This is a genomic window from Nocardioides sp. LS1 (assembly GCF_003865225.1).
Taxonomy (GTDB): Bacteria; Actinomycetota; Actinomycetes; order Propionibacteriales; family Nocardioidaceae; genus Nocardioides; species Nocardioides ginsengisegetis.
Genome location: NZ_BIFF01000006.1, coordinates 170734 through 227073, shown reverse-complemented (window position 1 = coordinate 227073; position 56340 = coordinate 170734). Strand labels below are relative to the sequence as shown.

Annotated in this window: 54 protein-coding genes (2 of these 54 cut by a window edge); 34 read left to right on the top strand and 20 right to left on the bottom strand. The window is 73.3% G+C overall.

All coding sequences use genetic code 11. The annotated features are described in order from the left end of the window. On the top strand, positions 1–611 hold the 3' portion of the coding sequence (locus tag EJF31_RS18600; RefSeq protein ID WP_125038664.1) for an arylamine N-acetyltransferase. The gene continues 241 nt to the left of window position 1, outside the view; the window shows 611 of its 852 coding nt (coding positions 242–852); its start codon lies beyond the left edge, outside the window; its stop codon occupies positions 609–611. Then, positions 608–1498 carry a hypothetical protein gene (locus EJF31_RS18595; protein WP_125038663.1) on the top strand — a complete coding sequence of 297 codons (891 nt, stop codon included), beginning with the start codon at positions 608–610 and terminating at the stop codon, positions 1496–1498. Before EJF31_RS18600 ends, EJF31_RS18595 begins: the two co-directional genes overlap by 4 nt. Positions 1499–1531: 33 nt before the next feature. Here the strand turns inward: EJF31_RS18595 and glpK are convergent, their stop codons facing one another. After that, positions 1532–3001 (bottom strand): glycerol kinase GlpK, encoded by a 1470-nt coding sequence (gene glpK, locus EJF31_RS18590; RefSeq protein WP_125038662.1) that lies wholly within the window; start codon positions 2999–3001, stop codon positions 1532–1534. After that, on the bottom strand, positions 2998–3837 hold the full coding sequence (locus EJF31_RS18585) for a DUF1028 domain-containing protein (protein ID WP_125038661.1): 840 nt from the start codon (positions 3835–3837) through the stop codon (positions 2998–3000). Before EJF31_RS18585 ends, glpK begins: the two co-directional genes overlap by 4 nt. Before the next feature lie 71 nt (positions 3838–3908). On the opposite strand from EJF31_RS18585, the gene EJF31_RS18580 reads away from it, so the two are divergent. Together EJF31_RS18580 and EJF31_RS18575 are read left to right on the top strand one after the other, a co-directional pair. Next, positions 3909–5156 carry an MFS transporter gene (locus tag EJF31_RS18580; RefSeq protein WP_260430960.1) on the top strand — a complete coding sequence of 416 codons (1248 nt, stop codon included), beginning with the start codon at positions 3909–3911 and terminating at the stop codon, positions 5154–5156. A 113-nt stretch (positions 5157–5269) separates the two neighbouring features. Continuing rightward, positions 5270–6298 (top strand): 6-phosphofructokinase, encoded by a 1029-nt coding sequence (locus EJF31_RS18575; protein WP_125038660.1) that lies wholly within the window; start codon positions 5270–5272, stop codon positions 6296–6298. Between the two features lie 6 nt (positions 6299–6304). On the opposite strand, the gene EJF31_RS18570 is transcribed toward EJF31_RS18575, so the two are convergent. The 3 genes from EJF31_RS18570 to EJF31_RS18560 are packed head-to-tail and all read right to left on the bottom strand — an operon-like array spanning position 6305 to position 8413. After that, complete coding sequence (locus EJF31_RS18570; RefSeq protein WP_221767656.1) at positions 6305–6979, bottom strand: response regulator transcription factor; 675 nt, start codon at positions 6977–6979, stop codon at positions 6305–6307. Further along, positions 6976–8187: a sensor histidine kinase gene (locus EJF31_RS18565; protein WP_125038659.1), complete on the bottom strand. Its 1212-nt coding sequence runs from the start codon at positions 8185–8187 to the stop codon at positions 6976–6978. The genes EJF31_RS18570 and EJF31_RS18565 overlap by 4 nt, the downstream gene beginning before the upstream one ends. A gap of 7 nt (positions 8188–8194) precedes the next feature. Next, on the bottom strand, positions 8195–8413 hold the full coding sequence (locus tag EJF31_RS18560; RefSeq protein ID WP_185736345.1) for a hypothetical protein: 219 nt from the start codon (positions 8411–8413) through the stop codon (positions 8195–8197). Positions 8414–8629: 216 nt separating this feature from the next. Between EJF31_RS18560 and EJF31_RS18555 the strand changes: the two genes are divergently transcribed. The 3 genes from EJF31_RS18555 (at position 8630) to EJF31_RS18545 (ending at position 12484) form a co-directional block, all read left to right on the top strand. Beyond that, positions 8630–10087 carry an APC family permease gene (locus tag EJF31_RS18555; protein WP_125038657.1) on the top strand — a complete coding sequence of 486 codons (1458 nt, stop codon included), beginning with the start codon at positions 8630–8632 and terminating at the stop codon, positions 10085–10087. Positions 10088–10157: 70 nt separating this feature from the next. Further along, entirely contained in the window at positions 10158–11492 is a 1335-nt protein-coding gene (locus EJF31_RS18550; protein WP_125038656.1) for a class II 3-deoxy-7-phosphoheptulonate synthase, read from the top strand. Then, positions 11489–12484 carry a low specificity L-threonine aldolase gene (locus EJF31_RS18545; protein ID WP_125038655.1) on the top strand — a complete coding sequence of 332 codons (996 nt, stop codon included), beginning with the start codon at positions 11489–11491 and terminating at the stop codon, positions 12482–12484. Before EJF31_RS18550 ends, EJF31_RS18545 begins: the two co-directional genes overlap by 4 nt. A gap of 9 nt (positions 12485–12493) precedes the next feature. Here EJF31_RS18545 and EJF31_RS18540 read toward each other — a convergent pair whose 3' ends face one another. The 6 genes from EJF31_RS18540 to EJF31_RS18515 form a co-directional block, all read right to left on the bottom strand. Beyond that, positions 12494–13444, bottom strand: coding sequence for a hypothetical protein (locus EJF31_RS18540; RefSeq protein ID WP_125038654.1), 951 nt, complete (start codon positions 13442–13444; stop codon positions 12494–12496). Positions 13445–13572: 128 nt separating this feature from the next. Continuing rightward, positions 13573–14622, bottom strand: coding sequence for a 3-deoxy-7-phosphoheptulonate synthase (gene aroF, locus EJF31_RS18535; RefSeq protein ID WP_125038653.1), 1050 nt, complete (start codon positions 14620–14622; stop codon positions 13573–13575). Between the two features lie 237 nt (positions 14623–14859). After that, complete coding sequence (locus tag EJF31_RS18530) at positions 14860–15753, bottom strand: DMT family transporter (RefSeq protein WP_260430959.1); 894 nt, start codon at positions 15751–15753, stop codon at positions 14860–14862. Next, positions 15750–16661 (bottom strand): deoxyribonuclease IV, encoded by a 912-nt coding sequence (locus EJF31_RS18525; RefSeq protein ID WP_260430958.1) that lies wholly within the window; start codon positions 16659–16661, stop codon positions 15750–15752. Before EJF31_RS18525 ends, EJF31_RS18530 begins: the two co-directional genes overlap by 4 nt. A gap of 49 nt (positions 16662–16710) precedes the next feature. After that, entirely contained in the window at positions 16711–18777 is a 2067-nt protein-coding gene (pknB, locus tag EJF31_RS18520; protein ID WP_125038652.1) for a Stk1 family PASTA domain-containing Ser/Thr kinase, read from the bottom strand. A 105-nt stretch (positions 18778–18882) separates the two neighbouring features. Then, positions 18883–19647, bottom strand: coding sequence for a lytic transglycosylase domain-containing protein (locus EJF31_RS18515; protein ID WP_125038651.1), 765 nt, complete (start codon positions 19645–19647; stop codon positions 18883–18885). A gap of 169 nt (positions 19648–19816) precedes the next feature. Here EJF31_RS18515 and EJF31_RS18510 point away from each other — a divergent pair, with 169 nt between their 5' ends. The 3 genes from EJF31_RS18510 to EJF31_RS18500 are packed head-to-tail and all read left to right on the top strand — an operon-like array spanning position 19817 to position 21093. Beyond that, the gene (locus tag EJF31_RS18510; RefSeq protein WP_125038650.1) at positions 19817–20188 is read left to right on the top strand and encodes an Rv2175c family DNA-binding protein; all 372 of its coding nucleotides are present in this window, start codon (positions 19817–19819) and stop codon (positions 20186–20188) included. A gap of 12 nt (positions 20189–20200) precedes the next feature. Further along, a complete protein-coding gene (locus EJF31_RS18505; RefSeq protein WP_125038649.1) occupies positions 20201–20674 on the top strand; it encodes a ribonuclease domain-containing protein in 474 nt (157 codons plus the stop codon). Then, positions 20671–21093, top strand: coding sequence for a barstar family protein (locus tag EJF31_RS18500; RefSeq protein WP_125038648.1), 423 nt, complete (start codon positions 20671–20673; stop codon positions 21091–21093). The genes EJF31_RS18505 and EJF31_RS18500 overlap by 4 nt, the downstream gene beginning before the upstream one ends. Before the next feature lie 12 nt (positions 21094–21105). Here EJF31_RS18500 and EJF31_RS18495 read toward each other — a convergent pair whose 3' ends face one another. Both EJF31_RS18495 and EJF31_RS18490 read right to left on the bottom strand, forming a co-directional pair. Further along, entirely contained in the window at positions 21106–21663 is a 558-nt protein-coding gene (locus EJF31_RS18495; protein ID WP_125038647.1) for a protein-L-isoaspartate O-methyltransferase, read from the bottom strand. 40 nt (positions 21664–21703) lie between these two features. Continuing rightward, positions 21704–22780, bottom strand: coding sequence for a polyprenyl synthetase family protein (locus EJF31_RS18490; protein ID WP_260430957.1), 1077 nt, complete (start codon positions 22778–22780; stop codon positions 21704–21706). A gap of 64 nt (positions 22781–22844) precedes the next feature. Between EJF31_RS18490 and metF the strand changes: the two genes are divergently transcribed. Next, on the top strand, positions 22845–23735 hold the full coding sequence (gene metF / locus EJF31_RS18485; RefSeq protein ID WP_125038645.1) for a methylenetetrahydrofolate reductase [NAD(P)H]: 891 nt from the start codon (positions 22845–22847) through the stop codon (positions 23733–23735). A 40-nt stretch (positions 23736–23775) separates the two neighbouring features. Here the strand turns inward: metF and EJF31_RS18480 are convergent, their stop codons facing one another. The 4 genes from EJF31_RS18480 to EJF31_RS18465 are packed head-to-tail and all read right to left on the bottom strand — an operon-like array spanning position 23776 to position 26505. Next, positions 23776–25074, bottom strand: coding sequence for an NAD(P)/FAD-dependent oxidoreductase (locus tag EJF31_RS18480; protein ID WP_125038644.1), 1299 nt, complete (start codon positions 25072–25074; stop codon positions 23776–23778). A 10-nt stretch (positions 25075–25084) separates the two neighbouring features. Further along, positions 25085–25672, bottom strand: a complete 588-nt coding sequence (locus tag EJF31_RS18475) for a DUF4126 domain-containing protein (RefSeq protein WP_125038643.1) — start codon at positions 25670–25672, stop codon at positions 25085–25087. A 3-nt stretch (positions 25673–25675) separates the two neighbouring features. Then, positions 25676–26032, bottom strand: coding sequence for an ArsC/Spx/MgsR family protein (locus tag EJF31_RS18470; RefSeq protein WP_125038642.1), 357 nt, complete (start codon positions 26030–26032; stop codon positions 25676–25678). Beyond that, on the bottom strand, positions 26032–26505 hold the full coding sequence (locus EJF31_RS18465; protein WP_125038641.1) for a YbaK/EbsC family protein: 474 nt from the start codon (positions 26503–26505) through the stop codon (positions 26032–26034). The genes EJF31_RS18470 and EJF31_RS18465 overlap by 1 nt, the downstream gene beginning before the upstream one ends. A 93-nt stretch (positions 26506–26598) precedes the next feature. Here EJF31_RS18465 and EJF31_RS18460 point away from each other — a divergent pair, with 93 nt between their 5' ends. The 7 genes from EJF31_RS18460 (at position 26599) to EJF31_RS18430 (ending at position 34661) form a co-directional block, all read left to right on the top strand. Beyond that, positions 26599–27069 (top strand): hypothetical protein, encoded by a 471-nt coding sequence (locus EJF31_RS18460; RefSeq protein WP_125038640.1) that lies wholly within the window; start codon positions 26599–26601, stop codon positions 27067–27069. A gap of 194 nt (positions 27070–27263) precedes the next feature. Then, positions 27264–27602 (top strand): DUF6504 family protein, encoded by a 339-nt coding sequence (locus tag EJF31_RS18455; RefSeq protein ID WP_125038639.1) that lies wholly within the window; start codon positions 27264–27266, stop codon positions 27600–27602. Positions 27603–27612: 10 nt separating this feature from the next. Beyond that, positions 27613–28056: an SAV_6107 family HEPN domain-containing protein gene (locus EJF31_RS18450; protein WP_125038638.1), complete on the top strand. Its 444-nt coding sequence runs from the start codon at positions 27613–27615 to the stop codon at positions 28054–28056. Between the two features lie 114 nt (positions 28057–28170). Further along, positions 28171–32007, top strand: coding sequence for a DNA polymerase III subunit alpha (locus EJF31_RS18445; RefSeq protein ID WP_125038637.1), 3837 nt, complete (start codon positions 28171–28173; stop codon positions 32005–32007). A gap of 43 nt (positions 32008–32050) precedes the next feature. Beyond that, positions 32051–32785 (top strand): bifunctional 2-polyprenyl-6-hydroxyphenol methylase/3-demethylubiquinol 3-O-methyltransferase UbiG, encoded by a 735-nt coding sequence (locus EJF31_RS18440; protein WP_125038636.1) that lies wholly within the window; start codon positions 32051–32053, stop codon positions 32783–32785. 23 nt (positions 32786–32808) lie between these two features. Then, positions 32809–34005, top strand: a complete 1197-nt coding sequence (gene dinB, locus EJF31_RS18435) for a DNA polymerase IV (protein WP_125038635.1) — start codon at positions 32809–32811, stop codon at positions 34003–34005. A 191-nt stretch (positions 34006–34196) separates the two neighbouring features. Continuing rightward, complete coding sequence (locus EJF31_RS18430) at positions 34197–34661, top strand: DUF3040 domain-containing protein (RefSeq protein WP_125038634.1); 465 nt, start codon at positions 34197–34199, stop codon at positions 34659–34661. A gap of 40 nt (positions 34662–34701) precedes the next feature. On the opposite strand, the gene EJF31_RS18425 is transcribed toward EJF31_RS18430, so the two are convergent. From EJF31_RS18425 to EJF31_RS18415, 3 genes are read right to left on the bottom strand one after another with little or no spacing between them, the layout of a single operon-like run. Beyond that, positions 34702–37092 carry a DUF3488 and transglutaminase-like domain-containing protein gene (locus EJF31_RS18425; RefSeq protein ID WP_125038633.1) on the bottom strand — a complete coding sequence of 797 codons (2391 nt, stop codon included), beginning with the start codon at positions 37090–37092 and terminating at the stop codon, positions 34702–34704. Next, a complete protein-coding gene (locus EJF31_RS18420) occupies positions 37089–38375 on the bottom strand; it encodes a DUF58 domain-containing protein (protein WP_125038632.1) in 1287 nt (428 codons plus the stop codon). The genes EJF31_RS18425 and EJF31_RS18420 overlap by 4 nt, the downstream gene beginning before the upstream one ends. Further along, positions 38368–39393: a MoxR family ATPase gene (locus tag EJF31_RS18415; RefSeq protein ID WP_125038631.1), complete on the bottom strand. Its 1026-nt coding sequence runs from the start codon at positions 39391–39393 to the stop codon at positions 38368–38370. The genes EJF31_RS18420 and EJF31_RS18415 overlap by 8 nt, the downstream gene beginning before the upstream one ends. Before the next feature lie 416 nt (positions 39394–39809). Here EJF31_RS18415 and mraZ point away from each other — a divergent pair, with 416 nt between their 5' ends. From mraZ to EJF31_RS18340, 16 genes are all read left to right on the top strand, one after another. Next, positions 39810–40241 carry a division/cell wall cluster transcriptional repressor MraZ gene (gene mraZ, locus EJF31_RS18410; protein ID WP_125038630.1) on the top strand — a complete coding sequence of 144 codons (432 nt, stop codon included), beginning with the start codon at positions 39810–39812 and terminating at the stop codon, positions 40239–40241. A gap of 212 nt (positions 40242–40453) precedes the next feature. Continuing rightward, positions 40454–40591, top strand: a complete 138-nt coding sequence (locus EJF31_RS21975) for a hypothetical protein (protein WP_185736344.1) — start codon at positions 40454–40456, stop codon at positions 40589–40591. A 9-nt stretch (positions 40592–40600) separates the two neighbouring features. Beyond that, complete coding sequence (gene rsmH / locus EJF31_RS18405) at positions 40601–41590, top strand: 16S rRNA (cytosine(1402)-N(4))-methyltransferase RsmH (protein WP_125038629.1); 990 nt, start codon at positions 40601–40603, stop codon at positions 41588–41590. After that, the gene (locus tag EJF31_RS18400; RefSeq protein WP_125038628.1) at positions 41590–42180 is read left to right on the top strand and encodes a hypothetical protein; all 591 of its coding nucleotides are present in this window, start codon (positions 41590–41592) and stop codon (positions 42178–42180) included. The genes rsmH and EJF31_RS18400 overlap by 1 nt, the downstream gene beginning before the upstream one ends. 14 nt (positions 42181–42194) lie before the next feature. Then, complete coding sequence (locus EJF31_RS18395) at positions 42195–43970, top strand: penicillin-binding protein 2 (RefSeq protein WP_260430955.1); 1776 nt, start codon at positions 42195–42197, stop codon at positions 43968–43970. 154 nt (positions 43971–44124) lie between these two features. After that, positions 44125–45564 carry a UDP-N-acetylmuramoyl-L-alanyl-D-glutamate--2,6-diaminopimelate ligase gene (locus EJF31_RS18390; RefSeq protein ID WP_373994735.1) on the top strand — a complete coding sequence of 480 codons (1440 nt, stop codon included), beginning with the start codon at positions 44125–44127 and terminating at the stop codon, positions 45562–45564. Further along, positions 45561–46955, top strand: coding sequence for a UDP-N-acetylmuramoyl-tripeptide--D-alanyl-D-alanine ligase (gene murF / locus EJF31_RS18385; RefSeq protein WP_125038626.1), 1395 nt, complete (start codon positions 45561–45563; stop codon positions 46953–46955). Before EJF31_RS18390 ends, murF begins: the two co-directional genes overlap by 4 nt. Beyond that, complete coding sequence (gene mraY / locus EJF31_RS18380) at positions 46952–48037, top strand: phospho-N-acetylmuramoyl-pentapeptide-transferase (RefSeq protein WP_125038625.1); 1086 nt, start codon at positions 46952–46954, stop codon at positions 48035–48037. The genes murF and mraY overlap by 4 nt, the downstream gene beginning before the upstream one ends. Continuing rightward, on the top strand, positions 48034–49503 hold the full coding sequence (gene murD, locus EJF31_RS18375) for a UDP-N-acetylmuramoyl-L-alanine--D-glutamate ligase (RefSeq protein ID WP_125038624.1): 1470 nt from the start codon (positions 48034–48036) through the stop codon (positions 49501–49503). The genes mraY and murD overlap by 4 nt, the downstream gene beginning before the upstream one ends. Positions 49504–49540: 37 nt before the next feature. After that, positions 49541–50791: a putative lipid II flippase FtsW gene (ftsW, locus tag EJF31_RS18370; RefSeq protein WP_125038623.1), complete on the top strand. Its 1251-nt coding sequence runs from the start codon at positions 49541–49543 to the stop codon at positions 50789–50791. A 21-nt stretch (positions 50792–50812) separates the two neighbouring features. Next, positions 50813–51883, top strand: coding sequence for an undecaprenyldiphospho-muramoylpentapeptide beta-N-acetylglucosaminyltransferase (murG, locus tag EJF31_RS18365; RefSeq protein WP_125038622.1), 1071 nt, complete (start codon positions 50813–50815; stop codon positions 51881–51883). Continuing rightward, positions 51880–53307, top strand: a complete 1428-nt coding sequence (gene murC / locus EJF31_RS18360) for a UDP-N-acetylmuramate--L-alanine ligase (RefSeq protein WP_125038621.1) — start codon at positions 51880–51882, stop codon at positions 53305–53307. The genes murG and murC overlap by 4 nt, the downstream gene beginning before the upstream one ends. Then, the gene (locus EJF31_RS18355) at positions 53300–54067 is read left to right on the top strand and encodes a cell division protein FtsQ/DivIB (protein ID WP_260430954.1); all 768 of its coding nucleotides are present in this window, start codon (positions 53300–53302) and stop codon (positions 54065–54067) included. Before murC ends, EJF31_RS18355 begins: the two co-directional genes overlap by 8 nt. 213 nt (positions 54068–54280) lie before the next feature. Continuing rightward, entirely contained in the window at positions 54281–55525 is a 1245-nt protein-coding gene (gene ftsZ, locus EJF31_RS18350) for a cell division protein FtsZ (RefSeq protein WP_125038620.1), read from the top strand. Positions 55526–55529: 4 nt separating this feature from the next. Then, a complete protein-coding gene (locus EJF31_RS18345) occupies positions 55530–56216 on the top strand; it encodes a polyphenol oxidase family protein (protein ID WP_125038619.1) in 687 nt (228 codons plus the stop codon). Beyond that, positions 56213–56340 carry the beginning of a YggS family pyridoxal phosphate-dependent enzyme gene (locus tag EJF31_RS18340; protein WP_125038618.1) on the top strand. The gene runs 562 nt beyond the window's last position, so the window shows 128 of its 690 coding nt (coding positions 1–128); it begins with the start codon at positions 56213–56215; its stop codon lies beyond the right edge, outside the window. Before EJF31_RS18345 ends, EJF31_RS18340 begins: the two co-directional genes overlap by 4 nt.

Below are 56340 nucleotides of genomic sequence, written 5' to 3'. Positions count from 1 at the left end.
TCGGGTATGCCGTCGAACGTCGCCACGGCCACGTCTGGACCGACGAGTCCCAGCGCTTCGCGGGCACGCTCAACCACCTCGTGCTGCTGGTCACCGGGCTCCCGACCGACGACAACCCGGACGGTCGCTGGTGGGTCGACGTCGGGCTGGGCGACGCGTTCCTCGAGCCGTTGCCGGTCATCGAGGGCGAGCACGTCCAGTCCGGGTTCCGCTACACCGTCGGCGACGTCACGCCCGACGGCTGGTCCTTCCGCCACGATTCGGCTGGCTCGTTCACCGGCATCGAGGTGAGCACCCTCTCGACCGAACCGGCAGCGGTGCTCGCCTCGCACGCCGAGCTGTCGAGCCCGCCCGACGGCCACTTCGCCCAGCTCCTCGTGGTCCAGCGCCGCGACGCGACCGGCGTGGACGTCGTACGCGGCTGTGTGCGGTCGCGTGTCGAGGCGACCGGCACCACGCAGACCACGCTCGAGACGTACGACGCGTGGCGGTCCGCGCTGACCGACGACCTCGGGCTCGCGCTCGATGACGTCGACGAGGACGACCTGCGGGGGCTGTGGGAGCGGTCCCTGGTCTCGCACCGGGCGTGGGTCGAGGCGGGCCGGCCATGACCGAGTCGCTGCTGGGCGTCGCCGACGAGCTCTACGGCCTCGGCCTCGCCGAGTTCACACCCGCGCGGGACGCCCGGGCCAAGGCGCTCAAGGGCGAGGACGCCGTCCTGTCCAAGGCCGTCAAGGCGCTCAAGAAGCCGTCGACCGCGGCGTGGGTCGTCAACGTGCTGGTGCGCCACGAGACCGAGCAGGTCGAGCAGGTGCTCGCGATGGGCGCCGCCCTCCGCGAGGCACAGGCCGCCATGTCCGGCGACGACCTGCGCACCCTCACCCGCCAGCGCCGCCAGCTGACCGCGGCGGTCACCACGCAGGCGCGGGGCGTGGCGGCGAGCCTCGGCATGAAGGTGACCCAGGCCGTCGCCGACCAGGTCGAGCTGACCCTCACGGCCGCCATGGTCGACGAGAACTGCTCCGCCGCCGTCCGCAGCGGCCTCCTCGTCACCGCCCTCGCCACGACCGGCCTCGCCGCGGAGGACCCGACCCTGTCCGTCGCCGTGCCCGAGGCCCTCGGCTTCGCCGCCACCGCCCACGAGGCCGCGCCCGACGGCCGCCCCGACCTGCACGTCGTCGCCGATCCCGACGCCGACGAGAAGGCCCGCGCCGCCGCCCAGGAGCTCCTCGACGACACCGAGGCCGACCTCGAGCGCGCCACCGCTGCGCTCACCGAGACCTCCGGCGCCGTCGAGGCCCTCGAGGCCCGCACCATGCAGCTCCAGGCCGAGATCGACGAGCTCCGCCGTCAGCTGGCCAGGCTTGAGTCCGCCGCCGAGGACACCGACGACGAGCTGGCCGACGCCGAGGACGCGCGCAGCGAGGCGCAGGCCGCGGTCCGTGAGGCCACGCGCGCCCGTGATGCCGCGCGGAAGGCTCTCGACAAGCTCTCCTGATCGGGTCGGCGCCGGCAGTTGCGCCGACTCGACCTACGCCCAGGCCTTGGAGCGCTCCACGGCGTCGATCCAGCGACGGTGCGCGGCGTCGGCGGCGTCCCGGTCACCACCAGGGGAGAACGACCGGTCCAGCTGCCAGGTCGCACGCAGGTCGTCGGTCGAGTCCCACACGCCGGTGCCGAGGCCGGCGAGGAAGGCCGCGCCGAGGGCGGTGGTCTCGACGAGCTTCGGCCGCTCGACGGGCACGCCGATCTGGTCGGCCTGGATCTGGCAGAGCAGGTCGTTGGCCGCGGCACCGCCGTCGACGCGGAGCGAGGAGAGGGCGGCCGGCATGGTCTCCAGCACGTCGCGGACCTCGAAGGCGATCGCCTCGAGGGTGGCCCGGACGATGTGCCCGCGGGTGGTGCCCCGCGTCAGGCCGATGATCAGGCCGCGGGCGTGCGGGTCCCAGTGCGGAGCGCCGAGCCCGGTCAGGGCCGGCACGAAGACGACGCCCTCGGTGTCCGGCACGGTGGCGGCGATGGCGGCGGTCTCGGCCGCGGACCCGACGATCTGCAGGCCGTCGCGCAGCCACTGCACGGCCGCGCCGGTCACGAAGATCGCGCCCTCGAGCGCGTAGGTCAGCTCGCCCGACGGCGAGCGCCAGGCCGCCGTCGACAGCAGGCCGGCCGAGGAGCGCTCGAGCGACGTCCCGGTGTTGGTGAGGATGAACGACCCGGTGCCGTAGGTGCACTTGGAGTCGCCCACGTCGAAGCAGGTCTGCCCGAACAGCGCCGACTGCTGGTCGCCGGCGATGCCCGCGATGGGGAGCGACAGGTCGAGGAAGGTGCGGGGGTCCGACACCGCGATCTCGCCCCACGACGGCACGAGCTCGGGCAGCGCGTCGCGGGGGACGCCGAAGAGACCGCAGAGCTCGTCGCTCCAGTCGCCGGTCGTGAGGTCGAACAGCAGCGTGCGCGAGGCGTTGGAGACGTCGGTGACGTGATAGGTGCCGCGGGTCATCCGGGCGATGAGATAGGAGTCGACGGTGCCGATGGCGTAGCGCCCCGACGACACCAGCGCCCACGTGTGCGGCTCCTGCTCGGCGAGCCACATCAGCTTGGTGCCCGAGAAGTAGGGGTCCAGCCGCAGTCCGGTGACCTCGGTGACCCGCTCCTCGTGCCCGGCGTCCTTCAGGCGCGTGCAGATGTCGGCCGTACGCCGGTCCTGCCACACGATCGCCCGCCGGGGCGAGCCGAGCGTCTCGCGGTCCCAGAGCAGGATCGTCTCGCGCTGGTTGGTGATGCCGATCGCCGTCAGCTCGGAGCGGTCGACCTTCGTCAGCACCTCGCGCACGGCCTCGAGCGTGGCCTGCCAGATCTCCTCCGGCGCGTGCTCGACCCAGCCGGGCTTGGGGAAGTGCTGGGCGAACTCCTGGTAGCCCTTGGCCGCGATCCGCCCGTCGGGCGTGACGACGACCGCGGTGACGCCGGTGGTGCCGGCGTCGATCGCGAGGACGCTCATGCGGAGGCCTCCTCGGCCCGCAGGATCGCGAGCACCTTCTCGTCGACCCACGACCCGTCCGCGGCGACCCGCATCTCGTAGTTGCCGGACCCGACCCACGCGCGGAAGTCGCGGTGCCCCAGCGCGGTGGCGCGCTCCTCGAGCTCCCGCTCGAGCTCCGGCGTCACGACCACCTTCTCCTCCTCGGTCGAGGCGGTCAGGTAGAGGTCGTTGAGCTCGAGCAGCCGGGCCAGCTCGGTCACGGGGTCCCCGCCACACGACGCAGCGTCGTCGATGCGCAGGTCGACGGCGATGTCGTCCAGGCCGCCGTACCCCGCCCCGTCCTGTACGACGAGGAGCGCGGCGGACTGCCGCCCCCGGCGGTCGCCTCCCGCCTCGTCGCCGGCGGCGAGCGCGGCCAGCAGCCGGCGGGCGAGCGGAGCGTCGTCGTCGGAGTTCTCCCAGGCCGCCTGCATGGCGTCGACGACCTCCTCGCCGACCAGGATGTTGCCCTGGATGGCGTAGCCGTCGCCGGTGATGCTGCCGGCCCAGTCCAGGCAGGCACTGCCGGTGTGGCTGGCCGCGCCGCCGTCGATGTCGACGATGCCGACCTGGCGGTGGTCGCGCTGGTCGTCCTCCTCCAGCAGGCGCTGCAGGGCGATCTCGGCGGTGGCGCCGTCGTCGAGGTGGGAGAGGGCGAGTCCCTTGTAGGCGACGTTCGCGTCGGCCTGGGTGGCGATGGCGCCGACCTGGGCCACCGCGGCCGGCACGCACGAGCCGACCGCGAGGAACTTCGAGGCGACGGCGACTCCCCAGGACTCTCCGTCGGCGGACCGGGCGACGATCGAGAAGGTCATGGCGCGCAGACTAGCGACCCCGGGGCTCGTCGAGTTGCGTTGAAGTCGGGTTGAAGTTGGAGGATGTGCCCGTGCCGCACCTCCTCGACCGTCTCGGGTTCCCCTCCGTGGGCGAGCATCGCCGCTTCGTCACCGCCATCGCCGTCGACGCGATCGGCAGCGGCGTGTTCATGCCGGTCTGCATGCTCTACTTCCTCGTCACCACCGACCTGACGCTCGTGCAGGTCGGCGCGATCATCTCGATCGCCTCCGCCGTCTCGCTCCCGGCCGGCCCGCTGCTCGGCGGGCTCGTGGACCGGTGGGGCGCCAAGCACCTGCTGCTCGCCGGCAACGCGCTGCAGGGCATCGGCTACGCGGCGTACCTCGTCACCGACTCGTTCTGGACCGTCACCGCCTGGACGGTCGTGATCACGATCGGGCGCACGGCGTTCTGGGGCTCCTACGGCAACATCGTCGCGGCGATCTCGGTGCCGGGGGAGCGGGAGAAGTGGTTCGGCTTCCTCGGAGCACTGCGCAACGTCGGCTTCGCCCTGGGCGGCCTGCTTTCGGGCCTGGCCATCACGATCGGCACGCAGTCCGCGTTCGCCGCGGTCGTGGTCGCCAACGCGGTGTCGTACGCCGTCGCGTTCGGGCTCCTGCTCGCGGTGCCGCCGACGGCGCGCAGCGGCCACCGCTCGCAGGCCGGCGCGTGGGGGACGGTGCTGCGCGACGGCCCCTACCGGCTGCTGTGGATGACCCAGCTGGTGTTCTCGACGTCGATGATGGTGCTCAACTTCGCGATGCCGGTCTACGCCACGACCGTGCTCGGCCTCCCGGGCTGGGTCACCGGCGCGGTCTTCACGCTCAACACCGTGATGGTCGGCTTCGGCCAGGGCTTCGCGGTCCGCGCGATGACGGGGGCGGTGCGCTGGCGGGTGCTGCTGCTCGCCAACGGGGTCTTCGCGGCGTCCTTCCTCCTGATGCTGGGGGCCTCGCGGGTCGGGGTCGTGCTGGCTATGACCGTGGTGCTCGTCGGGTCGGCGGTCTACACGCTCGGTGAGCTCTTCGGCGGGCCGGTGCACGGCGCGCTCTCGGCCGAGGCGGCGCCCGAACACCTGCGGGGTCGCTACCTCTCGTTGATCCAGCTCGCCTGGAACCTCGCCGGGACCATCGCGCCGCTGGCGTTCGCCTGGCTGCTCGAGCGCGGGCCGAGCACCCTCTGGCTGGGGCTCCTCGTCGTCTCGGTGGCCGGAGCGCTCCTCGCCGTACGCCTCGGTACGGCGCTGCCGGCGGCGGCCGCGCGGGTCACCAACAAGGCCGAGGAGCCGGTCCCCGCCTGACCGCCCGGTCCCGACCACGGCGTGGTCCTCTCTGGTCACGTCGGGTGACGCGCACTACAGTCGAGTCGCCCTTGAACGATCCAATTCCCGAACCCACTTCCTCAGGAGCTGGCATGCGCGTCGGAGTACTCACCGGAGGCGGGGACTGCCCCGGCCTGAACGCCGTCATCCGGGCGGTGGTCCGCAAGGGCGTGCGCCAGCACGGCTTCGAGTTCGTGGGCTACCGCGACGGCTGGCGGGGCCCGCTCGAGGGCGCGACGATGGAGCTCGGCGTCGAGCAGTGCCGCGGGATCCTGCCCCGCGGCGGCACGATCCTGGGGTCCAGCCGCACCAACCCCTTCAAGATCGAGGGGGGCGTCGAGCGGATCAAGGAGAACCTCGCCCGGGACGGCGTGGAGGCGCTCGTCGCGATCGGCGGCGAGGACACCCTCGGCGTCGCGACCAAGCTGGCCGACCTCGGCGTCAACGTCGTCGGCGTGCCCAAGACGATCGACAACGACCTCTCCGGCACCGACTTCACCTTCGGCTTCGACACCGCGGTCAACATCGCGACCGAGGCCATCGACCGGTTGCACACCACCGCCGAGTCCCACCACCGCGTCCTCGTCGTGGAGGTGATGGGCCGCCACGCCGGCTGGATCGCGCTGCACTCCGGGATCGCCGGTGGCGCCAGCGCCGTCCTGATCCCCGAGCAGCCCTTCGACATCGACGCGCTCTGCGCCCACGTCGAGACGCGCTTCAAGACCAAGTACGCCCCGATCATCGTGGTCTCCGAGGGCGCCGTCCCCGCCGAGGGCGGCGACATGACGCTGGTGTCGGGGGAGAAGGACGCCTTCGGCCACGTCCGCCTCGGTGGCATCGGCGACCGGCTCGCCCACGAGATCGAGAACCGCACCGGCAAGGAGGCCCGCGCGGTCGTCCTGGGCCACATCCAGCGCGGCGGCACGCCCACGGCGTTCGACCGGTGGCTGGCCACCCGCTTCGGCCTCCAGGCGATCGACGCGGTCGCCGAGGGCGACTTCGGCACGATGATGGCGCTGCGCGGCACCCGCATCGTGCGCGTCCCGCTCATCGAGGGCACCGGCGAGCTCAAGCTCGTCAGCGACGAGGAGTACGCCGAGGCGCAGGTCTTCTTCGGCTGAGCACCCTCACTGCCAGCGCGGGTCGCCGAGCCGGCGCTCGAGCCCCAGCTCCCGGGCCCGTTCGACCGCCTGTTCGCGGTCGGTGACGCCGAGCTTGGCGAAGATGTTGGTGATGTGGTTGCGCACCGTCTTGGCGCTCACCACGAGCTCGCGGGTGATCTCGGCGTTGGTGCGGCCGGCCACGATCAGCGAGAGCACCTCGGTCTCCCGCTCGCTGAGCCCGGCCACGTGCCGGGGTGTGTCGCCCCTGGCGCCGCTCAGCAGGTCGGCGAGGCGGTCGGCGAGCTGGGCACCCACGACGAGACCGCCGGCGACGACGGTGCGGAGTGCGCCGAGGATCTCGTCCTGGTCGGCGCCCTTGAGCAGGTAGCCGCGGGCGCCCGCCTCGAAGGCGGCCCGCAACGCCAGCTCGTCCTCGTACATCGTCAGCACCAGCACCGCGCCCGGGAACCCGTCAGCGCGCAGAGACCGGGTCACGCCGATCCCGTTGCCGTCGCCGAGGTTCAGGTCGAGCAGGACCACGTCGGGGGTGGTGGCGGCGACGGTCGCGAGCGCGTCGGCCGCGCTGGTCGCGGTGCCGCAGACCTCGACGTCGGGCGCGTCCTCGAGGCAGGACACGATCCCGCGCAGGAACACCGGGTGGTCGTCGACCGCCACGACCCGCATCGGCCGGCCGTTCACGAGCCCGTCCCGGCGGCGACGGGCACCGGCAGCCGGGCCGTCAGCGACGTCCCACCCGGTGCGCTGGACAGCGTGAGGGACCCGCCGACCTCCTCGGCCCGGGTCCGCATCGAGTCCAGGCCGTTGCCGCCGGGTCGGTCCGCCACCCCGCCGCAGCCGTCGTCGACGACGCGCAGCACCAGGTCGGGCCCGTCCAGCCCCACCTCCAGGCGGGTGTGGGTCGCCCGCGCGTGCCGGGCCACGTTGGTCAGCGCCTCCGCCCCGATCCGGAAGGCCGCCACCTCGACCGCGGCCGGCAGCGGCCGGGGCACGTCGCCCTGCACCTCGACCGGGCAACCCGTCCGCTGCTGGAAGGAGGAGGCCAGCTGCTCGAGGGCGCCGACCAGGCCGACCTCGTCGAGCAGGGGCGGCCGCAGCCCCTCGACCACGCGGCGCACCTCGTCGAGCAGGTCGGTCAGGTCGGCCCGGACGTCGTGCAGCAGGGCCTGCGCCCGGGCCGGGTCGCGGGTCACCGCGCGCTCGGCCGACTCCAGGCCCAGGGCGATGCCCGCCAGGGTGGGGCCGACGCCGTCGTGGATCTCGCGCCGCAGTCGCCGACGCTCGTCCTCGCCCGCGGCCACCAGGGTCTCCCGCGCGGCGCGCAGCTCCTCGGTGAGGCGGGCCGCGTGCAGCACCAGTCCGAGCTGGGCGGCGGCCGCTCGGAGCAACCGCTCGTCGCGCCCGTCGAGGGGTTGGCCGCGGCGGGCCGCCCGGAGCTCTCCGAGGTCGGTGCCCGCGTGCCGGATCGGGAAGGAGCGGTCCTCGACGTACGCCGTCCCGAGCTCGAGCAGCACCTCGGCCCCGCCGTCGTCGCGGACGACGGCGGCGACGTGGGTGAGCCGCAGGGTGTCGGCGAGCGCCTCGAGCAGGGCCCGTGGTGCGGCGGCCCCGTCGGTGTCCTCCAGCGGCCGGGCGAGCCGGGCCGTGGCGACCGCCGGGTCGGCGCGGGACCCGTAGAGCAGCCAGTCGACGAGGCGGTGCAGCCGGGTGCCGAAGGCCTCGATGACGAGCACCAGGATGACGGCGGAGCCGATGACCTGCTCGTTGGTGCCGGAGTACTCCCGGAGCACCGGGACGGCGAAGGTGACCGCCGCCAGCGCGACCAGGGCGAACAGGAGCGTGTAGAGGATCCTGTGCAGCGAGGCCTCGAGCAGGCGGCGGAGGTTCATGGCCGGGTCAGTGGAGGGCTCGGCGTCGCCCTGCGGACTGGACCGCCACGACGATCGCGAGGACCACGAAGAGCAGCGCGGTCAGCAGGAAGCCGAACCAGCCGAAGGCGCTGATGTAGTACCAGGCGCCGCTGGTGTCGTCGGCGCCGGGCGCGGAGAGGGCGAACAGGCCGATCGCGACGGCGGCGACGACGGCGAGGACGCGGGCGGGGTGCTGGCGGAGCATGGGATACCTCCTGGGTCGGGTCCGGCCCGGTGCCGGACACGTCCAGCGTCGTGCGAGTGCGGTCCCGAAGTCATGGGACTCGTGCTCCCAGTGTGGTCCCGTTCCGGGGACCTTGTCGTCGGTTTCGGCGACCGTTCCCGACCGCTGGAGTCAGGCTGTTGGCAGGTTGTCTGGCACGATGTCGCGGACCTGACCCCTCGGACACGGAGGCCATCGATGGCCAGCAGCACGACCGAAACGCTCGACGTCAACGGACCCGAACCCGACCTCAAGCGGGTGATGGGACCCAAGCTCCTGCTCCTGTTCATCGTCGGCGACATCCTCGGTGCGGGCGTCTACGCCGTCACCGGCGAGATGGCGCTGGAGGTGGGCGGGATCGTCTGGGTGCCGTTCCTCGTGGCCTTCGGCGTGGCCACCCTGACGGCGCTGTCCTACCTCGAGCTCGTCACGAAGTACCCCCAGGCCGCGGGCGCCGCGCTCTACACCCACAAGGCGTTCGGCCTGCACTTCGTCACGTTCCTCGTGGCGTTCGCCGTCGTCTGCTCGGGCATCACCAGCGCCTCGACGTCCTCCAACCTGCTCGCGACCAACCTGCTGGCGGGCTTCGACGCGATCGGCTGGCACGTGCCGCAGGGCAACAACGCGATCACTGTGGTGGCGCTGCTGTTCATGCTGCTGCTCGCCGCGATCAACCTGCGCGGCGTCGGCGAGAGCGTGAAGTTCAACGTCGTGCTGACCCTCGTCGAGATGGCCGCGCTGGTCATCGTGATCGGCATCGGCTTCTCGGTGATGGCCAAGGGCGACGCCGACATGGGCCGGATCGTGGCCTTCCAGTCCGGCTCGGACCGCGGTGTCTTCCTCGCGGTCACCGTCGCGACCGCGATCGCGTTCTTCGCGATGGTCGGCTTCGAGGACTCGGTCAACATGGTCGAGGAGACGCAGGACCCCGAGAAGGTCTTCCCCCGGATCATGCTCACCGGTCTCGGCATCGCGGTGATCTTCTACGTCCTGGTCGCCGTCTCGGTCATCGCGGTGATCCCCGAGGGGCAGATCGAGAGCGTTGTGGCCGACGAGGGCAAGGTGCTGCTCAACGTCGTCCAGCTCGGCGCCCCCGGTATCCCGATCGACAAGGTCTTCCCGTTCCTCACGGTGGTGGCCGTGGCCAACACCGCGCTGATCAACATGCTGATGGCCTCGCGCCTGCTCTACGGCATGGCCAACCAGGACGTGCTGCCGCGCTCGCTCGGCAAGGTGCTCCCCGGACGCCGTACGCCGTGGGCCGGCATCCTCTTCTCCACCGTCCTCGCGCTGGTGCTGATCGTGGTCGTGACCTACCAGGCCGAGACCACCGTCATCGGCGCCCTGTCGGGCACCACCGCGCTGCTGCTCCTGTGCGTGTTCGCGGTCGTCAACGTGGCGTGCATCGTCCTGCGCCGCGACACCTCGACGGAGAGCAAGTTCCGGGCTCCCGCCTGGGCGCCACTCCTGGGTTCCGTGTGCTGCCTCTACCTCGCCGGCCCGTGGGCCCGCGACAGCGAGGACTGGGTGCAGTACAAGATCGCCGGCGGCATGCTGCTGGTCGGGATCGTGCTCTGGGCGCTGACCTGGGCCACCAACCGCGGCGTCCGCGCGCAGAAGACCGGTTTCCGCGACATCGAGCACCTCGAAGACTGACGGAGGAGTGATCGTCTCGGTCGCGGTCGCCCGGGTCCGGGCGGCCGCGACCGACGCGTAGGCTGGCTCGGTGAGCATCCCTGACCTCGCGAGCCTGCACGCCCTCGGCCCGGCCCAGCAGCCGACCTACCCCGACCAGGGGGCCGTCGACGCCGCCGTCGCGCGACTCCGCACCGCGCCGCCGCTCGTCTTCGCCGGTGAGTGCGACGACCTGAAGGCGAAGATCGCGGCGGTGACCCGCGGCGAGGCGTTCCTGCTCCAGGGCGGCGACTGCGCCGAGACCTTCGCCGGCGTGACCGCCGACAACGTCCGCAACAAGCTGCGGGTGCTGCTCCAGATGGCCGTCGTGCTGACCTACGCCGCGTCCGTGCCGGTCGTGAAGGTGGGCCGGATCGCCGGCCAGTACGCCAAGCCCCGCTCCAGCGACCTCGAGACCCGGGACGGCGTGACCCTGCCGGCCTACCGGGGCGACGCCGTCAACGGCTTCGACTTCACCGAGGCCGCGCGGATCCCCGACCCGCAGCGACTCGTCGACGTCTACAACTCCTCCGCCGCGACCCTCAACCTCGTGCGCGCCTTCGTCACCGGCGGCTACGCCGACCTGCGCCAGGTGCACACCTGGAACACCGACTTCGTGCGCGAGTCCCCGGTCGGCCAGCGCTACGAGGAGATGGCCTCCGAGATCGAGCGGGCGCTGACCTTCATGAAGGCGATCGGCGCCGACCCCGACGAGTTCCACCGGGTCGACTTCCACTCCAGCCACGAGGCGCTGGTCCTGGAGTACGAGCACGCCATGACCCGCGTCGACTCGCGCACCGACACGCCGTACGACGTCTCCGGCCACTTCGTGTGGATCGGGGAGCGGACCCGCCAGCTCGACAACGCCCACGTCGAGCTGCTCAGCCACATCAAGAACCCCATCGGGGTGAAGCTCGGGCCGACGACCACGCCGGACGACGCGCTGGCCCTGGCCGCCAAGCTCAACCCGCACAACGAGCCCGGCCGCCTGACCTTCATCACCCGCTTCGGTGCCGGCAAGATCCGCGAGGGCCTCCCGCACCTGGTGGAGAAGGTCAACGCCGCCGGGGTCGAGGTCGCGTGGGTCTGCGACCCGATGCACGGCAACACCTTCGAGGCGTCGTCCGGCTACAAGACGCGCCGCTTCGACGACGTGATCGAGGAGGTCCAGGGCTTCTTCGACGTGCACCGCGCGCTCGGCACCTGGCCCGGCGGCGTGCACGTCGAGCTGACCGGCGACGACGTCACCGAGTGCGTCGGTGGCGGCGAGGAGCTGCTCGAGGCCGACCTCGGCGGCCGCTACGAGTCGGTCTGCGACCCGCGGCTCAACCGGGTCCAGTCCCTCGAGCTGGCGTTCCTCGTGGCCGAGATGCTCCGCAAGGCATGATCGACCTCCGCAGCGACACCCTGACCCGCCCGACCGAGTCGATGCGCGCCGCGATGGCGCACGCCGAGGTCGGCGACGACGTCTACGGCGAGGACCCGACGGTCCGGGCCCTCGAGGACCGCGTGGCGGGCCTGTTCGGCCACGAGGCGGCGCTGTTCATGCCGACCGGCTCGATGGCCAACGTGCTGGCCGTCCGCTCGCTGGTCGCCCCCGGCCAGGAGGTGCTCTGCGAGTCGCGCGCCCACATCGCGCGGGCCGAGCTCGGCGCCCACGGTGCCTACTCCGGCATCACGATGCGGACCTGGATCAACGCCCGGGGCCAGGTCGACCTGCCGGTCATCCGCGACCTCTTCGCCCCCGACATGGGGCCCTTCTTCGTGCCCACGGCGGCGATCTCGGTCGAGAACACCCACAACTTCGCCGGCGGCGCGGTCCTCCCGCTGGCCGACCTGCAGGACCTCCGCGAGTTCGCCACCGGCGTCGGCGCCGCCGTCCACATGGACGGCGCCCGGATCTGGAACGCCCACGTCGCGACCGGCGTCCCGCTCGCCGAGTACGGCGCGGTCGCCGACGTCCTGGCGGTCTGCCTCTCCAAGGGCCTGGGCGCCCCCGTCGGCTCGCTGATGGTCGGCTCGGCCGACGCGATCGCCGAGGCCCGCATCTGGCGCAAGCGGATGGGCGGCGGCATGCGCCAGACCGGCATCCTCGCCGCGGCCGGGCTGCACGCCCTGGACCACCACGTCGAGCGGCTCGCCGACGACCACGCCCACGCCAAGCTGCTGGCCGAGGCGGCCGGCACGGACCCGGCCACCGTCGACACCAACATCGTCGTCGTCGAGCGCAGCGACGCGGCGGCGTTCGTGGCGGCGGCCCGTGAGGGCGGCGTGCTCGTCGCCCCGGTCGGGCCCACCGCCGTACGCCTCGTCACGCACCTCGACATCACCCGCGACGACGCCGAGAAGGCCGCGGCGGTGTTCGCGAAGATCGCCTGACAACGAGCCTCAGGCCGGTGTGCCCACCAGCGTCAGGTCGCTGATGGCGGTGTTGTTGCGGGCCGCACGGCCGGTGCCGGGGGCACTGACCGAGACGAGCCGGATCGTGACCGTGCGGGTCGTCACCGGGTCGATGTCGATGGTCTGCATGGCCTCGGTGTCCTCGAGCGTCTGGCTGTAGGACGAGCCGTCGTCGAAGGACCACTCGACGGCCATGATCCGGCGGTTGCCGTGGTACCAGTCCAGCGTGCCGCCCCCGGCGCCGACCGCGGACTTGGCGTAGCCGTTGATCATGCCGACCTGCGTGAGCGTGGTGGGGCGGTCGAGCGTGACGGTGATCTCGCGGCCGGTGCCGTCGCCGGTCATCCGCCAGCAGGTGTCGGCCACGCCGTCGAGCATGTTGCGGCCCTCGTAGCGGACCATGTTGCCGCTGACGTCCTGGTTGGGCGGCGCGGTCGCGGGGACCTGCACGGTGGCGTAGCGCGCGACGTCCCCGGACTCACCCGCCGCGGCGCTGTGCGACGGGGTGGGCTTGCCCGCCGGCTTGGGCTGCGTCGAGCCGGCGGGCCGAGACGAGGTGGCGTCGGGAGCCTGCTTGTCGTCGTCCCCGCCGCCCAGCAGCACCCCGCCGAGCACGGCGACGATCAGCAGCACGGCACCGCCCACGGCCCAGGGCAGCCAGGCAGGGCGTCGGCCGCGGTCGGACGGGTGGTCGGGCGGGGGAGGCGCCAGCGTGCCGGGCTCCACCTGGTCGGCGAAGAGCGGGAAGCGTGGGGCGTCGACGCCGGCGGGGTCATACGACGGCACGGGCGGCAGCGGCGGCGGGACCGCCCCGACGCCCCGCGGCGCGGTCGCCCCCGAGACGGCGGGCCGCTCGGCGGTGCCGGTGCGCCAGTCGTCGAGCTCCAGCACCGCGGTGTGCTCGGGGCCGCCGCCCGCCGGTGGCGTCGGGGCGTCCACGCGCTGTCCGCAATGGGTGCAGAACCGTCCGGCACCGAGCGCGGTCCCGCAGCTCGCACACGTCTCCATCGAAAAGCTCCTCCTGATCGAGCGCCACAGTAGGCGAACGGCCCAGCGGGCCGCACGTCTCAGGCGGTGCGCACCCGCTCACCGGAGTCGGCCCGGCCGACCATCGGCGGGAGCCGGCGTACGGCCTGGGCGAGCTCGCGGAGCTCGGTCCCGAGCAGGGCCTGGGGCCCGTCGCACAGCGCCGTCTCCGGGTCGGGGTGGACGTCGACGATGACCCCGTCGGCGCCGACCGCGATGGCCGCCCGGGAGAGCGGGACCACGAGGTCCTTGCGGCCCGCCGCGTGCGACGGGTCGACGATCACCGGCAGGTGGCTGGTGGCCTGGACGACCGGGACGGCGGAGATGTCGAGGGTGTTGCGGGTGGCTGGCTCGAAGGTGCGGATCCCGCGTTCGCACAGGACGACGTCGAGGTTGCCGCGCTGGGCGATGTACTCCGCCGCCATCAGCCACTCCTCGATCGTGGCGGTCATGCCGCGCTTGAGCAGCACCGGCTTGCCGGCGTCCCCGACCGCCTGCAGCAGGCCGAAGTTGGCCATGTTGCGGGTGCCGATCTGCAGCATGTCGGCGTGCTCGGCCACGACCGGGACGTCGCGCGCGTCGACGACCTCGGTGACGATGGGCAGGCCCGTGATCCTTCGCACGTCGACGAGGATCTCCAGGCCTGCGAGGCCCAGCCCCTGGAAGGCGTACGGCGACGTCCGCGGCTTGAACGCCCCGCCGCGCAGGATCGTGGCGCCGGCCGACTTGGCCATCCGGGCCGCCTCGAGGGTTTGTTCGGGCGTCTCCACGGCGCACGGGCCGGCGATGAACGTGAACGTGTCGGGACCGATCGGCACCTGGTGGCCGGGCTGTCCCACCCACACCGTCGAGCGGTCGGGGTGGTGCTGGCGGCTGACGAGCTTGTAGGGGTCGGAGATCCGGTGCACGTCCGCGACGCCCTTGAGGGTGCGCAGGTTGAGGTGGTGGAAGGAGTCGATGTCGCCGACCAGCCCGATGATGGTGCGGACGACGCCCTTGGAGACGAACGCCTCCCCGCCGACCCCCTCGACCTTCTCGACGATGTGGGCGATGTCCTCGTCGGTGGCATCCGGCGACATGACGACGACCATGGTGGTTCCTCTTCTCTGGGTGGTGCCCCGAGTGACGGGCGGCCACGTCGTCGGGGCCAGAGAATGCGATCGCCCCGCGGCACGGCCGGGGGCGAAGGTGGTGGTGGGGACGCGACCTAGAGGACGGCCCGCACGGGTGCTCCCGGCGAGTGTCCAAAGAAATAGGTCGACGTCATGCGGACGAGCGTAGGTGGCGGGCCTGCGCCGACCTGGGGCTGTCCGTGATCCGGACCGGGCTCACACCGCGATGTGCTGGACCTCGGCCTCGACCTTGCGCCGCGGCACCAGCTCGACGAGGACCATCGCGGTCAGCACCATCAGCCCACCGCCCACCATCCGCAGCGTGGTCGCCTCGCCGCCCAGCAGCACCGCGAAGAACGCCGCGAAGACCGGCTCCATGCTCATGATGATCGCGCTGCGGGTCGGGGCGAGGTGCGCCTGCGCCCACGTCTGGCCGACCAGCGCGAGCGCGCCGGCGAACAGCGCCATGTAGGTGATCGACAGCCAGTCGCGGGTGTTGTCCGGCAACGTGACGCCGTCGGGGGCGGTCGCGACGAGGCAGACCACCGCGATCACGATGATCTGCAGGATCGACATGCCGAGGGCGTCCCGGGCCGTCGACCAGGCGCCGAGCCCGACGATGTGCAGGGCGTAGAGCAGGGCCGAGACCAGGGTGATCGCCTCCCCGAAGCCGACCGAGAGGCCGTCGAGGGTCAGCACCGCGAGCCCCGCGGTCGCCAGCGCCACGGCCGCCCACGTCAGCGGGGTGATCCGCGACCGGAGGAGGAGCGCGGCGAAGAGCGGCGTGCACACGACGTACATCCCGGTGATGAACCCGGACACGCTCGCCGGGGTGTGCGCCAGCCCGGCGGTCTGCAGGATCTGCGCGACGCCGTAGAGCAGGCCGAGCACGACCGCGTGGCGTCGCACCTCGGGGGAGAGCCGGCCCACGGCGCGTGGCGCGACGAGCAGCAGCGCGACGCTCGCGATGGTGAACCGGACCGACAGGAAGTCCAGGGTCGGCACCCGGTCGAGCAGGTCGTGGATCAGGAAGAACGTCGAGCCCCAGCAGGCCGTCATCGCCAGCAGCGCCGACGTGGCCAGGAGCGTCGTACGACGGGCCTCCGTCACGCGTGACCCACGGTGGTCGAGCCTGCCGCGACCTTGCGGAGCTGCTTGAGCAGCGGGATGTCGGCGTTGCCGGGGTCGCGCGACCCGGGTGTCTCCAGCACGAACGGCACGCCCGCGGTCGCCTCGTGGGCGAACAGGTCGACGAACGCGTCGGTCCCGATGTGCCCCTCGCCGATCTTCTGGTGACGGTCCTTGAACGCGCCGCGCACGTCCATCGAGTCGTTGGCGTGGATCAGCCGCAGCCGCCCCGGGCCGCCGATCTCGACGATCCGGTCGACGGTGGCGGCGGTGCCGCCGGGCTCGTCGAGCGGGGCGCCGGCGGCGAACACGTGGCAGGTGTCCAGGCAGATCCCGGCCTTCGGGTGCAGGTCGAGCGCGGCGAGGTAGGGCTCGAGGTCGTCGACGCCGGCGCACAGCGAGCGGCCCTGGCCGGCGGTCGGCTCGAGCAGCAGGGACGGCCCGTCCTCGCCCAGGGCCTCGAGCACCGGCAGCAGGCCCTCGCGGACCTGCCGCATCGCGGCGGCGTACTGCTCCTCGCTGCCCGTCGGGTCGACGTAGGAGCCGGTGTGCACCACGACACCCTCGGCGCCGATCTCGGCGGCCCGCTTGAGGTTGTGAGCCACCACGGCCACCGACTTCTCGTACGTTGCGGCGGTCGGGGAGCCGAGGTTGACGAGGTACGGCGCGTGGATGAAGACCCGCATCCCGGCCTCGCCGACGGCGTCGCGGAAGCGCGCGTCCTCCGCGGGCGTGCCGGCCGAGAGCGCCCAGCCGCGCGGGTTGCCCACGAAGACCTGGAACGTCTCGCAGCCCAGCTCGAGGGCGGTCGCGAGGGCGCCGGCCGTGAGGCCCTTGCCGACGGGGACGTGGGTGCCGATGGGGTTGCGCAGGGCCGGCTCGTCGATCACCAGCCAACGCTATCGGGGCACGCGACGATCGGGTGAATGCCCGAGACGGTCAGATCTGGAAGAGCGTGATCGTGGAGCCCCGGGGCACCATGTCCCCGGAGTGCGGGTCCATCTCGTAGACGTAGCCGAGGCCGAGGTAGTGGTCGCTGTTCTGGACGTCGACCCGGAAGCCCAGGGCCTCGAGCTTGGCCCGGGCCGCGTCGACGCCCGAGGCGATGATCCCGCCCGGGACCTCGACCAGCTCGGGCCCCTTGGACACCACGAGCTTGACCGTGTCGCCCCGGTGCAGGGTGCCGCTGGCGGGGGTCTGGGAGATGATGTGGCCCTCGGCGACGTTGTCGTCGTACTCCTCGGTCCCACGGTCCACGACCAGCCCGCGGTCCTCGAACCACGCCTGCGCCTTGTCGGCATCGCGGCCGGTCCAGTCCTTCACCTCGACGGGCTTGGGGCCCTTGCTGATGAAGATGTTGACGGCCGTGCCGGGGCGCAGGATGGTGCCGGCCTTGGGGTCGCTGCCCAGCACGGTGCCGGCGGGGATGCTGTCGGACCACCGGCCGATCGACTCGCCGAAGTCGAGGTGCTTGCCGGTGATCGCGTCCTGGGCCTGGTCCTCGGTGAGGCCCTTCACGGACGGCACCTTGTAGCGCTCGGGGCCGAGGGAGAGGACGACCGTGACGGTGCCGCCGTCGAGGATCCGGGCTCCCGGGTCGGGGTCGGAGTCGGCGACCCGGCCGACCGGGACCGTCTCGGAGAACTGCCCGACCATGTCCTGGACCTGGCCGTCGATGCGCAGCCTCTTGTGGTCCGGCCCGCCGAGCTCCATCTGCAGGCCGGCGGCGTCGAGCTTCTTCTCGGCGGCGGTCCGCGTCAGGTCGAGCACGGCCGGGGTGGACGTGTAGCGCGCCCAGCCGAACCACCAGGCGCCGACGGCGACGCCGATCACCAGCGCGAGCAGCAGCAGGAGCGTGACGGGTCCGCGCCAGCGACGCCGGCGCGCGGGCGGGCGGCCCGGCGGCGGGCCGGGGCGCGAGGGCACGGGGGCCGGGGTGCGGGCGGGTGCGGCGGGCATCCGCTCCACGGTGCCGCCCGGCAGGAGCCCGATGGGGCTGGTGACCTCGCCGTCGTGGGAGCCGTCGTAGACCTCGTCGTCGACGGCCACCAGCTCGCCGGTGTCCGGGTGCAGCAGCATCGGCGCGAGGTCGGCGGTCAGCTCGGGGTCGTCCTGGACACCGTCGGCGAGCGCCTGCCCGACCCGGTGGACCTGGTGCAGCAGCACCGCGGCGTCGGCGGGGCGGAGACTGCGGTCGCGGGCGGTGGCCCGGGCGACCAGCGCGTCGACGTACGCCGGGATGCCGGGCGCGACGGCGCTGGGCGGCGGGACGTCCTCGTGGACGTGCTTGTAGGCGACCTGGATGGGGGAGTCGCCGGCGTGCGGCTTGCTGCCGGTGAGGAGCTCGTAGAGGACGACGCCCGCGGCGTAGACGTCGGCGCGCGCGTCGGCGCGTCCGTCGACGACCAGCTCGGGGGCGAGGTAGGAGACCGTGCCGATCAGGACGCCGCCCGTGGCGGTGTGCTGGGTGTCGGCGCTGACCGCCTTGGCCAGCCCGAAGTCGGCGACCTTGACCCGGCCGTCGTCGGCGATCAGGACGTTCTCGGGCTTCACGTCGCGGTGGATCAGGCCGGCGCGGTGGGCCGCGGCGAGCGCCGAGAGGACCGGCTCCATCAGCGCCAGGGCCCGCGCCGGCGTCATCGGCGCCTCCTTGCGGATGACGTCGCGCAGGGTGTGGCCGGGGATCAGCTCCATGGCGAGGTAGACGGTGCCGTCCTCCTCGCCCTGGTCGTAGACCGCCACGACGTGGGGGTGGGAGAGCCGGGCCGCGGCGCGTGCCTCCCGGACGAACCGGGCCGCGAACTCCTCGTCGTCACCCATCCCCGGGTGCATGATCTTGACCGCGACCGTGCGGTCCAGCCGGATGTCGGTGGCCTCGTAGACGCTGGCCATGCCGCCGCGCGCGATGCGCGGCCCGATGCGATATCTGCCGTCCAGGAGCCGCCCGGTCGTGGGGTCGCCACCGGCAGCCTCGGTGCCCGAGCGGGCGTGCCGATCTGACTGCACAGCGACCCTCCTGCGGCCGGACGGGGAAGGATCCGGAGCCCCAATCGTACGGACACCGCGATCCCAGCCGTGCGCGGAGGCGCCCCCGGCGTGTCAGGTGGCGGGTCAGGCGGGCGGGCGACCCGCCTCGAGACGGTCGCGGATCGCGAGCACGTTGCGGACATAGGGCCGGCTCTCGCCGTAGATGCCGTGCTCCCGGACGGCACCGAGGCCCTGGTAGTACGCCGCCACCGCTCGACGCGTCCGGGTCGTCTCGTCGAGCAGGACGTCCAGCAGCCGCACCCCGGCCGTGACGTTGTCGTGCAGGCGGTGCAGCCGGAGCCGGCGACCTTCGTAGAGCGACATCCACGCGCCGGTGCTCGGCAGCACCTGCATGGCACCGATCGCTCCCGCGTCCGAGCGCAGGCCCATCCGCCAGCCCGACTCCTGCCAGGCCACGGCCAGGGCGAGCTGCGGGTCGACGCCGTGGGCGGCGGCGGTGCGGGCCACCACGCGGCGTACGGCGGAGCGGGCCTGGTGGGCCTGGTGGCGGGTGTCGTGGTGGGCGCGGTGGCGAGGGAGCGCCGCCTCGACGACCGGGATGACGAGGTGCTGCCCGACGTCGAGGTGGGCGCCGCGGCCGAGGTGGTTGCGGGCGATCACCTCGTCGGTCCAGGCATGGAAGCGGACGGCCAGCCCGGTGACGGTCTCACCGGGCCGGACCCGGTGCTCGACGAGGCGGCGTGCGTCGCTGCGCGACCCGGCCGAGGAGTGCGCGAGGGCCGGGGCCGTGGTGGACAGCAGCACGGCGGCCAGGACACCGGCGCCGAGCACGCCGGTGAGGACCGACGCGACGAGCTGGCGGCAGAGGGACATGCGGTCGGAGGTCATGCGACTCCTGACACCGCGGGCGGGGCCGGGCCCCGAGTGGCCCAGCGGGGAAGTCCGCCGACGGAAGCCGTCGACGCTACCTGCGGTCACGGCTGTGACTCAAGGGACGCACGGGGCGTGGGCGTGTCGCCGGTTTCGCGGCACACGCGGCAGGTGGAACCATGGCCCCATGACCGAGCCACGCCCTGCCGACACCGATCTCGCGACCCTGGTCCCCGACTGGATCGACTGGGCGGCCGCCGCGCAGGAGCTGGGCGTCACGGTGGCCAAGGTGCGCACCATGATCCGCGAGCACGAGCTCGCCGCCGCGGTCCCGACGCCCGGTGCGGGCCAGCAGATCCCCGCCGACTTCATCCAGGACGGGCTGGTCGTCAAGGGCCTCCCGGGCCTGCTCACGATGCTCCACGACGGCCACTACGACGACCGCGAGTGCATCGCGTGGCTCTTCACCGACCTCGACCTGCCCGGTCGCCCGATCGACGCGCTGCGGGAGAACCGCGGCTCGGAGGTCAAGCGGCGCGCGCAGGCCATGAGCCTCTGAGCTGAGGGAGCGATGAGGAGCGACGAGCGGGGCCGCACGACCGGGGCCGCCGCGCTCGGCCTCGCGCTGCTCCTCGCGGTCGGCATCTGGCTGGTCTCGGGGCGCGACCCGGGCACCTCGACGGCGACCTCGCCGGACCCGACCCCGTCGGCAGGCGCCACCAGCGACGCCGGCACCGACCCCGGCACCGACACCGATCCCACCAGCGGCCTGCCGTACGTCGCTGCCGCCGACCTGCCGCCCGAGGCGCGCGACGTGCTGCGCCGGATCGACGCGGGCGGCCCGTTCGCCTACGAGGAGGACGGCGGCACCTTCGGCAACTTCGAGGGCCTGCTGCCCGACCACGACGGCGGCTACTACGCGGAGTACACCGTCGACACCCCCGGCTCCGACGACCGCGGCGCCCGCCGGATCGTGGCCGGCGACGGGGGAGAGCTCTACTGGACTGCCGACCACTACGCGTCGTTCTCGAGGATCCGGCGATGAGCGGCCTGGCCGGCGTCCTGGCCCGCCACGTCCCGCCCGGCATCGCGCGCTGGCACGGTGCCTTCGAGGTCGACGACGTGCGGCACACGGTCGAGGTGGCTGGGTGGCGGTTCGCGCACTACGACGGCTGGGGCGACGAGTCCAAGGCCGAGTTCCTGCGCGGGATCGGCGCGGCCCTGGCGTTCCCGGACCACTACGGCCAGAACTTCGACGCGCTCGCCGACTGCCTGCTCGACGTCGCCGGCGACACCGTCCTGCTCTGGGACGGCTGGGGACCGTTCGCCCGGGCCGACGAGCGGGCGTTCTCGGTCGCCCTGACCGTCCTCGGCACCCGCGTCAACGCCGAGCGCGGCGGATCGTTCGCGGTGCTGCTCCGCGGGGCCGGGCCGGACCTCCCGGGCGTGCCCAGCCTCGACTGACCGTCGGGTGGTTCAGCGCAGCGGCACGAACCGGTAGTGCCCGTGCCGGCTCGTGACGACGTCCTCGCCCACCCGCACCACCAGCGTCATCAGGCCGGCCACCGGGAGCACCATCCGGCCCTCCTCGCCGAGCTGGTCGAGCAGCGCCTGCGGCACCTCCCGGGCCTCGGCCGACACCAGCACCCGCTCGTACGGCGCCTCCGCGGGCCGGCCGAGCGTGCCCGGCTCGGCCCGGTGGATGTCGGCCCACGTGAACCGCGTCCGGCGCAGGTTCGCCCGGCCCCACAGCACCAGGGCCGGCTCGAGCTCGACGCCGATGACGGTCCCGGTGGGGCCGACGAGGTGCCCGAGCAGGGCGGTGGTCCAGCCGGAGCCTGACCCGACGTCGAGGACCCGCTGGCCGGGCCGGACGTCGAGCAGCCGCAGCATGGCCTCGACGGTCCGGGGCTGGGAGTTGGTCTGCCCGTGGCCGATCGGGATCGGTGCGTCGAGGTCGGCGCGCCACGGCGAGGCCGGCGGGAGGAACCCGGCCCGCGGGACGGCCTCGAAGGCGGCGGACACCGCGTCCATGCCTCGAGTGTCACCCCGGGAGGGCGCCCGGACCAGCCGGTCAGACCACCCGGTCGGTCGCGGCCGAGGCGAGCTCGCGCAGCACCGCGCGAGCGTGTTCGTCGACGTCGGCCTTGTCGAGCGCGGCCACCGCGTGGCCGGCGAGCTCGGTGATGACGGCCTCGACGGAGGCGTGCGCGCCGGAGCCGTCGATGACAGAGCGCAGCCGGGCGACCGCGGCCTCGTCGAGCGACGTACCGAGGGAGCGGTCCAGGAGCGCCGCGTCCTCGTCGGCGGCGGCGTCGAGCGCGAGCGCGACCAGGACGGTGCGCTTGCCCTCGATCAGGTCGTCGCCGGCGGGCTTGCCCGTGGTCTCCGGGTCGCCGAAGACGCCGAGCAGGTCGTCGCGCAGCTGGAAGGCCTCGCCCAGCGGGAGGCCGAACGCGGTGAGCGCGGCCATCTCGTCGGGGCCTGCGCCGGCGAGGGCGGCGCCGATGTGGAGGGGGCGCTCGATGGAGTACTTGGCGGACTTGTAGCGCAGCACCGTCATGGCGGTGTCGACGTCGGCGCGGCCGCGGGCCTGCACGGACACGTCGAGGAACTGCCCGGCGATCACCTCGGAGCGGCAGCGATCGAAGACGTCGAGCGCGGGCGCCACCTGGGTGAGCGGCAGGCCGCAGTTGCGCAGCAGCTCGTCGGACCAGCTGAGCAGCAGGTCGCCGAGCAGGATCGCCGCGGCACCGCCGTACTGCTCGGGGTCGCCGCGCCAGCCGGCGGCACCGTGGTCGGACTCGAACTTCCGGTGCGTCGCGGGCCGGCCGCGGCGGGTGTCGGAGGCGTCCATGAGGTCGTCGTGGACCAGGGCGCTGGCGTGCAGCAGCTCGAGCGCGGCGCAGGCCCGGACCAGGGCGTCCTCGTCCGCGGGCGAGGGGTCGATCGCGTGGAATCCCCAGTAGCAGAAGGCCGCGCGGAAGCGCTTGCCCCCGCGGACCGAGACCCGGGCCTCCTCGATCAGCCGGGCCGCGTCGTCGCCGAGCGCGGCGAGCCGTGCGGCCTGCTCGTCGAGGAAGGAGTCGAGGGCGGACTGGACGCGCTCGCGGAACCCGGCGCTGTCCCAACCACTCCCCGTCTGCGTCACGCCGACGAGACTAGTCAGTGGACAACGCCCGTCCCCGCCCGCCCCCGTCCCTAGACTTTCGGCCATGGGAACCGGACGTGGACGCAGCATGGCCGAGCTCATCGGGGGCGGGGATCGGTCGTTCTCCTTCGAGTTCTTCCCGCCCAAGGACGCCGAGGGCGAGGAGCGGCTGTGGCGCGCGATCGCAGCGCTGGAGCCCTACCAGCCGACGTTCGTCTCGGTGACGTACGGCGCGGGCGGGTCGACCCGCGACTCGACCGTGCGGATCACGAGCCGAATCGCGCACGAGACCTCCCTGACCCCGATGGCGCACCTCACCTGCGTCGGTCACACCCGCGAGGAGCTCGAGTGCATCCTCGACACCTACGCCGAGGCGGGGGTGCACCACGTCATGGCCCTGCGCGGCGACCCGGAGGGCGGCCCGCGCGGGGAGTGGACGCCGACCCCAGGTGGCCTGACCCACGCCGACGAGCTGGTCGCCCTCGCGCACCGGCGCGGTGACTTCCGCATCGGCGTCGCGGCCTTCCCCGAGGGCCACCCCTCGGCGGAGTCGCTGGACCACGACGCCGACGTGCTGGTCGCCAAGGCGCGGGCGGGTGCGGAGTTCGCGGTGACCCAGATGTTCTTCCGGGCCGCGGACTACTTCGCCCTCGTCGAGCGGGTGCGCGACCGCGGCGTCGACATCCCGATCGTGCCGGGGATCATGCCGATCCTGAACCTCAGCGCCATTCGCCGCCAGGGCGAGCTGATCGGCGCCGAGGTGCCGCCCGAGGTCGTCGAGCGGATCTCCGCCCACGACGGCGACGCCGCCGCGGTCCGCGCCGAGGGCATCGCCGTCGCCGCCGAGCTGTGCGAGGAGCTGCTCGAGGGCGGGGCGCCCGGCCTGCACTTCTACACGCTCAACTTCTCCAAGGCGACGCTGGAGATCTTCGCGGCGCTCAACGTCACCTGCTGAGCAGTGGGTTGTGTCCGGCTGGCGACGCGTCGGCAGTGACTCACGCCGGCCCGATCGCCTGCGCCACCAGCGCGGCCGACAGCCCCACGTAGGGCAGCCCTCCGCCCGGGGTCGCGTGCGCGCCGGCGGCATAGACGCCGGGCACCGGCGTCGTGGGCCCCAGCCGCTGCCGCACCGTCGCGCGGCCCTGCCACAGCACACCGTGCGGTGAGCCGCCCCACTCCTCGACCAGCTGCCGCGGCGTGCGGTCGAGACGCACCACCACGTTCTTGCGTACGTCGATCTCCTCGCGCGCGAGCGCCCGCAGCAGGTCCTCGGCCAGGCGCCCGCGCCCGTGCACGGTCCACGCCGCACAGCCGTCGGGGGCGCGGCCGCCCGTCCGCACGACCAGCAGCGGGTCGCCGTGCACCACGACCTCGTGGGGAAGGTCGGGCACGTCGCCCTCGAGCCCGAGGTAGGAGACCACCGGCGGGATGGCCGGCATCGTGCGGACCACGTGCGGGGCGAGCGCCGGCAGTCGCCGCGGGTCGACCGCGCACACGATGGCGTCGGCCGCGATCTCGCCCGCGTCGGTCGCGACGGCCACGGCCCGTCCGCCGCGGAGCACGATGTCGCGCACGTCGGTCCCGGTCAGCACGGTCACCTTGCGGGTCACGAGCCGCTCGGCGAGCGCCGTACCGAGTCGCGGCATGCCGCCCTCGACGGTCCAGCAGCCGAAGCGCTGCTCCAGGTAGGCCACCAGGCCGGCCCAGGCCGGGACGTTGCGCAGGTCGTGGCCCTCGGCGACGAAGGGGTGCCCGGCCACCAGTCGCAGTCGCTCGTCCTTGAACGTCTTGCGCAGCCTCTTGTGCAGCACCTCGCGGCTGTCCAGCCGCGAGGCCACGTCGCGGGGGAGCGCGTCCGGCGTCCACGGCTGCTCGAAGTAGCCGCGGCGCAGCACCTCCCAGTCATCGGCGTACGACGCCACGTGGTCGGCCCAGCGCAGCCCCAGGCCCGGCTCGAGCTCGTCGAACGCCGCGATCTGCGCGGCCCGCGACCCGCCCGGCAGCCGGACGGACGTGCCGTCGTCGAAGCGGTGCTCGCGCACGACCTCGTGCTGCACCAGCTCCAGCTCGCGCTCCAGGGGGCGACCGGACTTGCGGAACAGGTCGCGCACCACCGCCGGCATCACCGTGGCCGTCGGGCCGGCGTCCCAGGCGAAGCCCTCCGAGGTCACCTCGGCGAGCGCGCCGCCCACCTGCGGCGAGCGCTCCACGAGCGTGACCTCGTGGCCGGTCTTGGCCAGCCGCACCGCCGATGCCAGGCCGCCGAAGCCACCGCCGACCACCACCACGCGCATGCGGTGGACCCTAGTGGGTCACCCGCGAACGCCTGGCCTGCCATCGCCGCCAGCCGCGGCGGACGAGCTTGGCGACGAACCACAGCATCAGCAGCCCGAGGGCGAGCAGCACCCCGGCGACGGCGGCCGCGGCCCGCGGGTGGTCGATGGCGAACCAGACCACGCCCAGCACCGCGACGTCCTCCAGGACGCTGGCGGTGATGTTGGTGACCGGCTCGGGGGAGGAGTTGATCGCGAGCCGGCCGCCCGCCTTGACCAGGTGGGAGGCCAGCGCGGTGCCGCCGCCGACCGAGCCCGCGACGGCCTGCTGCAGCGTGTCGGCGTCCCCCGCCAGCAGCACGCCGATCACCGCGCCCGCGGTCGGCCGGATCGCGGTCGAGACGACGTCCCACGTCGAGTCGACGTAGGGGATCTTGTCGGCCACGAACTCGAACGCGTAGAGGAAGAACGCCACCCCCAGCACGTCCCACCGGCCCAGCGCGTCGGGGATCTGCGGGGAGTCGCTGACCCGGTCGCCGATCCCGAGCACGAGGACGACGAGGTAGGTGTTGACGCCGCTGGCCCAGCCGCTCGAGAACACCAGGGGCAGCGAGTCCACCGCTCAGGCCTCCGCGGACACGACGCGGTCGAGCGAGTCCGCGTCCCGGCCGATCACGGTGGTGCCGTCGGCGGCGGTGATGATCGGGCGCTGGATGGCGCGCGGGTGGGCGGCCAGCGCGGCCAGCCACTCGTCGCGGCGGGAGGCGTCGCGGGGGAGGTCGATCCCCTCCTCGGCGGCCTCCTTGTCGCGGGCCACGTCCCAGGGCTCGAGCCCCATGCGGGCCACGACCTCGCCGAGCTCGGCCGCCGTCGGCGGCTCGTCGAGGTAGCGGCGCACGGTGAAGTCCACGCCGGCCGCCTCCAGCTCGGAGACCGCGGTCCGGCACTTGGAGCAGGCGGGGTTGAGCCAGATCTCCATCACTCCACCTCGATCACGGTCGCGCCGGTCAGGGCGAGCAGCTCGTCGAAGGTGGTCGAGAACACGGCTGCGGGGTGACCTGCGGCGGCCCACACCACGTCGTACCGCTGGAGCCACGGGTCGAGGTACGTCGGCACCGGCGCCGGGTGGCCGATGGGGGAGACCCCGCCGATGACCTGCCCGGTGTGCTCGCGGACGAACTCCGGCGTGGCCCGGGTGAGTGCCGGGACCCCGATCCGCTCCGCCACCGCGGTCGTGTCGACCCGGTGGGCGCCGGAGGTCAGGATCAGCACCGGCGCGCCGCCGGCGTCGAAGAGCAGGCTGTTGGCGATCGCGCCGACCTCGCAGCCGAGGGCCTGCGCCGCGAGTGCGGCCGTGTGGACCGAGTCGGGCAGAATGACCACCTCACCGGCGCCGTCCCGGCGGCGGTGCTCGTCTCGAAATAGCGTGATCGTCGGGTGCTCGCTGGTCATACTGCGACCCTAGCGAGACCGGGTGCGCCCCCGGCAGCGAGACTGGCGCGAGACTGGTGGGGCAGATCGGGGGATCGCCCGGAAGGAGTTCGCATGATTCGGCAGCAGCCGCAGTCGGTGACCAACGCGGTCCGGGTCCTGCTCGCCCAGGTCGCCATGAGCGGCCTGACCGCCGTCCTGACCGTCGTTTTCAAGGACGAGCTGGTGGACTCCTGGGCCTCCGGGCGCGACGAGCTCAGCACCACCGTCCAGCCGCCGGCGTTCGTGCCGGTCGCGATCGTGCTGTTCTTCGTGTTCGCCGGCCTGGCCGGCGTGCTGATCGCGTTCTTCCGCGAGGGCCACAACTGGGCCCGCCTCTCGCTCACCGCCCTGGTCGCCTTCATGGCCGTGGCCACCCTGGCCGGCCTCCGGACCAGCCCGCCGACCCTGTTCCTGGTGCTCTCGCTGGTCGCGGTCGTGCTCGACGCCGCCCTGCTCTACTTCATGTGGCACCGCGACACCAGCCGCTACATCCGCGGCGCCTGGCTGGCCACCCACTCCACGGAGCCCTCCACCCGCTCCTGAGCCGTCCCCGAGAACGTGTCCGGACACGTCCTCGTCATTCCTTGACGGACTGTCCGTGGCCGGGTGTACCGTTCATGGTGTTCGAACACGCGTTCGAACGCCACCCGGCAGGGGCGACCTCGACCCCCGTCCCTGCCGGGTCCGGGGGTCGACCGGTGCAGTGCGGTGCCTGCTGTGGGAGAGAGGACGACCAGGTGAGGCGGTACGACGACCCCGTCGAGGTGCGCAAGGGCTGGGTGACCGGCATGGAGGGCCCCGAGCAGTTCCTGTGGCACGGGCGGCTGTGGAAGGTGCGGGCGGTGCTCGCCCACTGGGTGGAGACGGCACCGTGGTGGCAGTCCTCGGGGGCCCGGGCGGTGATCGGCTCCGACGAGCCCCGGTCCGACGGTGGCACGGCGCTGGCCGCCGACCTGCTCGTCGAGCGCGAGCTGTGGCGGGTGGAGGCCGGCCGCGGGTCCGACAGGGGTGGGGTCTTCGACCTCTCCTTCGACTGGAGCGACGGCTGCTGGCAGCTCGTCGGCTGTGAGGACTGAGGTGACCGTGATGAACGCTCCCAATCCCTACGCCCTGCCCGCGACCACCCACTCCTACCTCGCCCGGGCGGCGGAGTCGCTGAGCGAGGCGATCGGCGCCCGCGAGGTGCCGACCCGCTATGCCTGCGCCCACGTCGCCGCGCTCCGGGCCGCGGCAGCCCTGCTGGCTGCCCGCGCCCATCCGGCGCCCCAGCGGCGCCGCCCCCAGAAGAACGCCTGGGTGCTGCTGGCCGAGGTGGCTCCCGAGCTCGAGGAGTGGGCCCGGTTCTTCGCCGCCGGCGCCGGCAAGCGGGCCGCGGCCGAGGCCGGCTCGACCCGGGCCGTCAGCGAGCGCGAGGCCGACGACCTGGTCCGCGACGCCGACCGGTTCCTGGCCGTCGTGGAGTCCTCGTTGGGGCTGGTGCCCCACGCCCAGACCCAGCGGAGCTCGGTGGTGACGCGGGCCGTCGGCTAGGTCGCTCCGGCCGGGTGATCCGCCCCGCGAGCGGTGCTAGGCTTTGAACATGTTCGAACACCTGTTCGAACGCATCCAGCAGGGGTCGAGCCGGCTGAGAGGCGGTCCCACCCCGTGCCCGACCCGTTCCCCCATCTCCACGTGGCCTCCGGCTACTCCCTGCAATACGGAGCCTCGCACCCGCACACGCTCGTCGAACGGGCGGTGGAGCAGGAGATGGACACCCTGGCGCTCACCGACCGCGACGGCACCTACGGCGCGGTGAAGTTCGCCAAGGCCTGCCTGTCCGGGGGAGTGCGGCCGGTGCTCGGGGTCGACCTCGCCCACCTCCCGACCCAGGCAACGGACGTCCGGCGGACGCGCACCCCCGTCCGCGGCGGGGCGTTCCGCGACCCGCGGCTGCCCCGGGTCACCTTCCTGGCCGCGGCCGGCGGACCGGGCGGCGGCCGGGCCGGGTGGGCGGCGGTGTGCCGACTGGTCTCGGCCACCCACCTCTCCGGCGAGCGCGGCACCCCCGTCCTCGACCTCGACCTGCTCGCCCGCGAGCTCGCCGGGCCGCTGGGCGCGGGGCAGCTGGTGGTGCTGCTCGGTCCGGGCTCGGAGGTGGGCGCGGCCGCGACCCGGCGCCGCGACGACCTGGCCGAGGCCGCCCTGGCGCGCTGGCGCGCGCTGGTCCCGGCCGAGAACCTCCTGGTCGAGCTGGTCTCCCACCGGCTCCCCGGCAGCCGGTCCGGCGGCGGCTGGGGCCCGGGCACCACCCCGCACGCCGCCCGGATGGCCGGCGTGGCCCGCCGGGCCGGCCTCGGCACGATCCTGTCCAACGCGGTCCGCTACGCCGACCGCCGCGACGCCCCCACCATCGACGTCCTCGACGCGGCCCGCCGGCTGGTCGCGCTCGGCTCCGCCGACCTGCGCCACATCGGCCCCGACGCGTTCCGCGGCAACGCCGAGGGCTTCCTCAAGTCCGGCAAGCAGATGCAGGAGGTCGCCGAGGAGATCGCCCGGACGGCCGGCCTGGGCGACCCCGCCCGCGAGGCCCGGCAGCTGCTGGCCCGCACCCGCGCGGTCGCCGACCGGTGCGCCCTGGACCCACGGGCCGACCTGGGCCTGGGCGAGGTGCACTTCCCCGAGTTCACCCTGTCCGGGGAAGGGGCGAGCGCCGACGTCCTGCTCCGCGCCCGCTGCGAGGGCGCGATCGGCGACCGCTACGGCTCGGCCCCGCGCCAGCGCATCTGGAAGCGGCTCGACGACGAGCTCGAGACGATCCGCACCCTGGGCTACGCCTCCTACTTCCTCACCGTCGGCGACGTCACCGACCTGATCCGGGAGATGGGGGTGCGGTGCGCGGCCCGCGGGTCGGGCGCCGGCAGCCTGGTCAACTACCTGCTCGGCATCTCCGGCGTCGACCCGATCCGCCACGGCCTGCTCATGGAGCGCTTCCTCTCCCCGCTGCGCCGGGCGCTGCCCGACATCGACGTCGACGTGGAGTCCGCACGCCGGCTCGAGGTCTACACCGCGATCCTCGACCAGTACGGCGGTGAGCGCTGCGTCTGCGTCTCGATGATGGACACCTACCGGGTCCGCCACGCCGTCCGCGACGTCGGCGCCGCGCTCGGCATGCCCCCGGGCGAGACCGATGCGATCGCCAAGGCCTTCCCGCACATCCGCGCCCGCGACGCCCGGGCCGCGCTGCGCGAGCTGCCCGAGCTGCGCGCCAGCGGCCTGGGCGAGGAGCGCCTCGACCTGATGTTCGGGCTGGTGGAGCGGCTCGACGGGTTGCCGCGCCACATCGCCGTGCACCCGTGCGGGGTGCTGCTCTCCGACGCCACCCTGCTCGACCGCACCCCCGTCGAGGCGTCGTACGCCGGCTTCCCGATGAGCCAGTTCGACAAGGACGACGTGGAGGACCTCGGGCTGCTCAAGCTCGACGTGCTCGGCATCCGGATGCAGTCCTCGATGGCGCACGCGCTCGCCGAGATCCAGCGGGTCGACGACGTGGTGGTCGACCTCGACGACGAGGAGCAGGTGCCCTTCGACGACCCCGCGACCTACGCGATGATCTCGGCCGCCAAGACCCTGGGCGTCTTCCAGATCGAGTCGCCGGGGCAGCGCGAGCTGGTCGGCAAGTCCGGCATCGAGAGCTTCGAGGACATCATCACCGACATCTCGCTGTTCCGGCCCGGGCCGGTCAAGAGCGACATGATCACCCCCTACCTCGAGGCCAAGCAGGGCTGGAAGGCACCGGTCTACCTCCACGACGACCTGCGCCCGATCCTGGGGCAGACCCGGGGCGTGGTGGTCTTCCACGAGCAGGTCATCGAGATGATCGCGCGGTTCGCGCGGGTCTCCTACGCCGAGGCCGACGAGCGCCGCCGCGCGCTCGGCGACGTCGAGGGGATGGCCGAGACCAGGCTCTGGTTCTTCCCGCGCGCGCTCGCCCACGGCTACCCCCTCCGGGTGGTCGAGGACGTCTGGAAGGTCCTCGAGGCGTTCGCGTCGTTCGGGTTCTGCAAGGCCCACGCGGCGGCGTTCGCGCTGCCGACCTACCAGTCCGCCTGGCTCAAGGCGCACTGGCCGGCCCACTTCATCGCCGGCCTCCTCACCCACGACCCCGGCATGTACCCCAAGCGCCTGATCCTCGACGACGCCCGCCAGCTCGGCATCGCCGTCCTCGGCCTCGACGTCAACACCAGCGAGCAGACCTACGTCGTGGAGAAGCTTCCGTCCCCGGTGGTCGAGCCTGCCGAGACCCCCTACGGCATCCGGCTGGCCCTGGCCGAGGTCAAGGGGATCAACGAGGGGGAGGTGGAGCGGGTCGTCGCGGCCCGGCCCTACCACTCGCTCACCGACTTCTGGCACCGCGCGCGGGTCTCCCGGCCGATCGCCGAGCGGCTGGTGCTGGCCGGCGGGTTCGACTCCGTCTACGGCATCGGCACCAGCTCCGAGGGGGTCGGCCGGCGCGGCCGGGTCACCCGCCGCGACCTGCTGCTGCAGGTGGCCGAGCTCGACCGCCACGCCCGGGCCGTCGAGCGCGCCGGTCGTGGTCGCGGGCTGGCCGGCCGGCGGCCCACCGCCGCGGGGGGCAGCGCCCCCGGCTCCCGGGCCCGGACCGTCGCCGACCAGGCCGCGGTCCGCAACAGCTCCGACCCGCTGGAGCGTGAGGCCGCGCCCAGCACCGAGCGGCACGCCCTGGCCGACCAGGGTGTGTGGGCGCGGGCCGCCGCGCAGTCGCGCGCCACCGCAGCCCCGCGGCCGGTCACCTCGGTCCAGCTCGCCCTCGACCTCGGCGACGAGCCGGGGGAGGGCGAGGTCTCCGGGCTGCCCGAGCTGTCCCCGCAGGAGCGGATGAACGCCGAGCTGGAGATCCTCGGGCTCGACGCGAGCCGGCACGTCGTCGAGACCTACGCGACCTTCCTGCGCCAGCTCGGCACCACCCGCAGCAGCGAGCTGCTCCAGCGCCGCAGCAAGTCCGAGCTCCTGGTCGCGGGGGTCAAGGTCGCCACCCAGACCCCGCCGATCCGCTCCGGCCGACGGGTCATCTTCCTGACCCTCGACGACTCCACGGGGCCGGTCGACGCGACGTTCTTCGAGGACGCCCAGGGTCCCTACGCCGCCACCGTCTTCCACTCCTGGCTGCTCGTGGTCCGCGGCGAGCTGCGCCGCACCGGCCACCGGGGTGTCTCCCTGCGCGCCACCGGCTGCTGGGCGCTGCCCGAGCTGTTCGCCCTGTGGCAGTCCCACGGTGCCGGCGAGGCCGGCATCGAGGCGGTCCGCGCGGCGATGGCCGTCGTGCCCGCGGGCTTCGGGGTCGAGGAGCCCGAGCGCCGCCGGGTGCTGGTGCACTCCAGCGGCTTCCGGATGTCGCCCTACTCCGACATCAAGCCCGCCGGCGAGGAGACGAAGGACGTGGCACGCAAGCTGTGGCACCGCAGTCCCGGGAGCGCGGGATGACTCACCGGATGACCGACTCCCACCCGCCACTAGGGTGTGACGCATGCCAGCCAGCGACCGGCCCAGCGACCGTCCCAGCGAGCGCCGGGGCGCCGCCCGCACCGCCGTGGTGTGGGAGGGCCTGCGCCCGGTCCTCGAGGACGTCGCCGCCCGCGACGTGCTCGACATCGGCGGCGGCACCGGCGGCTTCGCCGCCCGGGTCGCCGAGCTCGGCCACCGGGTCACCGTCGTCGACCCCAGCCCCGACGCGCTCGCCGCGCTCGACCGCCGGGCCCGCGAGCTCGGCGTCGAGGTCCGCGGCCAGCAGGGCGACCTGTCGACCCTGCTCGACGTCACCGGACCCGACAGCGCCGACGTGGTGCTCTGCCACGGCGTCCTCGAGGTGGTCGAGGACCCCGCCGCCGCGCTGGCCACGATCCGCGAGGTGCTCCGCCCCGGCGGCACCCTCAGCCTGCTGGTCGCCCAGCGGCACGCCGCCGTCATCGCGCGCGCCATGGCCGGCCACTTCCAGCAGGCCCTCGGCCTCCTCGACGCGACCGCGCCCACGGGCCGGGCGGGTCGCCGGTTCACCCACGACGAGATCGTCGGTCTGCTCGCCGGCGCCGGCTTCGCCCCGGCCTCGGTGCACGGCATCCGGGTCTTCGCCGACCTGGTCCCCGGCTCGCTGCTCGACCTCGAGCCCGGTGCCACCGCGTCCCTGGTCGAGCTCGAGCACGCCGTGGCCACCCGCCCGGAGTTCCACCCCCTCGCCGCGCAGCTGCACCTCATCGCACAGTAGGGCCGGTCACCGAGGGGGTCACCATGGGTGATCGGTCCTCCGCCTGCTCGATCCTGCACGTCGACATGGACGCTTTTTATGCCTCCGTGGCGACCCGCGACCGCCCCGACCTGCAGCACGTCCCCGTGATCGTCGGCGGCGGACACCGCGGCGTGGTGCTCTCGGCCAACTACCTCGCCCGCCAGTACGGCGTCCGCTCGGCGATGCCCAACACCCGCGCCCGGAGGCTGTGCCCGCAGGCGGTGGTCGTGCCGCCCGACTACGACCTGTTCGGCCAGGTGTCGTCCTCGGTGATGGAGAACTTCCGCCGGGTCACCCCACTGGTCGAGGTGCTCTCGATGGACGAGGCGTTCCTCGATGTCCGCGGCTCGGTCCGGCGACTCGGCACGCCCCTGCAGATCGCCGAGCAGCTGCGCGCCACCATCCACGACGAGCAGGGCGTGACCTGCTCGGTCGGGGTGGCGTCCTCGGTCTCGGTCGCCAAGCTGGCCAGCCGCCGGGCCAAGCCCGACGGCGTGGTGGTCGTGCCGCCCGAGGAGGTCACCTCCTTCCTGCACCCCCTCGACGTGGGCGAGCTCTATGGCGTGGGGGAGAAGACCCAGGCGATGCTGCACCGGCTGGGGTTGATCACCGTCGGCGACGTCGCCCACACCCCCCTGCGCACCCTCCAGCGCGCGGTCGGCGAGGGCCTGGGTGCCCACCTCCACGAGCTGGCCTGGGGCACCGACCGGCGTGCGATCGTCGCGCGCAACGTCTCGGCCTTCGGCGGGGGCGACCCCGACAAGTCGATGGGCGCCCAGGAGACCTTCGGCCGCGACACCGACGACCGCGAGGTGATCCTGCGCGAGCTGCTCCGGCTCACCGCCAAGGTCACCAGCCGGATGCGGGTCGCCGGCGTCGCCGGCCGCACGGTCGCGATCACGGTCCGGTTCGCCGACTTCACCACCATCACCCGCTCCAGGACCCTGCCCGAGGCGACCGACGTGACCCAGGAGATCTACCGCACCGCCACCGGCCTGTACGACGCCCTCGGCCTCCAGCGCGCCCGGCTGCGACTGGTCGGGGTGCGGGTCGAGGGCCTGGTCCCGCGCGGGACGGTCCACCGCCAGCTGGTGCTGGGCGAGCGCGAGCGGGGCTGGTCCGACGCCGACCGGGCGGTCGACCGGGCGACCCTGCGCTTCGGTTCCGCGGCCGTCCGGCCGGCCAGCCTGCTGTCCTGACGGTGCCGGACCCCTGCCGCGGCACGGCTTCGACACCGCCCCGACACGGCCGGAGACGACTCGTGCATCACTTCGGTGGTGAAATTCCACAACCCGCCTACCGAGATGCCCGGCCCCTGCCTAGACTTGAGTGCACGGTAGCCACTTCGACACCTGTCGACGGCTGTCCCGCATCTACCCAGGGAGGACCGGTGCCGCTCTCCGAAGAGGAGCTCCGACTGCTCGAGCAGATGGAGCGCGCTCTCGTCGAAGAGGACCCCAAGCTCGCCTCCACCCTGCGCGGCACCTCGCTCCGGCGGTCCGCCCGTCGGCGCGCGATCGTGGCGGGGGTCGTGTTCGCGATCGGCGTCGCGGTCCTGATGGCCGGTGCGGTGCTCTCCGGCGACAACCCCAAGTTCTGGGCTCTCGGCATCGCCGGCTTCGTGATCATGCTGGGTTCCGCCACCGTCGCGGTCACCTCGCTCCGCAGCCAGCAGGCCGTCCAGCACGGCCACCCCGACCCGCGCGCGGCCGGTCACGCGACCCACGGGTTCACCGTCATCGACGGCGGCCGCTCCGGCCGTGGCCGTCGCAACCGCCGCCCCTCCCACGCTCCCTTCATGGAGCGCATGGAGCAGCGCTGGCGTCGTCGCCGCGACGAGAACAACGGCTTCTAGGCCCGACCTCTCAGCAGACGTCAGCAGACGTCAGACGACGTCAGCCCACGTGGTCGACGACCCCGCCGTATCTCGTCTCCTCCGGCCGCGGTGCCACGCCGACCGCGCGACGCGCGTCCTTGGTGAGCACCGACCGCGGCCACCACTCGGCCCGGCGCCGGGCGCCCCGCGACGCGCCGCCCTCGAGCGCGGCGACGCAGGTCTCGGCCTCGGTCCGCAGCGCGGCTGACCCGGCGCCGTCGCCCCCGCGGGCGTAGCGCAGCAGCTCCAGGGCGCGCACGATCCGGTCCAGGCACTGCACCGCTCCCGGCGCGACCGCGGGACCGTGCGCGGGCCGCTCGTCGCCGCCGGACCCGACCGGGGCGCCGAGGAACTCCACCAGCACGTCCCGCGTCTCGCGCGGGGACCGGGCCTCGGGCCAGGGCACGCCGAGGTCCAGGGCGGTCGCCCGCAACTCGGCCCAGGCGTCCTCCGGGCCGCCGGCCAGCCGGAGCTGGCGGCGCCGACGGCGCAGGAAGCGGGGCAGCACCAGCAGCGCGGCGACCAGCGCCAGTGCGGCCAGGCCGCCGGCCACGGGAGCCCACGGGAACGGGGCGACCGTGTCACCCCGGGCGGACGCCTTGTCGGCCGACGGGCTCGCCGACGCCTGGCTGCTGGAGCCGCGGCTCGGCAGGCCGTTCTCCGGGACCGCCGTCGAGCCGATGGTCGGGTCCAGGACCGGCACGTCCTGGGTGGTGTACGACGGCACGGTCCGCGCGCGCTCGGACGGGGTCGGCTCGAAGCGCACCCAGCCGGAGCCCGGGAAGAACAGCTCGGGCCAGGCGTGCAGGTCGTAGGAGGAGTACTCGTAGGTCTGCGGGCTGACCTGGCGCGGCAGCAGGAAGCCGACAGCCACCCGCGCGGGGATGCCGAGCTCGCGGGCCATCACGGCCATGGCCGAGGCGAACTGCTCGCAGTAGCCGGTCCGGCCGCCGTCGCCGGTGCTGAGGAAGGAGACCAGCTCGTCGGTGCCGTTGCCGACCGCGGAGTGCAGGTCGTAGGTGAAGCCGCCGGTCTCGCGGAACCAGCGCTGCAGCGCGACGGCCTTCTCGAAGCGGCTCGGGGCCTCGCGGGTGACCTCCTGTGCCAGCTGGCGCACCAGCACCGGGATGCCGGTGGGGAGCTGGACGAAGTCCTTGCTGACCTGGCCGGCCGACGACGGGGCGAGCGCCAGCGCCGAGGCCTCGACGTTCAGCTTCACCGCGGTCATCGTGTAGTGCATGCCGGCCGTGGTCAGGTCCTTGTCGCCGGCGATGAAGTCCATCGTCGAGGTGTCGTAGCGCCAGTCGCCGTCGGCCTGGATGTTGCTGATGGGGAACTGCGTCGGCAGCCAGGTCGAGTCGAACGCGTCCTCGATCGTGACGTCGTAGTTGTAGGTCGTGCGGGCGACCGCCGACGAGACCCCCTGCAGCGGCGGCATGTCGCCGTCGGGCAGGTTGTTGGTCGGGACGGTGCGGTCGCCGGACGTCCACTCGTTGTCGTTGAAGCGGTCGAGCACCGAGATCCGCAGGTACGACGGGTTCGGGTCGTCGGTCGTGACGCGCACGACCGGGAAGTCGGCGCCGCGCACCAGGTCGCGGCGCAGGTCGGTCATGGGGTTCTCGATGCTGATCTCGTCGTTCCCGCCGGGGCCCTGCCCGAGGTTGAACAGGTGCACGCCGAAGGTCGGGACCAGGAACGGCACGAAGACCGCCAGGGCGGTGGCCACCCCACCGATGGTCGTCGCGCTGGTCTTGATCGCGCCGGTGCGCACGCCGAAGCCGGTGGGGTCCGCGGTGGCGGGGTCCTCGCCGAGCGGCCGGCCCCAGCGGGCCACCGCCTCGTTCTCCTGGAGGAACAGCAGGCCGAGGAAGCCGGCGGCGGTCGCGGCGAAGACCCACCAGGTCACGCCGCCTCCGAGCAGGCTCACCGGGATGCTGTAGACCATCAGCAGCGGCAGGCCGGCCAGGGGCACCCGGCGGAGCGTGCAGGCGAGCGCGTCGACCAGCAGCACGCAGAGGAGGCCGCCGGCGATCAGCAGCGGATGGACGCCCGGCGCGTGCGCCGGCACCGGGGCGGCGTACGTCTGGGAGGAGTCGACGGCGGCCCGGAACGCGTCGAGGAGGCGGGAGTAGGCCGGACCGACGGGCACCGGCGAGCCGCACAGCATCGCGGAGGCGACCATCCCGCCGACGAGCGCCTGGAGGCCCAGGACGGCCGGCCAGGGCGCCCGCCACCACCGGGCCAGGGCGCCGATGCCGGCCACCAGCGCGGCGAGCACGAAGAGCGGGCCGAGGAAGCGGCCGGGCATCTGCGTGAAGCCGCGCCACGACCACATCGCCACCCACGTGGTGAGGGCGGCGGCCCCGGCCAGCGAGAGCTGGGAGCCCAGGCCCCCGCGCATCCTGCTCATCGGGCCGCCTGGGGTGCGGGCGGGGCGCCGAGCCCGCCGACCATCGAGGAGGTGGGGCCGCTGCGGCCGAGGTCCTGCCAGACGGAGTCGAGCCGGTCGCGGGGACGCAGGGGCGTGACCCGCCAGCCCTGCTGGGCCAGCGCACCGGAGGCGTCGCCCGGCGCGGCGTTGGGCGAGACCCAGGCGTCGACGTCGAGGGCGATGGCCATCGCGGAGCCGGCGTGCAGCTGCATCCGCCTGATCACGGGTACGTCGATCGCCTCGACGGCACCGAACACCGCGACGGTCAGGCCCCCGTGGGTGCCCTCGGCGAGCCAGGCCGTGTCGAGCTGCGGCTGGTGGACGGCCTGGACGACGGCGAGCGCCTCGAGCAGCGGGCCGGTGTTGAGGTCCGCGTCGCGGAAGTGCCAGGCGGAGCTGGGGTCCTCGCCCGTCGCGGTGACGAGCCGGACGGTGAAGCCGCGGTGCGAGAGGTGGACCGCGATCGACGCGGCGGCGGAGACGGCAGCCTCGAGGGAGGAGGCGATGCCCTGGCCCCGGTGCGAGCGCAGCCGGTTGTCGAGGAAGAGCGTGGCCCGCGACTGCCAGGGCTGCTCCTCGCGGCGCACCATCAGCTCGCCGACCCGGGCCGAGCTGCGCCAGTGCACGCGACGCAGGTCGTCGCCGCGGCGGTACTCGCGCACGGTGACGTCCTCGGCCGAGCCGGTGGCGAAGGCCCGCGGCCGGTTGTCACCGGAGCCGGTCCAGGCGCCGCCGAGGGGGATGTTGGGCAGCGGCACGGTGCGTGGGGTGACGGTCAGCGGCACGGTGGTGCGGAAGGCGCGGCCGAGCTCGATCAGCCCGAAGGGGTCGCTGACGCGCACCGACATCGGGCCGATCTCGAAGCGGCCCCGGACGTCGGAGCGCACCTGGTAGGTGACGTGCCGGCGCCAGCCGTGGCCGATGCCCTCGAGCACGAAGCGCGGGCGGGTGCCCAGCACGTAGGGGACGTGGTCCTCGAGCAGCAGCACGCCGCTGGGCGTGCGGCCCTCGTTGGTGAGGGCGAGGTTGACCCGCGCCGGCTGGCCGGCGGCGACCAGCTGGGGGGTGACGGTGCGGACCAGCGCGAGCTTGTAGCGGCTGCGCGACAGCACGAGGGCCGTGACCAGCGGCAGGGCCAGCACCAGCACACCGACCCGGGTCAGCGCGGGCTGGCCCAGGACGATCGCGCACACGATCGCCGTGATCCCGGCGGCGATGAACGCCCGTCCGCGGACGGTCAGCCCGGCAAGCGCCTCACGCACGGGTCCCCTCGGGCACCGGGACGCCCGCGACGATGCCGTCGAGGATCTGCGAGGTCGAGCGGCCGCTCATGGCGGCCTCGACGCTCGGCAGCAGCCGGTGCGCGAGGACGGGGCGGGCGAGGGTGTGCACGTCGTCGGGCAGGACGTAGTCGCGCCCGTGCATGGCCGCCATCGCCTTGGCGGCCCGCACCAGGTGGAGCGTCGCGCGCGGCGACGCGCCCAGGGTGAGCTCCTCGGACCGGCGGGTGGCCGAGGTCAGGTGCACGACGTAGCGCTGCACGGCCTCGGAGACGTAGACCTGGCCGACGATCTGGGAGAGCTTGCGAACCTCGGCGGCGTCGGTGACCGGCTCGAGGTCGTCGAGCGGGTTGCTGCCGGTGTGGGAGTTGAGCATCGCGATCTCGGCCGCCTCGACGGGGTAGCCGACCGAGACGCGCGCCATGAAGCGGTCGCGCTGGGCCTCGGGGAGGGCATAGGTGCCCTCCATCTCGATGGGGTTCTGGGTCGCGATCACCATGAAGGGCGTGTCGAGCTGGTAGGTCGCGTTGTCGACGGTGACCTGCCGCTCCTCCATGCACTCCAGCAGCGCCGACTGGGTCTTGGGCGAGGCGCGGTTGATCTCGTCGCCGACCACGATGTTGGCGAAGACGCCGCCCGGGCGGAACTCGAACTCCCGGCTGTTCTGGTTGAAGATCGAGACACCGGTGACGTCGGAGGGCAGCAGGTCCGGCGTGAACTGGATCCGCCGCACCGAGCAGTCGATGCTGCGCGCCAGCGCCTTGCTCAGCATCGTCTTGCCGACGCCGGGCACGTCCTCGATCAGCAGGTGCCCCTCGGCGAGCAGTACGACCAGTGTCGAGGAGACCACGTCCGGCTTGCCCTCGATGACCCGCTCGATGTTGGCCCGCACCCTGCCGACGACGCGTGCCAGCGTCTCGAGGTCCGCGCCGCCAGTGCTCCCAGAATCCACGCCCGATCCTTCCCCTGCCACCCGAGAACTGCCTCCACCCCTACGCATCCAACGGTAGGGCGTGCGCGAAACATACGCGCCCCCTGGCCGTACTGCATCTGACTCCCGCCATCACGGTTTGGTTGCGGATGCTGCCCGATTTCTGAGCGCGCGTTCCGGACGGCCATCCGATTCCCCACTTTTCGCTCCACTTCCCCCCACCACCGGCGCCCCGTTCTCCCCACCGGCGCTCCACTTCTCCTCCCCGGCCGCGGTACGGCGGCCGCCGTACGGCCCCTGACCTGCGCAAACACGTGAGGCAGGCGGTCGGCCAGGGCCCGCGCCGTCCGGGGGAGAGAGCCACGAGAAACACCGGAAACACGCTCACGACATGGGCGAATGTGGTTGACGGTGGAGGGAAGTGGAGTAAAGTGGTGCGCAGTGGAGGATCAGCCCGTTTCAGGGTGGGGGAGTGGAGGTGCTCGATGTTCTTCATGGGCACCTACACCCCCAAGCTCGACGAGAAGGGGCGGCTGTTCCTCCCGGCGAAGTTCAGGGACCAGCTTGCGGAGGGGCTCGTGGTGACCAGGGGGCAGGAGTTCTGCCTCACGGTCTGGCCGATGGCCGATTTCATGGAGCTCACCCGCAAGGCCCAGGAAGCGCCGGTGACGGTGAAGGGGGCGCGGGACTACACCCGCTTCCTGTTCGCCGGAGCCTCGGAGGAGAAGCCGGACAAGCAGGGCCGCATCACGATCACGCCGATGCTCCGCGAGTACGCCTCGCTCGAGCGGGACGTGGTGGTGATCGGGGTGATGAACCGGGTCGAGATCTGGGACCCGGCCAGGTGGCAGCAGTACAGCGCGGAGCAGGAGACGAAGTTCTCCGAGCTCAGCGAAGAGGTCTTCCCGGGGGTCTGAACACCTCCCGACACACATCGACCAGCAGCACCGAGGACAACAGCACAGCGATCCGCAGGACGAGGTCTCGGGCCCGCTCCCCGACCGTCTTCTGGGACACCTTCCCCGGCCCCAGACGACGACTTCCCACGAGGGAGCGGGCAGGGACCTGGTCCGGCGGATCACCACATTTCACGCAGTTTCGCGCAGCAGCAGACAACGGGGTCGAACTCATGAGCATCACGCCAGTGGCACCGGTACGCCGGGTGCGTCACCAGGCCCGGGAGGCGGCCGCGGTGATGGCCTTCTCGGCGGCGACCTCGTTCGGCCTGGCCACGGCGTTCCTCGTCCTCACGAGCCTGGGCCGGTAGGGCGCGACCATGAGCAGCCCCCGCCACGTCCCGGTCCTCCTCGACCGGGTCGTCGCTCTTCTGGCGCCCGCACTCGGGCACGAGGGAGCGACGATGATCGACGCCACGCTCGGCCTCGGCGGCCACAGCGAGGCCGTCCTGACCCGGCTCCCCGGCTCCCGCGTGATCGGGGTCGACCGCGACCCGGCCGCCCTGGCCCTGGCCGGCGAGCGCCTCGCGCCCTTCGGTGACCGGTTCACCCCCGTGCACGCGGTCTACGACGAGATCCCGGACGTCCTGGCCGGCCTCGGCCGCCGCAGCGTCGACGCCGTGCTCTTCGACCTCGGCGTCTCCTCCATGCAGCTCGACCTCCGCGAGCGCGGCTTCGCCTACGCCGAGGACGCGCCGCTGGACATGCGCATGGACAGCACCGTCGGCCAGACCGCCGCGGACGTCCTCAACACCTACGCCGTCGGCGACCTGACCCGCATCCTGCGCGACTACGGCGAGGAGAAGTTCGCGGCCAAGATCGCCCGCGCGATCGTCCGCGAGCGCGAGACCGAGCCGTGGAGCCGGTCGGGCCGCCTCGTCGAGCTGCTGTACGCCGAGATCCCGGCGCCGGCGCGACGCACCGGGGGACACCCGGCCAAGCGCACCTTCCAGGCCCTCCGCATGGAAGTCAACGACGAGCTGGCCGTGCTCCGCCGCGCGATGCCGGCCGCGATCGACGCGATCGCCGTCGGTGGCCGGGTCGTCGTGGAGTCCTACCACTCGCTCGAGGACCGCCTGGTCAAGCAGGCCTTCGCCGCCGCCACCAAGAGCGTCGTACCGCTCGACCTGCCGTTCGTGCCCGAGGGGAGCGAGCCGGCCCTGCGCCTGGTCACCCGCGGCAGCGAGAAGGCCGACGCCGGCGAGATCGAGGAGAACCCCCGCGCGGCCAGCGTCCGGCTGCGCGCCATCGAACGTGTCCGACCCGACGGCCCCACCAGTGGCCCGACCCGCAGAAGAGGAGAAGCGTGATGAGCAGTCCCGCCGTTCAGTTCCGCCAGCGCATGCCGCGCATCGCCGAGGCGGCGGTCGAGCGCGCCCGGCTCACGGTGGTGCCGCGACGACGCGTCCGCGCCCCGCGCATGCCCTTCGTCGCCCTGGTCAGCCTCGTGCTGCTCGGCGGCGTCATCGGCCTGCTCCTCTTCAACACCTCCATGCAGCAGGCGGCGTTCGCCACGACCGCGCTGGAGAACCAGGCCAGCACCCTGTCGGCCCGCCAGCTCACGCTGAAGATGGAGCTCGACGAGCTCCGCTCCCCGCAGCGCGTGGCCGACCAGGCCCGCCGGATGGGCATGGTCTACCCGCACAACCCGCTCTTCCTCGACCTGCGCAGCGGCAAGGTCAGTGGCGCCCCGTTCGTCTCCACCCCGGCCGACGGCCAGCCGATCTGGCCCGCCGTCCCGCCGAAGCCGCCGGTGCTCACGCCGACCCCGACGTACGTCGACCCTCCGGCTGACAGCACCACCGGCGCGTCGGACAACGCCGGCGCCTCCTCCAGCCACCAGAATGGCCACAACAGTCACAAGGGCAACAAGAACCCCTCCAAGCACACCCACCACTGAGACCGGAGTCGTCCGTGCGCCAGTCCCGCCGCCCCCAGCCGCGCCGCCCCCGGGGCAGCCGGCGTGGAGCGCCGCAGCTCCGGCTGCGGTTCGGCTTCATCGTCATCGCGATGGTGCTCTCGGTGTTCGGCGCCCGCCTGGTGCAGCTGCAGGGGATCGACCCCAACTCCTACGCCGCGATGGCGGCGGCCGAGGGCCTGGTCAACGTCGACCTGCCCGCGCAGCGCGGTGACATCCTGGACCGCAACGGCGAGCCGCTGGCCGACTCCGTGGCCGGCTACATGCTGGTGGCCGACCCCTACATGACGACCGACCAGGCGCCCGAGATGGCGAAGTTCCTCACCAACCGCCTGCACGTCGACTACTTCTCCACCCTCAAGAAGCTGCGCGCCGAGGGCAGCCGGTTCGAGTACATCGCCCGCCGGGTCCCCGCGACCCTGGCCACCGACGTGCTCACCGCCGCCCGCCACGAGGGCTTCGAGGGCCTCGACATCCGGCGCGACCCGGTCCGGGACTACCCGGCCGGCGACGTGGCCGCCAACATCATCGGCTTCCTCGGCACCGACGAGCCGCTGGCCGGCCTGGAGCGCACGTTCAACGCCCAGCTCGCCGGTAAGGACGGCTCGGCCCGCTACGAGGTCGGCGGCGGCAACCGGATCCCGCTCGGGGAGAGCACCATCACCGCGCCCGTCGAGGGCCAGGACCTGCACACCACCATCGACCGCGACCTGCAGTGGTACACCCAGCGCGTCCTGCGCCAGACCGTCGAGGACGCCCGCGGCGACTCCGGCATGGCCGTCGTGATGGACACCCTCACCGGTGAGCTGCTCTCGGTCGCCGACTACCCGACGTTCGACGCCAACAGCCCGCAGGAGTCGCCCAAGGCAGACCTGGGCTCGCGGTCCACCAGCGACGTCTACGAGCCCGGCTCGGTCGAGAAGGTGCTGACCCTCAGCTCGCTCATCGACGCCGGCAAGGTCACCGACAAGACCCGCCTGAAGGTGCCCGGGGAGCTCGACCGCGAGGACCGCGCGATCCACGACTGGTTCCCCCACGACCTGATCCGGCTGACCCTGGCGGGCGTGATCGCCAAGTCCTCCAACATCGGCACCGTCCTCGCCGCCGACAAGTTCAGGACCGGGCAGCTCTACGACTACCTGCGCTCCTTCGGCCTCGGTGAGCGCACCGACGTCGGGATGCGCGGCGAGTCGCCGGGCATCCTGCCCGCCAAGGCGCTGTGGACCCACCAGACCCAGGACCGCATCGCGTTCGGCCAGTCGCTGTCGGTCAACGCCGTGCAGATGGCCGCCGCGGTCAACACCATCGCCAACGGCGGCGTCCGCGTCTCGCCCAGCCTCGTCCGGGGCTCGGCCACCACCGACGACGGCCAGGTCGTCGGCACCGACCACACCAGGACGCACCGCGTGGTCAGCGAGCGGGCCGCCCACCAGATGATGCTGATGATGGAGCGCGTCCTCGACCCCGAGGACGGCGTCGCTCCCGGCGCGGCCGTCCCGGGCTACCGCGTCGCGGGCAAGACCGGCACGGCGCAGGCCGTCGGCGAGGCCTGTGGCTGCTACGACGGCACCTTCAACGTGTCGTTCGCCGGCTTCGCGCCGGCCGACAAGCCCCGCTTCACCGTCTACGTCGTGGTCAAGAACCCGCGCAACGGCGGTGGTGGCGGCTCGGTCGCCGGCCCGGCGTTCGCGAAGATCATGAGCTACGCGCTGCGCCGCTACGCGGTGCCGCCGACCGAGACCACGCCGAGCCACCTCCCGGTCGAGTGGTGATCCTCACGGGCCCCGCCAGCCGGTGGCCCGGGGCCCCCTTCCGGGGCGATAGCCTCGCCGCGTGGTGAGCGAGGAGACCCCGACCCGGCCGCGACGCCCGTTGAGCACCCCGCTCGGCGACCTCGTCGCCTGGCTCGAGACCCACGACGCGGACGTGTCGACGCGCGGGGACCTCGACGGCGTGGTGGTCACCGGCATCTCCCTGAGCTCCCAGCGCATCCGGCCCGGTGACGTGTACGCCGCCCTCCCGGGCGCCCGCGTCCACGGCATCGAGTTCGCCGCCGCGGCCGCCGAGGCCGGTGCCGTCGCGATCCTCACCGACCAGGACGGGGCGGCCAGCGACCCGGTCACCGACCTGCCGCTCGTCGTCGTCGGCTCGCCCCGCGCGCTGCTCGGCCGTTTCTCGGCCCGCGTCTACGGCGACCCCGCGACCTCGCTCCGGATGATCGGCGTGACCGGCACCCAGGGCAAGACCACCACCACGCGACTGCTCGAGAGCGGCCTGGAGCAGGCCGGCGTGCCCGCCGCCGTGATCGGCACGGTCGGCACCCGCGTCGGCGGCGCGGACGTCAAGACGCCACTGACCACGCCCGAGGCCCCTGACCTGCACGGCCTCTTCGCGATGATGCGCGAGCGCCACGTCGCCGCCTGTGCCATGGAGGTCTCCAGCCACGCGCTGGTCATGGGCCGCGTGGACGGGGTCGTCTTCGACGTCGCCGTCTTCACCAACTTCGGCCGTGACCACCTCGACTTCCACACCGACGTCGAGGACTACTTCCGCGCCAAGGCGTCCCTCTTCACCCCGCAGCGCGCCCGGCTCGGTCTGGTCAACGTCGACGACGAGCACGGTCGGCGCCTGGTCGAGGAGGCCACCATCCCGGTGCGGACCTTCTCGCTGACCGGCCGCGAGGCGCACTGGCAGGCGGTCGACGTCTACCTCAGCGCCACGGGCTCCCGCTTCACCGTGCTCGGCCCCGACGGGATCGCGGTCGACGCGGCCGTCGGGCTGCCCGGCGACTTCAACGTCGCCAACGGGCTGGCCGCGATCGCGGCGGCGGCGGAGGCCGGCTTCGACACCCGCCGGGTCGCCGAGGGCATCGCCACCGGCGGCGGCGTCCCCGGTCGGCTCGAGCGGATCGACGAGGGCCAGGACTACGTCGTGGTCGTCGACTACGCCCACAAGCCCGACGCGGTCGAGGCCGCCGTCCGCACGCTCCGGCCGCTCACCGACGGGCAGGTCATCGTCGTGATCGGCGCCGGCGGCGACCGCGATCCCGGCAAGCGGCCGATCATGGGCGAGATCGCGGCACGCCTGGCCGACGTGCTGGTCGTGACCGACGACAACCCGCGCACCGAGGACCCCGCCGCGATCCGCGCCGCCGTCCTGGCCGGCACCACCGCCGGGCCGGCGGAGGTCGTCGAGATCGGCGATCGACGCACTGCCGTGCGGGAGGCGGTCCGGCGCGCCCGCCCCGGCGACATCGTGCTCGTCGCCGGCAAGGGCCACGAAACGGGCCAGGAGGTCCAGGGCGTCGTGCACCCCTTCGATGACCGCGAGGTGGTCCGCGAGGCCATCCGGGAGGCCACCCGATGATTCCCATGACCCTCGCCGAGATCGCCGCCGTCGTCGACGGCAGCGTCTCCGGTGACCCCGACCTGCTCGTGCACGCCCCGGCGTACGTCGACAGCCGCAACCCCATCCAGGGCGGGCTGTTCGTGGCCGTGGTGGGGGAGCACGTCGACGGCCACGACTACGTCGAGGGCGCCCACGCCGTCCTCGGAAGCCGCTCCACCGGCGCCCCGTCCGTGCTCGTCGGCGACCCCGTCGCCGCACTGGGTCGCCTGGCCCGCCACGTGCTGGGCCGGATCGACACGACCGTCGTCGCGCTGACCGGGTCGCAGGGCAAGACGGGCACCAAGGACTACCTCGCGCAGGTGCTGGCCGCGGCCGGCCCGACCGTCGCGACCACGGGCAACAACAACAACGAGATCGGCGTCCCTCTCACCGTGCTGCGCGCCGACGCCGGCACCGCCCACCTCGTGGTCGAGATGGGTGCGCGCGGGGTCGGCCACATCGCCTACCTCTGCGGGATCGCACCGCCCCACGTCGCCGCCGTGCTCAACGTCGGCACCGCCCACATCGGCGAGTTCGGCAGCCGTGAGGCGATCGCGCAGGCCAAGGGCGAGATCGTCGAGGCGCTGCCCGACGGCGGGATCGCGGTGCTGGCGGCCGACGACGAGCTGGTCTCCGCCATGTCCGCGCGCACGCACGCGCGCGTGCTGACCTTCGGCACCACCGGCGACGTGGCCTGGCGCCACCTCGAGCTCGACGAGCTCGGGCGCCCGTCGTTCGAGCTCGGGCACGGCGGGGAGTGGCACCCGGTCCGTCTCGGCCAGGTCGGCGCCCACCAGGCTGCCAACGCCGCCGCCGCTGCGGCCATGGCGATCGCCGTCGGGCTGCCCCTCGCCGACGTCGCCCGCGCGCTGACCGACGCCACCGACTTCTCGCGCTGGCGGATGGAGGTCCACGAGCGCGCGGACGGCCTGGTCGTGGTCAACGACGCCTACAACGCCAACCCGGCCTCGATGGTGGCCGCCCTCGACGCCCTGGCCGCGATCGGCAGCCGCCGCGACGGCCGCACGGTGGCCGTCCTGGGGGAGATGAAGGAGCTCGGGGACGACGCGACCGAGGCCCACCTCGAGGTGGGGCGGCACGCCGCGGACGTCGGTGCCGACGTCGTCGTGGCCGTCGGCGACCCGGCCGACGGCATCGCGGCGGGCGCCGAGGCGACCCCCGGCTGGGGTGGCACGGCGGTCCGGGCGGCGGGGCGTGACGAGGCGCTCGCGTGGGTGCGCGAGAATGTCGCGGTCACCGACGTCGTCCTCGTGAAGGCGTCGCGCGGCGCCGCCCTCGAGGTCATCGCGGACGGACTGCTCGCCGACGTAAGCACTGACGACATCGACGGAGAGGGAAGCGCTCGATGAAGGCGATCCTGCTGGGCGGCGGCCTGGCGCTCCTCATCTCGCTGCTCGGCACCCGGGTGGCGATCCACTACTTCACCCAGTGGGGCTACGGGCAGGAGATCCGCGACGACGGACCCACCAGCCACCACACCAAGCGCGGCACGCCCACGATGGGCGGCGTGGTCATCATCTCGGCCACGGTCATCGCCTACTTCGCCGCCGAGCTGATCACGTGGACGGTCCCGTCGGCCTCGTCCCTGCTGCTGCTCTTCCTCTTCGTGGGGATGGGCCTGGTCGGCTTCGTCGACGACTTCATCAAGATCTCCAAGCAGCGCAGCCTGGGCCTGCGCAGCAAGGCGAAGATGATCGGCCAGACGATCGTCGGCGTCGTCTTCGGCATCCTGGCGATCAGTCCGGCCCTCAAGGACGACCGCGGCAAGATGCCGGCCTCCTTGCATGTCTCCTTCATCCGCGACTTCGACAGCTGGGCGCTGCCGGCGGTGCTCGTGGTCCTGCTGATCTGGCTGATGGTCACCGGCACGTCCAACGCCGTGAACCTCGCCGACGGCCTCGACGGGCTCGCGACGGGCGCCAGCGTGATGGTCTTCGGCGCCTACACGCTGGTCAACATCTGGCAGAACAACCAGAACTGCCGGATCTCCCCGGGCGCCAACTGCTACGACGTGCGCGACCCGCTCGACCTCGCGGTCGTGGCAGCGGCGATCACGGGCGCCTGCTTCGGCTTCCTGTGGTGGAACGCCTCGCCGGCCGCGATCTTCATGGGCGACACCGGCTCGCTCGCCCTCGGTGGCGCGCTGGCCGGCTTCGCGATCCTGACGCGCACCGAGCTGCTGCTCATCATCCTGGGCGGGCTCTTCGTGATGGAGACGGTCTCCGTGATGCTCCAGGTCACCTGCTTCAAGGTCACCAAGCGGCTGACCGGCACCGGCTACCGGCTGTTCCGGATCGCCCCCATCCACCACCACTTCGAGAACCTCGGCTGGGAGCAGGTCACGGTCACGATCCGGTTCTGGATCATCACCGGCATCTGCGTTGCCGCCGGTCTCGGTGTCTTCTACGCCGAGTGGGTCGCCGGGATATGACCGACCCGCTCCACCTCGGCCGCCACGACTCGTGGGACGGCGTCCGCGCCGTCGTCGCGGGCTTCGGCGTCTCCGGCTTCGCCGCCACCGACAACCTGCTCCACCTCGGTGCGAAGGTCTCCGCCCTCGACGAGCAGCCCGCCGACGCCTCCACCGAGCGCGCCGAGAAGGCCGAGCTCCTCGAGGTGCTCGGCGCGGACATCCGGCTCGGCGCCGGCGCCACCGCGACGCTGCCCGACGACGTCGACCTGCTCGTGACCTCGCCGGGCTGGCGTCCGGACGCGCCGCTGCTCGCGCAGGCCCGCGCCCGCGGCATCCCCGTCTGGGGCGAGGTGGAGCTCGCCTGGCGGCTCCGCGACCCGAACCACGACACCCCCTGGCTGTGCGTCACCGGCACCAACGGCAAGACCACGACCGTCCAGATGCTCGACTCGATCCTGCGTGCGGCCGGGCTGCGTAGCGTCGCCGTCGGCAACGTCGGGCTCCCGATCGTCGAGGCGGTCATGGACCCCGAGCCCTACGACGTCTTCGCCGTCGAGCTCTCCAGCTTCCAGCTGCACTACACCGACTCGATGGCCGCGCAGGCCGCCGCGGTCCTCAACGTCGCCGAGGACCACCTCGACTGGTACGCCGGCCCCAGTGCCATGCACGACTACGCCGCCGACAAGGGCCGCATCTACGAGCGCGTCGAGCGGGCCTGCATCTACAACGTGGCCGACCCGGAGACCGAGCGGCTGGTCCGCGAGGCCGACGTGCAGGACGGTGCCCGCGCGATCGGGTTCACCCTCGGCATGCCGTTGGTCGGGATGCTCGGCGTGGTCGAGGACATCCTCGCCGACCGCGCCTTCATCGAGCAGCGCGACTCCAGCGCCGCAGAGCTCTGCACCCTCTCCGACCTGGCCTCCCAGGCGCCGCACAACGTCGCCAACGCGCTGGCCGCCGCGGCGCTCGCGCGGGCCCACGGGGTCAGCCAGGCCGCCGTACGCGACGGCCTGCGCGCCTTCCGCCCCGACGGCCACCGGATCGCGGTCGTGGGGGAGCGCGACGGCATCACCTGGGTCGACGACTCCAAGGCCACCAACCCGCACGCCGCCCAGTCCTCGCTGCAGGCCTACGAGTCGGTCGTGTGGGTCGCGGGGGGCCTCGCCAAGGGGGCGCGCTTCGAGGACCTCGTCCTCGCCGTGCGCGACCGGCTGCGGGGCGTCGTGCTCCTCGGCCGCGACCGCGAGGTCATTGCCGAGGCGTTGGCGCGACACGCGCCGGATGTCCCCGTGACGACCGTCGAGGGGGGCGAGACTAGGGGCGAACATGGCTCCATGGAGCGCGTCGTGGAGGCGGCGGCCGCGTTGGCCCGACCCGGCGACACGGTCCTCCTGGCTCCGGGATGCGCCTCCATGGACATGTTCACCAACTACGCCGAGCGGGGCGACGCCTTCGCCGCCGCCGTGCACCGCAGGATCGACTGACCGGGACGGCCGGAGCACGACAGGGAGGGGAGCCGCGATGACCACCGCCAACCCCGAGGACACCCGCCGCCGGACCTCCGGCCCGCTCTCCTGGTACGTCGCCCTCCGCGACGCCCTCGACCGGCCGCTCACGTCCTACTACCTGCTGCTCGGTGCGTCCGGGCTGCTGCTCGTGATCGGCCTGATCATGGTGCTGTCCGCCTCGAGCGTCTACAGCTACGAGCAGAACGGCGGCAACAGCTACGCCGTCGTCGAGCGCCAGCTGATGTGGGTGAGCATCGGGCTCCCGGCCGCCTGGGTCGCCAGCCGGCTTCCGCACCGCCTGATCCGGGGACTGACCTGGCCCGGCTACGTCATCTCGCTCGCGCTGCTGCTGCTGACCGCCTTCGTCGGCGTGACCATCAACGGCAACCAGAACTGGCTGCCCCTCGGCCCGATCGTGATCCAGCCGTCCGAGATCGCCAAGATGGCGCTGATCCTCTGGGCCGCCCACGTCTACGCCCACAAGGACCGCCGACTGGGCAGCCTCCACCAGGTGATGATGCCGGTCGTGCCGGGCATGCTCCTGGCGACCGGGCTGGTCGTCTTCGGCCACGACCTCGGCACCGCGCTGGTCCTCTTCGCGATCCTGCTCGGCATGCTCTGGGTGGTCGGCGCCCCGGGCCGCTTCTTCGTGCTGGCGATCTCGATCGTCGGCGTCGTGGCGGTCTTCCTCGCCGCCGCCAGCCCCGAGCGGCTGGCCCGCATCACCAACTTCGCCGACCCGTTCAAGGACTTCCACGACACCGGCTGGCAGCCCGCCCACGGCCTCTATGCGCTCTCGACGGGCGGCTGGTTCGGCCAGGGCATCGGGGCCAGCCAGCAGAAGTGGGGCGACCTGCCGGAGGCGCACACCGACTTCATCTTCGCCGTCCTCGGCGAGGAGCTCGGCCTGGTCGGCACGCTCCTCGTCATCGGCCTGTTCCTCACCATCGCCTACGCCGCCCTCCGCGTCGCCCGGGAGACCGCCGACCCGTTCGTCCGCTACGCCACCTTCGGCATCGTCGTGTGGCTGCTCGGCCAGATGATCATCAACGTCGGCATGGTGCTCGCGCTCCTGCCCGTCATCGGCATCCCGCTGCCGCTCGTGTCCTACGGCGGCTCGTCCCTCGTGCCCACCCTCGTCGCCCTCGGCCTGCTGGTCGGGTTCGCCCGCCGCGAGCCCGACGCCGCCCGGGCCCTGGCCCAACGCCGCCGGGACCGCTCCGCGGGGCTGTCGGCCGGCAAGGTGTCGGGCCGGTCGCTCTGACCCCCCTCTAGGCTGACGTCGATGCGCGTTCTCCTTGCCGGCGGCGGTACCGCCGGCCACACCTCGCCCCTGCTCGCCACCGCCGACGCCCTGCGCCGGCTCGACCCCGACGTCGAGATCACCTGCCTCGGCACGCCCCGCGGCCTCGAGACGCGCGTGGTGCCCGAGGCCGGCTACCCCCTCGAGCTGGTCCCGCCCGTCCCGATGCCGCGCCGGCCCGGCGTCGAGCTCCTCAAGGTCCCGGCGCGGCTGCGCGGCGCGGTCAAGGAGACGCTCGCGATCGTCGACCGGATCCGGCCCGACGTGATCGTCGGCTACGGCGGCTACGTCTCGGTGCCGGCCTACCTCGCGGCCCGCCGCCGCAAGCTGCCGCTGGTCGTCCACGAGCAGAACGCCCTGCCCGGCATGGCCAACAAGCTCGGCGCCCGCCTCGCCACCCGCGTCGCGGTCAGCTTCCCCGACACCCCGCTGCCGAAGGCCGAGTACGTCGGACTGCCGATCCGCACCATGATCTCCGGGCTCGACCGGGCGGCCGTCCGCGCCGAGGCGCGCGCGTTCTTCGGGCTCGACCCGGACCGGCCGACGCTGATGGTGACCGGCGGCTCGCAGGGGTCCCGCAAGCTCAACCAGTCGGTCTCCGCGGCGGCCCGGGCGCTGGCGGACGCCGGCGTCCAGGTCCTCCACGTGCAGGGCAAGCACGGCGGTGCCGAGCCCGAGCCGACCGACGTGCCCTACGTCGTCCTCGACTACGTCGACCGCATGGACCTCGCCTACGCCGCCGCCGACCTGGTCGTGTGCCGCTCCGGCGCCAACACCGCCACCGAGGCCGCCGCCACCGGGCTGCCCGCGATCTTCGTGCCGCTGCCGATCGGCAACGGCGAGCAGGAGCACAACGCCCGGCCCATCGTCGAGGCCGGAGGTGCCCTGCTCGTCGCCGACTCCGCGGTCACCCCCGAGTGGGTCATCGCGACCGTGCCCGCGCTGGCCGCCGACACCGAGCGGCTCGCCGCCATGGGCGCCGCGGCCGCCGCGCTGATCCCGCGCGACGCCGACGACAAGCTGGCGCGGATCATCGTGGAGGCCGCGCGATGAAGGTCCCGGTCCCGGACGAGATCCTCCCCGCCGACCGGCTCGGCCGCGTGCACTTCGTCGGCATCGGGGGAGCCGGCCTGTCCGGCATCGCCCGGATCATGCTGGCGCGCGGCATCGCGGTCAGCGGCAGCGACGGTGTCGACAGTCCCACCCTCGACGCGCTCCGCGACCTCGGCGCCCGGGTCGACGTCGGCCACGCCGCCGGCCAGGTCCACGACGTCGACACCCTCGTCGTCTCGACCGCGGTCCGCGAGGACAACCCGGAGTACCAGGAGGCCGTCCGCCAGGGCCTGCGCGTCCTGCCCCGCTCGGCCGCCCTCGCCTCCGTGATGGCCGACCGGCGGGTGCTGGCCGTGGCCGGCACCCACGGCAAGACCACGACGACCTCGCTGCTCACGGTCGCCCTGCAGGCCGCGGGCGCCGACCCGACGTACGCCGTCGGTGGCGACCTCGCCCAGACCGGCCGCAACGCCGCCGAGGGCAGCTCCGACCTGTTCGTCGCCGAGGCCGACGAGAGCGACGGTGCATTCCTCGTCTACCGCCCCCACGCCGCCATCGTCACCAACGTCGAGGCCGACCACCTCGACAACTGGGGGACCGAGGAGGCCTACCGGGCCGCGTTCGGCGAGTTCGTCGACCGCATCGACCCGGCTGGGTTCCTCGTCTGCGTCGTCGACGACGAGGGCGCCGCCGACCTGGCCGCGCTCGCGCGCTCGCGCGGGCTCACCGTCGTCGCCGTCGGGGAGTCGGCGGCCGCCGACGTCCGGGCGAGCGACCTCCGCTTCGAGGGCACCACCTCCTCCTTCACCGTCCACGACGGCGACGTCGAGCTCGGCCGGATCACCCTGCAGATCCCGGGCCGCCACTACGTCCTCGACGCGCTGGCCGCCCTCACCGTCGGCCTGCGCCTGGGCCACGACTTCGACGGCCTGCGCGCCGGCCTCGAGGGCTTCACCGGCACCCGCCGCCGGATGGAGCGCAAGGGCGAGGCCGCGGGCGTCCGTGTCTACGACAGCTACGCCCACCACCCGGTCGAGATCGCCGGCGACCTCCAGGCCGGCCGCGCGGTCGCGGGGGAGGGTCGCCTGGTCGTGGCCTTCCAGCCCCACCTGGTCTCCCGCACCCGCATCTTCGGCGCCGCGATGGGCGAGGCGCTCGGCGCGGCCGACGAGGTCGTGGTCCTCGACGTCTACCTCGCCCGCGAGGACTTCGACCCCGCGGTCACCGGCGCGCTGGTGGCCGGGCACGTGCCGCTCCCGGCCGAGCGGGTCGCGTTCGTCGCCGACTTCGACGACGTCCCGGCCGAGCTCGCCGCCCGCGCCCGCGCCGGCGACCTCGTGCTCACCCTCGGGGCGGGCAGCATCACCCAGATCGGCCCCCGGGTCCTCGAGATCCTCGAACGCCGGGGAGCCACGGGTGCGTAGCCCCACCACGGACCAGCCGCCGGTCGACCGGACCACGATCCGCAGCCGCAAGCGCTTCGCGCGCCGGCAGTGGGCGCGCCGCTGGCTGACCTGGAAGCCGGTCCTGGCGCTGGTGCTCGTCCTGCTGGTCGTCGTCGGCGGGCTGTGGGCGGTGTTCTTCTCCTCGCTGCTGGCCGTCCAGGGCGTCGACGTCACCGGCGCGACGACCGTCCGCGCCGGGCAGGTCCGCGACGCGGCCGCCGTCCCCACGGGGGAGCCGCTCGCGCGGGTCGACCTGGACGCCGTACGCCGTCGGGTGGAGGCGCTCGCCGTCGTGAAGTCCGCCGACGTCACCCGCGAGTGGCCCGACCAGGTGAAGATCACCGTCGAGGAGCGGGTCCCGGTCGCCGTCGTGGAGATCGGCGGCCGGATCCGGGGCATGGACGAGGACGGCGTCGTCTTCCGCGACTACGCCACCGCGCCACCCGGACTGCCGCACGTGCGCACCAGTGCCGACACCCGCAGCGACGCGCTGCAGGAGGCCGCGCGCGTGATCTCGGCGCTGCCCTCGGACATCGCCGGCATCGTCGACCACGTCGAGGTCGAGACGGTCGACCAGATCAAGCTGGTGCTCCGCGACGGCCGCGAGGTCGTGTGGGGGAGCGCGGACGAGTCGGCCCAGAAGGCGGAGGTCCTCAGCGCCCTGCTGCAGCACCCTGCGCGGACCTACGACGTCTCTGTCCCGGGCCAGCCGACCACCGCGGGCACGCCCGCTCCCTGAGGCCGGACGGGCCCCAGCCCTGCCACGGCAGGGAAAAGTGGCAAGAAGCCGCGACACGCGGCGTGTCTGCGTCGATCCGCGCGGCCGGCTGCCTACTCTCGTGACCACGGCGAGGTTGACATAACTATAACCCTCAGCCTGAGGGTAAGAGTTCAACTCCAGCACAGACATTCCGTCCGGGTCCCGGACACGATCAGCGAGAGGCGAAAGCCCGTGGCAGCAGCACAGAACTACCTGGCCATCATCAAGGTCGTGGGCATCGGTGGTGGTGGTGTCAACGCCGTCAACCGGATGATCGAGGTCGGGCTCAAGGGCGTCGAGTTCATCGCGATCAACACCGACGCGCAGGCCCTCCTCATGTCCGACGCGGACGTCAAGCTCGACATCGGCCGCGAGCTCACCCGCGGTCTCGGTGCCGGCGCCAACCCCGAGGTCGGGGCCCGGGCCGCCGAGGACCACGCCGACGAGATCGAAGAGGTCATCAAGGGCGCCGACATGGTCTTCGTGACCGCCGGCGAGGGTGGCGGCACCGGCACCGGCGGCGCGCCCGTCGTGGCCCGCATCGCCCGCTCGCTCGGGGCCCTGACCATCGGCGTCGTGACCCGCCCCTTCGCCTTCGAGGGTCGCCGCCGCGCCAACTCCGCCGAGGAGGGGATCTCCCAGCTGCGCGACGAGGTCGACACCCTCATCGTGATCCCCAACGACCGGCTCCTGTCGATCAGCGACCGCAGCGTCTCGGTCCTCGACGCCTTCAAGCAGGCCGACCAGGTGCTGCTGCAGGGTGTCTCGGGCATCACCGACCTGATCACCACCCCCGGCCTGATCAACCTCGACTTCGCCGACGTGAAGTCCGTGATGGCCAACGCCGGCTCGGCCCTCATGGGCATCGGCTCGGCCCGCGGCGAGGACCGCGCGGTCGCCGCCGCCGAGATGGCCGTGTCCAGCCCGCTGCTCGAGGCCTCGATCGACGGCGCCTACGGCGTGCTGCTCTCGATCGCCGGTGGCTCCGACCTCGGCCTGTTCGAGATCAACGAGGCTGCCGCGCTGGTCGCCCAGGCCGCGCACCCCGAGGCCAACATCATCTTCGGCGCCACCATCGACGACGCCCTCGGCGACGAGGTCCGCGTGACCGTCATCGCCGCCGGCTTCGACGGCGGGCAGCCCAAGAAGCGCGACGAGGGCACGGTCCTGCGCCGCGAGCCCAAGCCGCAGCAGACCCAGGAGGAGACCCGGGCCGCCGCCCAGCAGCTGGCCACGCGTCGCCCCGACGACCGCGTCCCCGCCGGCGCCGTCTCCCGCCCGGCCCCGTCGACGGCGTCCGCGCCGGCCGCCCCGGCTGCCCCCACGTTCCACCCGTCCACGCCGCGCACCGAGCCGGCCGCCCAGCCGCCGCGTCAGCAGCCCCGCCAGGTCCAGTTCGACGACGACGACCTGGACGTGCCCGACTTCCTGAAGTAGGCACGTGTTCTCCTACCGCGACTCCTGTGAGGGCGACGTCCACGTGGACGTCGCCTTCACGGACTCCACCGTCGACCTGCAGGAGCTCCGGCCCGGCCTCGCCACCGAGCTGCCCCGGGTCGAGGAGGCCTGCGGCGTCCGGTTCGCCCGGCTCCACCAGGTGCACGGCGCCGACGTGGTGCCGGTGGACCAGCCCGGACCTCCGCCGCTCGACGACGTCCCGACCGGCGACGCGCTGGTCACGGCCACGCGCGGCGTCGGGCTGATGATCCGGGTCGCCGACTGCGTCCCGGTGCTGCTCGCCGATCCGGGTGCAGGCGTCATCGGCGCCGTGCACGCCGGCCGGCAGGGCGTCGCCCTCGACGTCGTGGGCCACGCGGTCGACCGGATGCGCGACGCCGGCGCCACCAGCATCGTGGGCTGGATCGGCCCGCACGTCTGCGGCGGCTGCTACGAGGTCCCCGACGCGCTCCGCACCGAGGTCGCCGCGCTCGTCCCCTCGACCTGGGCGCAGACCACCTGGGGCACCCCGTCGCTCGACCTCGGCGCAGGCGTCCGGTCCCAGCTCGTCGCGGCCGGCGTCCGCGTCACCGACGTGGGCCGCTGCACGCGCGAGGACGCCGGGCTGCACTCCTACCGGCGCGACGGCGCCGAGGCGGGCCGGTTCGCCGGCCTCGTGTGGATGTCATGAGCCGCCGCGACGAGATCGCCGCCGGCCTCGCCTCCGTCCGCGAGCGGATCGCCCGGGCGGCCGCCGACGCCGGGCGCGACCCGTCCGCGGTCCAGCTCGTCGTCGTGACGAAGTTCTTCCCGGC

Bases quoted from the DNA above. Each gene is read 5' to 3' on its own strand.
- glpK (WP_125038662.1), bottom strand. From the start codon at position 3,001: ATGAGCGTCCTCGCGATCGACGCCGGCACCACCGGCGTCACCGCGGTC.
- EJF31_RS18450 (WP_125038638.1), top strand. From the start codon at position 27,613: ATGAACGCTCCCAATCCCTACGCCCTGCCCGCGACCACCCACTCCTAC.
- ftsW (WP_125038623.1), top strand. From the start codon at position 49,541: ATGACCACCGCCAACCCCGAGGACACCCGCCGCCGGACCTCCGGCCCG.
- dinB (WP_125038635.1), top strand. From the start codon at position 32,809: ATGGGTGATCGGTCCTCCGCCTGCTCGATCCTGCACGTCGACATGGAC.
- metF (WP_125038645.1), top strand. From the start codon at position 22,845: ATGGGAACCGGACGTGGACGCAGCATGGCCGAGCTCATCGGGGGCGGG.
- EJF31_RS18575 (WP_125038660.1), top strand. From the start codon at position 5,270: ATGCGCGTCGGAGTACTCACCGGAGGCGGGGACTGCCCCGGCCTGAAC.
- EJF31_RS18400 (WP_125038628.1), top strand. From the start codon at position 41,590: ATGAGCAGTCCCGCCGTTCAGTTCCGCCAGCGCATGCCGCGCATCGCC.
- EJF31_RS18415 (WP_125038631.1), bottom strand. From the start codon at position 39,393: ATGCGTAGGGGTGGAGGCAGTTCTCGGGTGGCAGGGGAAGGATCGGGC.
- murG (WP_125038622.1), top strand. From the start codon at position 50,813: ATGCGCGTTCTCCTTGCCGGCGGCGGTACCGCCGGCCACACCTCGCCC.
- EJF31_RS18495 (WP_125038647.1), bottom strand. From the start codon at position 21,663: ATGGACGCGGTGTCCGCCGCCTTCGAGGCCGTCCCGCGGGCCGGGTTC.
- murD (WP_125038624.1), top strand. From the start codon at position 48,034: ATGACCGACCCGCTCCACCTCGGCCGCCACGACTCGTGGGACGGCGTC.
- EJF31_RS18480 (WP_125038644.1), bottom strand. From the start codon at position 25,074: ATGCGCGTGGTGGTGGTCGGCGGTGGCTTCGGCGGCCTGGCATCGGCG.
- EJF31_RS18585 (WP_125038661.1), bottom strand. From the start codon at position 3,837: ATGACCTTCTCGATCGTCGCCCGGTCCGCCGACGGAGAGTCCTGGGGA.
- EJF31_RS18440 (WP_125038636.1), top strand. From the start codon at position 32,051: ATGCCAGCCAGCGACCGGCCCAGCGACCGTCCCAGCGAGCGCCGGGGC.
- EJF31_RS18470 (WP_125038642.1), bottom strand. From the start codon at position 26,032: ATGGAGATCTGGCTCAACCCCGCCTGCTCCAAGTGCCGGACCGCGGTC.
- murF (WP_125038626.1), top strand. From the start codon at position 45,561: ATGATTCCCATGACCCTCGCCGAGATCGCCGCCGTCGTCGACGGCAGC.
- EJF31_RS18555 (WP_125038657.1), top strand. From the start codon at position 8,630: ATGGCCAGCAGCACGACCGAAACGCTCGACGTCAACGGACCCGAACCC.
- rsmH (WP_125038629.1), top strand. From the start codon at position 40,601: ATGAGCAGCCCCCGCCACGTCCCGGTCCTCCTCGACCGGGTCGTCGCT.
- EJF31_RS18505 (WP_125038649.1), top strand. From the start codon at position 20,201: ATGAGGAGCGACGAGCGGGGCCGCACGACCGGGGCCGCCGCGCTCGGC.
- mraZ (WP_125038630.1), top strand. From the start codon at position 39,810: ATGTTCTTCATGGGCACCTACACCCCCAAGCTCGACGAGAAGGGGCGG.
- EJF31_RS18595 (WP_125038663.1), top strand. From the start codon at position 608: ATGACCGAGTCGCTGCTGGGCGTCGCCGACGAGCTCTACGGCCTCGGC.
- EJF31_RS18425 (WP_125038633.1), bottom strand. From the start codon at position 37,092: ATGAGCAGGATGCGCGGGGGCCTGGGCTCCCAGCTCTCGCTGGCCGGG.
- murC (WP_125038621.1), top strand. From the start codon at position 51,880: ATGAAGGTCCCGGTCCCGGACGAGATCCTCCCCGCCGACCGGCTCGGC.
- EJF31_RS18565 (WP_125038659.1), bottom strand. From the start codon at position 8,187: ATGAACCTCCGCCGCCTGCTCGAGGCCTCGCTGCACAGGATCCTCTAC.
- EJF31_RS18510 (WP_125038650.1), top strand. From the start codon at position 19,817: ATGACCGAGCCACGCCCTGCCGACACCGATCTCGCGACCCTGGTCCCC.
- EJF31_RS21975 (WP_185736344.1), top strand. From the start codon at position 40,454: ATGAGCATCACGCCAGTGGCACCGGTACGCCGGGTGCGTCACCAGGCC.
- EJF31_RS18560 (WP_185736345.1), bottom strand. From the start codon at position 8,413: ATGCTCCGCCAGCACCCCGCCCGCGTCCTCGCCGTCGTCGCCGCCGTC.
- EJF31_RS18515 (WP_125038651.1), bottom strand. From the start codon at position 19,647: ATGACCTCCGACCGCATGTCCCTCTGCCGCCAGCTCGTCGCGTCGGTC.
- EJF31_RS18500 (WP_125038648.1), top strand. From the start codon at position 20,671: ATGAGCGGCCTGGCCGGCGTCCTGGCCCGCCACGTCCCGCCCGGCATC.
- EJF31_RS18465 (WP_125038641.1), bottom strand. From the start codon at position 26,505: ATGACCAGCGAGCACCCGACGATCACGCTATTTCGAGACGAGCACCGC.
- EJF31_RS18460 (WP_125038640.1), top strand. From the start codon at position 26,599: ATGATTCGGCAGCAGCCGCAGTCGGTGACCAACGCGGTCCGGGTCCTG.
- mraY (WP_125038625.1), top strand. From the start codon at position 46,952: ATGAAGGCGATCCTGCTGGGCGGCGGCCTGGCGCTCCTCATCTCGCTG.
- aroF (WP_125038653.1), bottom strand. From the start codon at position 14,622: ATGGTCGTCGTCATGTCGCCGGATGCCACCGACGAGGACATCGCCCAC.
- EJF31_RS18545 (WP_125038655.1), top strand. From the start codon at position 11,489: ATGATCGACCTCCGCAGCGACACCCTGACCCGCCCGACCGAGTCGATG.